Here is a 57,671-nt window from a genome sequence, read left to right as displayed (position 1 = left end):
ACGAGGACTTCATCAAATCCTCCGCTGCCGTTCTGGTTTCCGGCACGCATTTCTCCAAGCCGAACACCGAAGCTGCGCAACGCAAGGCGATCCGCATCGCCAAGGCGAACGGACGCAAGGTGCTCTTCGATATCGACTACCGGCCGAACCTCTGGGGCCTTGCCGGTCACGCCGAAGGTTTTGAGCGCTATGTGAAATCGGATCGCGTTTCCTCGAAGATGAGGGAGACGCTACCGGATTGCGACCTGATCGTCGGTACGGAAGAGGAGATCATGATCGGCTCGGGCGTCGACGACGTGCTCGGCGCGCTGAAGGAGATCCGCCGCCTATCGCCTGCGGTCATCGTGCTGAAGCGCGGCGCCATGGGCTGCATCGTCTATGATGGACCGATCTCGGACGATCTTGAAGCCGGCATCGTTGGCGAGGGGTTCCCGATCGAAGTGTTCAACGTGCTCGGCGCCGGCGATGCCTTCATGTCCGGCTTTCTGCGCGGCTACCTGCGCGGCGAACCGCTGAAGACCTGCGCCACCTGGGCGAATGCCTGCGGCGCCTTCGCCGTTTCCCGGCTGCTCTGCTCGCCGGAATATCCGACCTGGACGGAGCTCGAATTCTTCCTGAAGACGGGAAGCAAGCACCGGGCCCTGCGCAAGGACGAATCGATCAACCACATTCATTGGGCAACGACCCGTCGCGGCGAGGTGCCGCTGTTGATGGCGCTTGCCATCGACCATCGCTCGCAGCTGGTCAGCGTTGCAGACGAACTGGGCGTTGGCCATGACAGGATCGTTGCCTTCAAGCGGCTCGCCGTCGAGGCGGCGGCACGAGTGTCGGGCGGTCGGTCCGGCTATGGCATGCTGATCGACGAGCGCTTCGGCCGCGATGCCTTCTTCGATGCCGCGACCAAGAACTTCTCCTGGATCGGCCGACCGGTCGAATTACCGGGCTCCAAACCGCTGAAATTCGAGTTCAGCCAGGATATCGGTTCGCAGCTCGTCGAATGGCCGCTCAACCACTGCATCAAATGCCTCTGCTTCTACCATCCGGACGACCCGAAGGAATTGAAGGCGGAGCAGCAGGAGAAGCTGCGGACGCTGTTCGAGGCAGCACGCAAGGTCGGCCGCGAACTGCTGGTCGAGATCATCGCCGGCAAGAACGGCCCATTGACCGACGACACGATCCCGACTGCCATGGAAGAGCTCTATGCGCTCGGCATCAAGCCCGATTGGTGGAAGCTGGAGCCGCAGGAATCGACAGCCGCGTGGAAAAAAATCGATGCCGTGATCGCCAAAAATGATCCATGGTGCCGGGGTATCGTGCTGCTCGGCCTGGAGGCGCCGGCGGAGGAATTGATCCGCAGCTTCGAGGCGACGCTGGCAGCACCCTCGGTCAAGGGTTTCGCCGTTGGGCGAACGATCTTTTCCGATGCGGCGCGCGCCTGGCTATCAGGCGGCATGAACGACGAGGAAGCGATTGCCGACATGGCCGGCCGCTTCCGGCAACTGACCCAGGCGTGGTTGAAAACCCGCGGCCTGCAATAGTTTAAAAGCATTTGGGAGGCGCCCCATGGGCAAGACGATCCGATTGACGATGGCACAGGCCGTCACACATTTCCTCACGAAACAGATGACCGTGATCGATGGTCAGAAGCTGCCGATCTTCGGCGGCGTCTGGGCGATCTTCGGCCACGGCAATGTCGCCGGCATGGGCGAGGCGCTCTATCAGGTGCGCGAGGAGCTGACGACCTATCGCGCTCACAATGAGCAAGGCATGGCGCACGCTGCCATCGCCTATGCCAAAGCGAGTTTCCGGCAACGCTTCATGGCCTGCACAACATCGATCGGCCCCGGGGCCCTCAACATGGTGACCGCAGCCGGCGTCGCGCATGTCAACCGCATCCCCGTGCTCTTCCTCCCCGGCGACGTCTTCGCCAACCGCGCGCCCGATCCGGTGTTGCAGCAGATCGAGGATTTCGGCGACGGCACCGTGTCCGCCAATGACGCCTTCCGTTCGGTCTCGCGCTATTTCGATCGCATCACCCGGCCCGAACAGATCATCACGGCGCTGAAGCGCGCCATGCAGGTCTTGACCGACCCGCTCGATTGCGGTCCGGTGACGCTCTCGCTTTGCCAGGATGTGCAGGCGGAGGCGTTCGACTATCCAGAGAGCTTCTTCGAGGAGCGCATCTGGACGACGCGACGCCCGCAGCCCGACACCAACGAGCTCGCCGATGCGATTGCGCTTATCCGCAAAGCTGAGAAGCCGGTTATCATCGCCGGCGGCGGCGTGCTCTATTCGCGGGCGACCAAGGAACTTACGGAGTTTGCAGAAACACACGGCGTGCCCGTCGTCGTCAGCCAGGCCGGCAAATCGGCAATCGACGAACGCCATCCGCTGGCGCTCGGCTCTGTCGGCGTGACCGGAACTTCGGCCGCGAACGCGATTGCCGAAGACACGGATTTGATTATTGCCGTCGGCACGCGATGCCAGGATTTCACGACCGGATCCTGGGCGCTGTTCAAGAACGAGAAGCTCTCCATCATCGGGCTCAATATCGCGGCATACGACGCATCGAAGCATGACGGCCGGCCGCTCGTTTGCGACGCGCGCGAAGGACTGAAGGCGCTTTCGGCAGGGCTCGCCGGTTGGCGGGCACCGGCAGCGCTCCTGGAGAAGGCGACCCATGAAAAGAAGATCTGGGTCGAAGCAGCCGCCAGAGCGATGGCCGCAACAAATACCGCCCTTCCCTCCGATGCCCAGGTCATCGGTGCGGTAACCCGTGCGATCGGCGGAGAAAACGCCATTTCCGTCTGCGCCGCCGGAGGCCTGCCAGGCGAACTGCACAAACTCTGGCCAGCCACGGTTCCTGGCAGCTACCACATGGAATATGGCTTCTCCTGCATGGGTTACGAGATTGCCGGCGGCCTTGGCACCAAGATGGCTTGCCCCGAAAAGGACGTCATCGTCATGGTCGGTGACGGCTCGTACATGATGCTGAACTCCGAGATCGCCACTTCGGTCATGCTCGGCCTCAAGCTCAACATCGTGTTGCTCGACAATCGCGGTTACGGATGCATCAACCGGCTGCAAATGGAAACCGGCGGCGCGAACTTCAACAATCTGCTGAAGGATTCGTACCATGAGGTGATGCCGGAGATCGACTTCCGGGCGCATGCGGAAAGCATGGGCGCGATATCAGTCAAGGTTGCCTCCATTGCCGAGCTGGAACAGGCGATCGAGGCCTCGAAGAAGAACGACCGCACCTCGGTCTTTGTCATCGATACCGATCCGCTGATCACAACGAACGAAGGCGGGCACTGGTGGGATGTCGCCGTTCCCGAAGTCAGCCCTCGTCCGCAAGTCAACAAGGCCCGCGCGGCCTATGAAGAAGCACGCGGCGCCCAGCGTATCCGCTGATCGATTTCTGTCATTTTTCTGGAGGAGCGTTTCAGCTCCCCCAAACGATGCCTTTAAGGAGACTATTGATGAAGGCCAAACTCGGCATGTCGCCCATCGCGTGGTGGAACGACGATCTTCCGGAGCTCAGCGACGATGTGTCCCTCGAGGAATGCCTGCGGCAATCGCGCGGCGCCGGCTTCACCGGCATGGAACAGGGCCGGCGTTTCCCCAGCAATCCTGAGGAGATGCTGCCTATCCTGCGCGCCGCCGACGTGACGCTCTGCGGCGGCTGGTTCTCGGGCACTCTGGTCAATGAGGAGCTTGCCGCCAACAAGGACCGCATCGCCCCGATGATCGCGCTGTTCAAGGCGGTCAATGCGCCCTGCATCGTCTATGGCGAAGTCGGCCGCTCCATCCAGGGCGACCGCTCCAAGCCGCTTGCCACCAAGCCGCGCCTTTCGGATGACGAGATGAAGGCCTATGCGCGCCGTGTGACCGAGTTTGGCGAATGGTGCGCCGCGCAGGGCATGCCGCTCTCCTACCACCACCACATGGCAGCGGTCGTCGAAACCGAGCCGGAACTCGACGCCTTCATGCGCAATTCCGGTGCAGGCATTCCGCTTCTGCTCGATGCGGGTCACCTCGCCTTTGCCGGCGGCGACGTCCTGCGCGCCATCGACAACCACCACGCCCGCATCAACCACGTTCACGTCAAGGATATCCGCAAGCCTGTCGTCGATGGGCTGGATCGCAGCCGGCAGTCCTTCCTGGATGCCGTCGCGCTCGGCGCGTTCACGGTACCCGGCGACGGCTCGCTCGATTTCGGCGCCATCGTCAAGCGTCTCGCCGGTTACGGCTATGAAGGCTGGTTCGTCGTCGAGGCCGAACAGGACCCGCGCAAGGCGCCGCCGCAGAAAATGGCCGAGATCGGTCATGCCGAGTTGATGCGGGTCATGACGGCCGCAGGTTATACGGTGGAAACCGAAGGTTTTCCCAAGTAAGCAAGGAAGAACGCCCATGCCAAATCTCAAGGTCAAACCTGATGGCTCCCATGGTCGTGTCACCCATGTCACGCCCGAAAGCGCCGGCTGGACCTATGTCGGCTTCGATCTCCACCGGCTAAAGCCGGGCGAAACGGCTTCAGTCGAGACCGGCGATCGCGAGGTCTGCCTCGTCTGGGTCAGCGGCAAGGGAAGCGCCAAGGCGGGCGAGAAGGATTTCGGCCTGCTCGGCGGCCGCATGAGCCCTTTCGAGGGAGCGCCGCACGCACTTTACATTCCAGCCGGCTCGAGCTGGTCGGTCACGGCTGAAACCGAATTGGAACTCGCCGTCTGCTCCGCGCCGGGCGGCGGCTCCCATGAGGCGCGTGCCATCCCGCCGGGAACACATCCGGCGCTGACGCGCGGCAAGGGCACCAATGTCCGCCATGTCAACAACATCATGCCTGAAGACGATGGTGCTGCGCATTCTCTGTTGGTTGTCGAAGTGATCACGCCGGGCGGCCATACCTCGTCCTATCCGCCGCACAAACACGATCAGGACGATCTCCCGAACGAAAGCTTCCTTGAGGAGACCTACTACCATCGCCTCAACCCGCCACAGGGCTTCGCCTTCCAGCGCGTCTATACCGACGACCGTTCGCTGGATGAGGTCATGGCGCTGGAGGACGGTGACGTGACGCTGGTGCCGAAGGGGTATCACCCCTGCGCCGCATGCCACGGCTATGACCTTTACTATCTCAACGTCATGGCTGGTCCGAAGCGCATCTGGAAATTCTACAATGCGCCGGAACATGAATGGCTGCTCAAGGCCTGAACGGCTTCAAAAGGAAAGGCCGCGCCTCGACAGCGCGGTCTTTCTCATTTCATGCCGGCAGCAGGCCGTAGCGCCAGCCCCGGTTTCTGGCGTTGCGCGAGAGCACGAGCCAGATGAGCAGGATCATTCCCGCCTCGGCAAAGACCGGCGTCATCCAGATCCCGCCTTCGCCGAAGAAGAGCGGCAAAAGAAATGTCAGCGGCAGCGTGAACAGATAGGGCCGCGACAAACCGAAGATCGCGCCGCGTTTCGCATCGCCGACCGACTGGAAATAGGACGACAGGATGATCGCCTGCCCGAAGAGGAAGTAGGCGCCGATCGTCCATGGCAGAATACGGCCGACTTCCCCGACGATCAGGGGATCCGCCACGAAGACCGCCCCCAGATGTCCCGCCAGCAGTTCGACGATCAATTCCACCACAGCGCAATAGACCAGAGCCGAGGCCATGGCGATCAGCACGCTGCGGCCGACACGGGCCGGAAGTGCGGCGCCATGATTGTGGCCCGATATGGTCTGCAGCGCGATGCTGAGGCCGAGAAGCGGCAGATAGGCGAAGGTCATCACCCTCGTCACGATCCCATAGGCGCCAACGGTCGAGACGTAATCGCCCTCATGCCAGATCGACAGGTTGAAGAGAATTGCCGCCGAGCTCAGCGAGATGCCGATAAAGCCTAGGCTCATCGGCGCGCCGAACGCGAAGATGCCGCGCCATTCGCGCAAATGCAGCTTCCTGTCGACCGCGAGCCCGCCGGGGCGACGCAGGCGATAGGCAAGGATGATCGTCAGGCAGATGAACTGCGCCAGGATCGAACCAGCGGCCGAGCCGACGACACCCCAATGCGCGACACCTATCAAGAGCCAGTTGGCGAAGATATTGAGCAGCGTTGAGGCAAGCGTCACCAGGGTCATGAAGCCGAGCCTTCCCTCGCAGCGCAATGCATCGATGTGTAGCGAGAGGAAGAAGCTGATCGGCGCGAAAGCGACCATGATGCCCATGAAAGCCTCGGCATTTGCGGCAACTACCTCGTTTCCCGCCGCCGCCATGGCGATAAGCTGCCGCCCGGCGAGCCAATAGATGATGTTGATGAGAATGACGACAGCCAGCGCCAGCGCATGAGCGCCGGTGAACACAGATCTTGCCCCGGCACGATCCCCGGCCCCGAGGCGGCGGGCAAGGATGCTCGCCATGCCATTCGAGACCAGCGACTGCAGCGCGATCAGCAACATCAGCGCCGGAAAGATGAGGCTAACAGCTGACAGTGCCTCAGCGCCGACATAGACGCCGAGGAAATAGGCGTCGACCACGGCAAAGAGGCCGCTAACCGTGGTGATGACGATAATCGGCGCGGCGGTTCGGGCAAAAACGCCGGGCAGCCAGCCGGTGAGGAACATGTTGGTTTCGGAATGACGTGTCATGATGAGGTCCAGGCGGAGTCGCTTGCTACAGGCGACACTCGAGATTCGTTGATGATGGGATCAATTAGATGTCGAGCACCAGATGCGGCACGCCGTTCGACGTCTTGCGCGGCGAGATACCATCGGCATCGACCTGGGCGTTGATACGCTGCCGAAAGGCCGAGAAGCTCTCGAAGGCGACCACGTCAACCGGTTCGTCGAAGTGAATGGTGATCTTGTAAAGCCCACCGGACTTCGCTGATAGTGCCAGAACCTTGCCGGTGAAGGTTTGGTTCAGATAGCGGCCGCGAACGGCAGCGCCGACCGCGAAGGGCGTATCAGGCCTGTCATTCGGTTTGGCCGCGAGCGCTGAGAGCGTGTTCCAGTCACGCAGGCCATGTTGCTTGGCGATGAGCTCCAACGCGGCGCTATGGCTCATGTCATCGCCGCGCTCAGCCATGGCCTGGCGCAAACGCCGGGCCTGCGACTTCAATTCATCTATGGACGGATACGTCGTCATAGGATCAGCCTTTACCAAGGCACGCATTTACGACCGTGAAACGGGGCTCGCATTACCGTCAGTCAGCATGCCCTATGTGGCTGTGACCAAAACTGCGAGGACTTCACCTTGGATTTTCATCCGCGAGCAGCAGGCGCCTCGAACCGACAACTCGTATGATCGAAGCCAATGTTCCTGTCAAGATGCATCCAAATCGGCACAAAAGGCGAACCCGTTAAAATTCTACCAATGCAATTGACGCTTCCGCAAAACCTCCGTGCAAGGTTCATGGTGTAACCGAGATGAATTCGGTCTGCTCTTCAACAGGGAATGACAATGCTTCGCGCAACGCATCTGGCGAAAGTCAAATCCGAAGTCTACGAACGGAGCTGGGAACGGTTCTTTGTCCAGAGGCCAGCGCGTCTCGTGGCGGTACGCCCCTGTCTCACCGGTATTTCCATGCGCAGCGCCGAGATCGTCGATATCTCGCGCGGCGGCGCCAGTTTCGTCGTCGCCACGACCGTCGGGCTGCCGAGCCATTACTATCTGAACATTCTCGGCCTCGCCTACCGCATCGCCTGCGCCGAAACGAGCCGCAATGGCAACCGGATCCATGTCCGCTTCATCAACCTGATCGAGCCGGAGACATTGCGACGCGTCGTCCGCGCCGACTTCATGATCGGCAATGCCGAAGCGCTGGCTGCACGCGGCAGGAAGCGATAAGCACAGATCCCATATTTTGCAGCGACGCCATTGGCGGCGACTTGCGGATTTGTTGCAGACAAACGATGCGCTAAAGCTCAGGCTTTACTTGGAGAGGTACTTTTGGAGAAATGCGTGAACGCTGTCGAAGGACTTTTCCGCTGCGGACGCATTATACTCTTCTAAATGACCGAACACCCTCTTTGCTACAGTGACCTCTGGGACATCAAAATCGTGATAGGCACCGGGATAGACATCGAGTTCGATTGGTGGGCCATTGCCACTCAGATGGCCCACCCTCTGCCGGCATCGTTCGGCCAGGCTCCAATCGTCTAGTTCGCCATTCAAAATCAAAGTCGGGACTGTCGCATCCCCTTCGCTTGCTGCACAGAGCGGATAGTAGCCAACGGCTGCCTTGAATTTGTGGTCCATAAACTCCTGGCTGCCGTTGATCTTTGTGGCGTCTAACGCAGCCATGCCGCCCGCTGAAAAGCCCATCAATGCGATGCGCTGAGCATCGACAAAGCTGTAGGTCGATAAATATTCCAAAGCGCCATAGGCGTCGTATTCGCGATCAGGAAGATAGCTTTGACAGGTGCTTTTGATATTGCGGGTGGAGAAGCTATCGACCAGAAGCACGACGTAGCCCCATGAAACCAGTCGCTCCGGCCAAATCGTCTTGAGGCTTGGACGAATGCCCCCGCATCCGTGCATGACGACTATGGCCGGGAATGGACCATTTCCTTGGGGCCGGCTCAAATATCCCAGTAATGGTGTGCCTTGAGGTTGAGGAAGAATTTCTCCTTGTTCTTTCGCCTTGCGTTCTCGAAACGGGCTTGGCTTAACGGGCGCGCCTTCGAACCGTACCAATTCGTCGGCATCGGCCCGGTTTCCAGCTAACGTGACGCCAAAAAAAGCGACCAAGCAAAGAAAAAGTTTCGGGGCTCTCACTGAACTTCTCCACTGTTGGATCGGCAGCCTGTTAGCAGCAAAATTCCTTGCTTATCTTCGAACAAGATCGCTTAGCAACCAAGTCCATACTGGCGGTGAAAGGACGGTCCAATGACGGCTGTTGGCGCGATCCGGACGCAGCGTTTCTCCACTGGCGGCGCAAAGTTGTCGCTGGCCTCAACCCTTGAGGTAGCCGAATGGAATTTGCAACACAGTACGCATAATTCCTACAGCTTTCCGCTCTTGCAACGGTCCGCCAACCGCCTATTCTGCTGTGCCTTGCAACAGAATTCGGGAAAACAAGCCAGCATGTCCGCCTTTTCGCGCTTCACGCCGCTGATCAGCGCCCTTCCCTCCACCGTTCCTTTCGTCGGTCCCGAAGCGCTGGAGCGTCAGCGCGGGCTATCCGTCAAAGCCCGGATCGGCGCCAATGAGAACGGCTTCGGCCCCGCGCCCTCCGTCATCGCAGCCATGCGCGAGCAGGCCGGCGACATCTGGATGTACAATGATCCGGAAAACTTCGCGCTGAAACAGGCGCTCGCCGCGCATCTCGGCGTTCAGTCGGCCAATATCGCCGTCGGCGAAGGCATTGACAGCCTGCTCGGCCTGATCGCGCGCATGATTATCGAGCCGGGAACCCCTGTCGTCACCTCGCTCGGCGGCTATCCCACCTTCAACTTTCACGTCTCGGGCTTCGGTGGCCGCCTGGTGACCGTGCCTTATGTCGATGACCGCGAAGATCTGGATGGGCTGCTCGAAGCGGTCAGACGCGAGAATGCGCCGCTCGTCTATTTCGCCAATCCCGATAATCCGATGGGAAGCTGGTGGGAGGCGGACAAGGTCGTCGCCTTTGCCCGGGCCTTGCCGGAAAATTGCCTGCTGATCCTCGACGAAGCCTATAGCGAGACGGGGCCGGCGAATTCCCTGCCGGCGATTTCTGACCTGATCGACCTGCCGAACGTGTTGCGCACCCGGACTTTTTCCAAGGCCTATGGTCTTGCCGGCGCCCGCGTCGGCTATGCGATCGGCACGCCCGAGACGGTGCTGGCCTTCGACAAGATCCGCAATCATTTCGGCATGAACCGGCTGGCGACGGTGGCGGCTCTCGCCGCGCTGAAAGATCAGGCCTATCTCGCCGAGGTCGTCGGCAAGATCCAGGCTGCTCGCGAGCAGATCGGTATGATCGCCCGGGACAACGGGCTCCTGCCGCTCACCTCCGCCACCAATTTCGTCGCCATCGACTGCGGCCGCGACGGCGTCTATGCGCGCGCGATCGTCGATGGGCTGATCCAGCATGGGGTCTTCATCCGGATGCCAGGCGTCGCGCCGCTCAACCGCTGCATCCGCATCAGCGTCGGACCATCCCAAGATCTGGATCTGCTCGCCGAAGCGCTGCCTAAGGTGCTGAAGGCGATCGGCTGAAGCTAAAACGACGAAACCGCGCCAGCCTTGTCCCGGCCGGTCGCGGTTTTCGTCATTTCGGCGGTTCGCCTCTCCGTCGTCCGCCGATATCCCCTCCTTCGAGGTCGTGCGTCATATTCAGTTGGCGCGCTTCCGAGCATGATGCCGAAAAGTGTGAGCGGTTTTCGGACGACATCATGCTCTATTTCCATGATGCTAGAGCGGATTCAGATTTTAGGTCGAATAGACCTAAAATCATCCGGCTCTAGTGCGTGGTCATCCACTCGCGGGCGGCGCGGAGCGCTGCAGCGAGCTGCATCTTGGTCAAGGTCGCGGCGACGTCGGCACGAAGCTCGGCGGCCCGGGCGCTGCCACGGATGGCCGCGATATTCAACCATTTGTGGGCGGCAACAAGATCTGCGGTGCAGCCCCTGCCGGTCGCGTAGTTCACGCCCAGCTCGCAAAGGGCATCGGCGCTGTTGCCACCCATCATGGCCATTTCAGACATCGGTGTTTCGAAGCGTGCCATCGGTTTTATCCCTGTTTTACTTCTGTTCGTACTTGCCCTGTTTTTCCGTTAGGACCTTGCCGTCGTTCGCGGCTTTCCGGTCCTTCCGGCCGGCGGGTTTGCCCCGCTCGTTTGATGACCTCACTATCGCAGACGGCCTTCAAAAAACGGCTAAAATGCATGCTTAATTCGATGCAAACAAAGTACAAATGCTTGGTAAATTTGGGATTTTGTTAAACATCGCTTGCCTTGCAAATTAAGGACTTTTGCGCGAATTTTACGTTTTGTTAGGATCTGGATTTAAACCCTTCGTTCACCACGAAATGAGCTGTGGTCATCGGAAACAGTATTTTTCGACAGGAGGCCGGAGGCCGCATAACGGGAATTTGCGCTTGGAAACCATATTTACCTTTACGTTCGCGTTAGATAATCTTGTCGCATTTCCGGTCGTTGGGCCGGACGGTGCCTGGGGAGGAGCAACACTATGATCCGTGTAACCATTCTTGCCGCGGCGCTGCTCGTCAGCGCGGGCGCAGCTTTCGCCGACGAACCGATCGTAGGCAACTGGAAGACCATGGAAGGCGACACCGCCGCCATCACACCTTGCGCGGGCAGCTATTGCGTGAGGCTGAAGACCGGCAAATATGCCGGCAAGCAGATCGGCAAGATGCAGGGCACGGGCAACAGCTATACGGGCGAACTCACCGACCCCGCCGAGGACAAGACCTATAGCGGCTCCGGCACGGTGAGCGGCAATACCGTCAGGATGAAGGGCTGCGTCATGAAGGTCTTCTGCAAGTCGCAGACCTGGACGAGGCTCTGAGGAGCACACCACCCGAAAAAAAGCGTGATCCTATGCGCCTGCCCGCGACCTTCCGGGCAGGCTTTTGTCATTGGGCGCGGCGTGCAAATGCCCAATAAAGTCCGGTTAAGATTCATGAACGCTGGATGAACCGGTATCTCAGCACCTGTTCAGCCTGACCATGGCAAAACAGTGTCCAGTATAGGGCACGGATAGGGCCAGGAACATGGACTCGTTTATCATGGCACGGCGTTTTGTCATCGTTATGCTGTTTGCCGCCGTCTTCGCATTTAGCTTCTCGGTTGCGGTCGAACACGCCGGCCGCAGCGGCGCGCAATCGCATTTCGGGGCAAGCTTCACCTGCCTGCAAACCGGCGCGCCTTATTGCACGACCGTGCAATAAGCAAACACCTCTCCATCCCGGATGACTGGGGTGGAGGCATGATTGCAAAAATAGCTGCGAAAATCCGGGGCCGCCTCTTTCAACGTCGTTTGCTTGTTAACAACGACACTCTATAATGGCTCATGAGCAACAGAATCTCTCCTTTTTCACCCCTCGACATCTCCTCCCCCAGCCCGTTCCAGCCCCGGACCTTCGATGATTCGGCCAAGGCCGTCGACGCGCTGACGGAGCTTTATGATCGCAATACCGCCTTCCTGATCGACAGTTTCGCCCAGTTGGCCAAGGGCGCGCCGATCACGGCGCGCTACCGCGCCTTCTACCCGCAGGTGAGCATCGAAACGACGAGCTTCGGCCATGTCGACTCACGTCTTTCCTATGGTCACGTCACCGCGCCGGGCGTCTACACGGCCACCATCACGCGTCCGCAACTGTTTCGCCATTATCTGAAAGAGCAGCTGACGCTGCTAATGCGCAGCCACAATGTACCGGTGGTCGTGTCCGAATCGTCGACGCCCATTCCGCTGCATTTTGCTTTTGGCGAAGGCGCGCATGTCGAGGCCTCCGCTGCAGCTTTCGAAGATATTCCGCTGCGCGACCTCTTCGATACGCCGGATCTGAACACCACGGACGACGAGATCGCCAACGGCGAATATATTCCGCCTCCAGGAGAGCCCTCGCCGCTCGCGCCCTTTACCGCGCAGCGTATCGACTATTCGCTGGCCCGCCTCTCGCATTATACCGCGACGAGCGCCGCGCATTTCCAGAACTTCGTGCTGTTCACGAACTATCAGTTCTATATCGACGAATTCTGCAAATGGGCGCGGGATCTGATGGCCAGCGGCGGAGACGGCTATACCGAGTTCGTCGAACCCGGCAACATCATCACCAAGGCCGGCTCCAGCCACCCCGAGGGCGATGTGACGTCGCCGCGCCTGCCGCAAATGCCTGCCTACCATCTGAAGAAGAAGGGACATGCCGGCATTACCATGATCAATATCGGCGTCGGCCCGTCCAACGCGAAGACGATCACGGACCATGTCGCCGTGCTGCGCCCGCATGCATGGCTGATGCTCGGCCATTGCGCCGGCCTGCGCAACAGCCAGCGGCTCGGCGACTATGTGCTCGCACACGCCTACATGCGCGAAGACCACGTTCTCGACGACGACTTGCCGGTCTGGGTGCCGATCCCGGCGCTCGCCGAAGTGCAGGTGGCGCTGGAAGCCGCCGTTGCCGAAATCACCGGTTTCGAAGGCTTCGAGCTGAAGCGCATCATGCGCACCGGCACGGTCGGCACCATCGACAACCGCAATTGGGAACTGCGCGATCAGGCAGGCCCGGTCAAGCGTTTGTCGCAGGCCCGCGCCGTGGCGTTGGACATGGAGTCCGCGACCATCGCCGCCAATGGCTTCCGCTTCCGCGTTCCCTACGGCACGCTCCTCTGCGTTTCGGACAAGCCGCTGCATGGCGAGCTGAAGCTGCCGGGCATGGCGACGGCGTTCTATCGCACGCAGGTGAACCAGCATCTGCAGATTGGCATCCGCGCCATCCAGAAACTGGCCGAAATGCCGCCGGAAAAGCTGCATTCGCGCAAGCTGCGCAGCTTCTTCGAAACGGCATTCCAATAGCAATAGGGGGTCCTGCCCCCTATCACCGCTCAGCGAGCGTCGAATATGCCTGATCAGCAGCCGCGGCTTGCGGCCGCCCATTGTCTGGCTCGGCGGCCCAGCTCAGGCAGAGAATCAATACGACAAGACACGCAAACCCGATCATCGTGCGGCGAACGACCCCGCCGAGATCCGCCATTTCCAGTATTTCCCCCTCCGACACTGTCTTCATGTGCCAGTGATACACGAGCGCTGCTTCCAGATTATACATCTCCGTGTCTCCTTTGGTGATGACGGAAACTGGTCGACTGGCTCCGGCCCTTTTCGACAACGATAAAAATTTTTGTCATGCTGCCGATCGGGATGTCGATTTGCATGCGGCCCGCTCGTCTATGGCTGTCAGCAAATTGAGAGAGGAGACGTTGCGATGAAATATCTCTGCCAAGTCTGGTTCGACGGCACGGTGCTCGACACCATGACCAAGGAGGAAAAACACAGGCTCGATTCGGATTCGCTCGGCTACGACCGGGATCTGATGGCAAGCGGGCACATGATCCATGCCGAGGCGCTGCAGTCACCAAGCTCTGCGGTGACGGTGCGGGTCCGCAACAGCGAGACCGCGGTGACCGACGGTCCCTTCATCGAGACCAAGGAATATCTCGGCGGCTTCATCCTGATCGACGCGAAAGACCTGAACGATGCGATCCGCGTTGCGGCCGGCATCCCGCTTGCAAAGCTCGGCAGCATCGAGGTGCGGCCGATCCATTCTTTTGGCCCGGATATTTGAGGAGACGACGATGAAATTTCTTTGTCAGGTCTGGTTCGAGACGGCCGAGATCAGCAAGCTTTCCGAGGAAGAAGGGCGACGGCTGACGCAGGAGTCCATCGACAACGACAACCGGCTGCGCGACAGCGGCCATATCATCGTCGCCAACGCATTGCGGGAGCCGGAAACCGCCAGAACGGTTCGGGTGCGCAAGGGCGAGACCGCGGTCACCGACGGCCCCTTCGCAGAGTTGAAGGAGCATCTCGGCGGCTTCGTGTTGATCGAAGCCAGGGACATGGAGGAAGCCACGCGCATTGCCGCCACCTTCCCCGTCGCCCGCTACGGCATGATCGAGGTCCGTGCAGCCTTCGACATCCGGTTTCCTGATGAATAGGCGCTAAGGGAGAGAGTGATGCGATTTCTATGCCTGATCTACACATCGATCGACATTGACGGAAGGCTGACGCCGAGCGAAATGAACGGTCTGACCGCCGAGCATTTCGCCTATGACGAAGGCTTGCAGCAAGACGGCACACTGATCGTTTCGGACGCTCTGGAACTCCGAGATAAATCGATCGTCATCCGACCGCAGGGCGACACGTTTTCGGTGACGGATGGGCCATTCGTAGAGACGAAGGAACATCTGGCTGGTTTCTATCTCATCGATACGCCCGATCTGGATAGCGCAACCGACATCGCCAAACGCATTCCCTCGGCACGCTATGGTGCCATCGAGATTCGTCCGGTGCGTATCCTGACGCTTCGGGGAGACTTAGCGGAGAAACGCTGACGCCGTGTCGCTGAACCGAACCATCGACAGCATCTACCGCAGCCACTCGCGACACGTGCTGGCGACGTTGATCCGTGTGCTCGGCGATTTCGATCGGGCCGAGGAGGCGCTCCACGATGCGTTTGCGGCGGCAGCACAACAATGGACGGAGGAGACGATCCCGGCCAATCCCTATGCCTGGCTCGTCTCCGCCGGCCGCTTTCGCGCCATCGACCACATAAGGCGGCGGGTGCGTTTCGACGCCGCTCAGTCCGATATCGCCGACAGCCTCTATCCGGAGGGCGAAACAATGGAGATATCAGAAAACCAGGAGATCGAGGACGACATGCTGCGGCTGGTCTTCACCTGCTGCCATCCGCTTATTCCCGCAGACGCCCGCATGGCGATGTCGCTGCGGGAGGTATGCGGCCTGACGACGGAGGAGATCGCCCACGCGTTCCTGATCCCGGCACCGACCGTGGCCCAGCGCATCGTCCGCGCCAAGAATCGCATCCGCGCCGCCCAAATCCCGTACGAGGTGCCAACGATGGCGGAGCTACCGGAACGCTTGGCACAGGTGCTGCACGTCATCTACCTCGTCTTTAACGAAGGCTATTCGGCGTCCTCTGGCGCAGCGATCGTCCGCGCCGATCTCGCAGCCGAGGCCATCCGGCTCGGCCGGCTGCTGCTGCAGCTTCTGCCGGATCCGGAGGTCTCAGGGCTGCTGGCGATCATGCTGCTGCAGGATTCGCGACGGCTCGCCCGCGCGGACGCGGCCGGCGATCTGGTGCTGCTTGCCGATCAGGATCGTTCGCTCTGGGATCGCGGCAGGATTCGCGAGGGCCTGGCTCTCTCGGCAGAGGCCATGACAGCGGACGGCGTCGGCACCTACGCCCTGCAAGCGGCCATCGCCGCCGAACATGCGCGCGCCGCGACAGCAGACGACACGGATTGGCGGCGGATCGTCACCCTCTATGACCTTTTACTGCTGGCGAACCCCTCGCCAGTCATCGAACTCAATCGGGCGGTAGCCGTCTCGATGTGTGATGGGCCGACAGCGGCACTCGCCATCGTCGATGGCCTGCTCGGCGAGGAACGCCTGGCGCGATATCACCTTGCCCATGCCGCAAGAGCCGATTTTCTGCGCCAACTCGAACGCGTCGACGAAGCCCGGCAATCCTACGAGATGGCGCTTTCGCTTTGCCAGCAGGCGCCCGAGCAGGCGTTTCTGCGCAAGCGGCTGGCCGAGCTGGAAGGCAAAACCCGGCATTAGCCGGATCAGGCACGCTTTCTTGAGACCAGCAGGCCGATCGCGGTGCCCGTCAGCGCCGAAACGACGATCAGGAGGTGGGCGTTGATGCTCGCCTGCGCCAGGTTCTCAAGCGCGGCCTTCTCGCCCGAGGCGCCGAATGCCATGGCGCCGGCGGTGATGCCGGCCGGATAGGTGCCCACACCTCCCGGCGCATGCACCGGCAAGACCGACGACAATTCGCCGCCGAGCGCGCCGCCGAAGCTTGCCGACAGCGGCGCGACATTCATCAGGCCGAGCGCCCAGGCAAGCACCGCGACCTTGACCAGCCAATTGACCAGCGTCGTCAGCCAGGCGCGCGCAAAGGCCTGGGCGTCGACCGGCAGGCCGCGCTCCAGCTCGTGCACCAGCCCTTGCGCCTTCTTCGGCAGGACGCGGGCGGCAAGACGGATCAGCGGCCGGCGCGAAACGAAACCTGCGACCGGCAAGAGCAGGAAAGCCAGCCATACGATCCAGGCCAGAACGCGGTAAGGCGAAGCAAGCGCAAGACCGACGCCGGCCGCCGCCAGCAGCGCATGCAGATCGAGCAGCCGCATGACGAACAGCGCCGATGTGCCCCGCGCGATCGGTATGCCGAATTCGGAACGCATCAGCACCGGGAAACTGGTCTCGCCGGTGCGGAACGGCATCATGATATTAAGCAGATTATGGACCTGCGTCACACGAAAGAGCGCTGCGAAATGGCCTGACGTTTCCTTCGGGAAGTAATCGTAGATGCGCCAGGTGCGCAGGACGTAGGTGCCGGTCAGGAGCATCAGGGCGAGAAGGATAGGCAGGGCGCCCACCTTGCCCCATTGCGCCAGGATCGAACTCCAGCCCCAGAACCATTCGATGAAGGCCGCATAGGCAACGACGACTGCGAGCGTCAACAGCATCATTCGGTTGCGAATAAACCAATTCTGTCGGCTGGCAACCATCGGAGTCTTCATGTAGTTAGGCACCCAATGCGAGCTGAGGCTTCAGACCGGACAGTCGCTCGTTCCGTCCGGCAGGTTCTGCCGGTCTTGTAGGAGAAAGAAGTGTTGCAGACAACGGCAGAGTCGACCCTCCCCCAGGCCGATGCGGCAAGCCCTCTTGAGCTTTCGCTTGTTGTGCCCGTCTTCAATGAGGAAGAAAGCGTCGAACCGCTGATCGAGCGCATCTGTTCCGCCATGGCGGGCTTCGACAAGTCCTGGGAACTGATCCTTATCGACGATGGCAGCACGGACGCCACTCTCGCCAATGCGCGCCGGTCGCTGCCGCGTGACGGGCTGACGCTGCGTATCGTCGAACTTCAGCGCAATTTCGGCCAGACGGCGGCCATGCAGGCGGGCATCGATGCCGCCAGCGGCCGCCTCATCGCCACCATGGACGGCGACCTGCAGAACGACCCGAAGGACATCCCCTCGATGGTCGAGGAGCTGGAACGGCGACAACTCGACCTGCTCGTCGGCTGGCGCAAGAACCGTCAGGACGGGCTTTTCCTGCGCAAGATCCCCTCCTGGTGCGCCAATTACCTCATCGGCCGCATCACCGGCGTAAAGCTGCACGATTACGGCTGCAGCCTGAAGATTTACCGCGCCACGATCATCAAGCAGGTAAAGCTGATGGGCGAGATGCATCGCTTCATCCCCGCCTGGGTCGCCGGCGTCGTGCCGAGCTCGCGTATCGGCGAAGTCGCCGTCACCCACCATGCCCGCCAGCACGGCACCTCGAAATACGGGATCTCACGCACCTTCCGCGTCATTCTCGACCTTCTGTCGGTGATGTTCTTCATGCGCTACAAGGCGCGACCGGGCCATTTCTTCGGTTCTCTCGGCCTCGGTCTCGGAGCGCTCGCCGCGGTGATCCTGTTCTGGCTCTTCATCGACAAGTTCATCTTCGGCGACGATATCGGCAGCAGGCCATTGCTTTTGGTCGGGGTCGTGCTGCTTCTATCGTCGGTGCAGATGATCACGACGGGCATCCTCGCGGAGATGATCGCGCGCATATATTATCGCGACGATCTTTCGCCGAACTATATCGTGCGCAAGATCTTCGATCGGGATCACCGAGATGCATAGGTTTCTGGTCCGCCGACCGGATGCCATCATCCCGCTTCTCGCTGGCTACTTCATAATCGAGTTCCTGGTGCGCCTCGCCATGCCGCATGGCATGCGCTTCGACGAGTCGCAGCAGGCCCTGTTCTCGCAATGGCTGACGCTTGGCTACGATTCCCAGCCGCCGCTATACAATTGGGTGCAGGCACTCGTCGTTTCCGTCTTCGGCCTGTCGCTGGCGGCAATCTCCGCCGTCAAGAACATCTTCCTCTTCCTCGTCTATCTCAGCTATTACAGGCTGGCCAGGGAAGTGCTGACCGACAAGGTCTTCGCGGCGATCGCAACGTTGTCGCTACTCACCATCCCGCAATTCTTCTGGGAGGCCCAGCGCGACCTGACGCACACGGTCGCGCAGCTTGTCACCATCAACCTGTTCCTCTACGGCGCGATCCGCACGCTGAAGGCGCCAAGCCTTGGCTCGTATGCATTCACCGGCTTAGCGCTCGGCCTCGGCATGCTGTCGAAGTACAATTTCGCGCTGCTCGCCGCCGGAGCCATCGTCGCCGTGCTGATGCATCCGCAGGGCCGCGCCCGCGTCTTCGACAAGCGCTTCCTGCTGACCATCCTCATCTCCCTGGCGGTCTTCCTGCCGCACGGGATCTGGCTGATCCACAATTTCGACCTCGCCTCCGGCCGCACGCTCGGCATCATGGCGGAGGAGGCGCCGGAGGGCGCTTTCGCCAAGTTCGTGAAAGGGCCGTTGAAATTCTTAAAGCTGATCGTCGTCATCGGCGCTCCGACGCTCGTCGTCTATGCACTGGTCTTCGGCAAGAGCCTGCTGAAGAATTTCGGCCGGTCGAACGAGTGGACCCGCTTCTTCGAAATCCTTTTTGCCGTCATCGCCATAATCGTGCTGATCCTGATCGTCACCATCGGCATGACGGATCTGCGCGACCGCTGGCTGCTGCCCTTCCTCTTCCTGCTGCCGATCTATCTGTGCCTGAAGATGGAAGTCGCCGGAATCACGGCCGCGGATTTCGGCAAGCGCTTCTTCTATGTCCCACTTGTCATGATGGTCGTTATCCCGGCTTTGCTTTTGATCCGCACCATCTTCCCGATGCTGTTTGGCGCCTACGACCACTACAACACCCCCTACCCCGCCTTCGTGCAGCAGATCCTTGCGAGCGAAGGCAAGCAGCCGGGCTTGGTGCTGACGAACGGATGGCTGCCCGCCGGCAACCTGCACCTGCAGCTTCCCGACGTGCCGGCCATGTCGCTCTTCTTTCCAAATTTGAAAGCCGATTATCAGTGGAGCGCAAACAAGCCGATCCTGATCGTGTGGCGCCCAGGCAAGGACAATGGTGTCATGCCGGCGGAATTGTCGGACTGGCTGCGCGACACACTTGGTCCGCAATATGCGACGCCGGACACCAAGCTCACGGATGTGCAGTATATTCATGGCAAACCGGGTGACATGGCGTCTTTCGCCTATGCGTGGGTCTATCCGAAATAGGGGCTCGAAGCGCGCATGGACTCGAAGGACGACGTCACACACCTATTGACCGACACTACGGATCTTCCGCCCTGGGAGATAAAGAGCTCAACCCATCTGGTTCACGACCGGTGGCTGAAGGTCCGGGCCGATAGCTGCGTGACGGCGGAAGGCGTGGAAATCGCGCCCTATTATGTGCTGGAATATCCCGATTGGGTCGAGATTATCGCGCTCGATGCCGAGGATCATATCTATCTTGTTCAACAGTATCGTCATGGGCTGGGTGACGTGGCCCTCGAACTGCCCGGCGGAGCCATAGACACGAGCGATGCAAGCCCGGTCGAGGCGGCGGCGCGCGAGCTGCGCGAGGAAACCGGCCTCTCCTCCGCCGACTGGGACTATGTGGGCAAGCTTGCGCCCAATCCCGCGACACACACCAATCTGGCGCACATCGTCATTGCCCGAAATGTCGAGTTCAGCGCCAAGCCCGCGGACGACCCGACCGAGCGCATTCGCCTGATCCGCATGCCGATCCGGCAGGCGATCGAGCTGGCGCTGGATGGCAAGATGATCCAGGTCATCCATGTCGCGGCGCTGACGCTTGCCCTTCACAAGGCCGGCAAGTGGGATGCGCCGGCGCCGACGGACAAGCGCTGATTACGACTTCACCTCCGCCCAAGCGGCATCGAGCGCCAGCCGCGTGATACGCACCATGGCATCCACCTCATCATGGCTGATGACGAGCGGCGGCGACGCCAGCATGCGGTCGGCGGTAGCGCGCAGCACGAGGCCGTTGGCGAGCGCGTGGTTGCGGACAGCCGAGCCTATCGCATCGGGCTTCTCGAACCGGCGACGGGTGGATTTATCGGCGGCAAGCTGCAATGCGCCCATGAGGCCGATGCTGACGGCTTCGCCGACCATGTCGTGATCCGCAAGGCTGCCCCAGGCCTCGGCAAAATAAGGACCGATATCGTCGCGGACGCGCTCGACCAGCCGTTCATCCTCGATAATCCTCAAATTCTCCAGTGCGGCGGCCGCACACACCGGATGGCCGGAATAGGTGAAGCCATGATTGAATTCGCCGACCTCGTTGATCAGCACATCGGCGATGCGATCGCTGACGAGCACGCCGCCGATCGGCAGATAGCCTGACGATAGCCCCTTGGCGATCGGGGCGAGATCGGGCTCGACGCCGAAATGCTGATAGCCGAACCATGAGCCAAGGCGGCCGAAGCCGCAGATCACCTCGTCGCAGACCAAGAGGATGTTTCGGGCCTTGCAGATGCGCGCGATTTCCGGCCAATAGGTCGAAGGTGGAACGATGACGCCGCCCGCGCCCTGTACCGGCTCGGCGATGAAGGCCCCGACGTTGTCCTCGCCCAACTCATCGATCTTCTCCTCCAGCTCGCGGGCGACCTTGAGGCCGAACTCTTCCGGCGAGAGATCACCGCCATCGGCGTACCAATAGGGCTGCCCGATGTGGACGACGCCGGGGATCGGCAGATCGCCCTGCTCATGCATGTATTTCATCCCGCCCATGCTGGCGCCGGCAACTGTCGAGCCATGATAGCCGTTCCTGCGGGCAATGACGGTCTTCTTGCTGGGCTTGCCGACCGCGCTCCAGTAGACCCGCGCCATGCGGAACCAGGTATCGTTGGCCTCCGAGCCGGAATTGGTGAAGAAGACATGATTGAAATGCGGCCCGGCATGGGCGCAGACCTTTTCCGACAGCAAGGTCGCCGGCGTCGTCGTCGTGCCGAAGAAGGTATTGTAATAGGGCAGCTCGTTCATCTGCCGGATGGCGGCATCGGCGATCTCCGTGCGGCCATAGCCGATATTCACGCACCAGAGGCCGGCGAATCCATCCAGATATTTCCGCCCTTCACTGTCGAAGATATAGACGCCCTCGCCGCGCTGGATGATCCGCGCGCCGTCGGCGTTCAACTTCTTCATATCAGCGAAGGGATGAAGATGATGGGCGGCATCGAGGGCGGCGAGATTGGAGCGGCTAGACGTATCGGACATTGCTGAATCGAACCTCGTTGAGATTGGCGCTTGTCAGGCAAATCCGTCAACGTCGTGATTCCATGCATGGCCCCTCATCCCAGCCCTCTCCCCGTCAAATGGGGAGAGGGGGGTTATCGTGCCAGATCGGCCGCTTTGGGTGCGGCGAGCACTGGTGGGTCCCCTCTCCCCGCATCCGCGGGGAGAGGGCTGGGGTGAGGGGCCTGGCACGGAGACTCAGCGTCGCCAGACTTGACTGATAGCTATCATGGTTTACGACCATGCCGTGAGCATTGGGGATTTACAAGAGCATGGCGGCCGACAACGCAACCGAGGGTAATGCGCGCATCGAGGTGCTGATATCGGACATGAACGGCCGGCTGCGGGGCAAGCAGATCCCGATCGCGGCCGAAAACAAGGTCTGGTCCGGCGCCGTGCGACTGCCGACTTCGACGCAATCATTGGATATCTGGGGCGACGATAACGACGATATTACCGGCCTCTCGCTAACCATCGGCGATCCCGACGGCACCTGTGTCGCCGATCAGCGCACGCTCGCGGATATGCCCTGGGCGCCGGCGGGATCGAAGCAGGTGCTGGCCACCATGCACGAGCTTGACGGCGGCCCGAGCTTTCAGGATCCCCGCGCCATTCTTGCGGCCGTCGTTGGCCGCTACAAGGCGCTCGGCCTAACGCCGGTCATCGCAACCGAGCTTGAATTCTATCTGCTTGCCGGTGACTGGCGCGAAAGAGGCATTCCCTCGCCGCCGCCGGCACTGATCTATCGGGACGAGCCGAACGGCTATCAGCTTTATGATATGGATGCCGTCGACCTGCTCGGCGACTATCTTGAAACGCTGCGCAGCTATGCCAGGGCGCAGGGGCTGCCGGCGGATGCGACGACAGCCGAATTCGGGCCTGGCCAGTTCGAGATCAACCTCTTGCACCGGCCGGATGCCCTTGCCGCCGCCGACGACTGCATCATGCTGAAGCGCGTGGCCGAGCAGGCGGCGCGCAAGCACGGCCTGAAATCGACCTGCATGGCGAAACCCTATACCGATCACGCCGGCTCTGGGCTGCATGTGCATGTCAGCATCATCGACCGTGAGGGCCGCAATGTCCTCGATGCGGCAGGCGGCGAGCCGAAGAAGCTGAAGTCGATCTGCGCCGGGCTGCTGCAAACGCTAGAGGATGCGCAGCTGATCTTTGCGCCCTACGCCAATTCCTACCGCCGCTTTCAGCCGGGCTCCTTCGCCCCCGTCGATCTGACCTGGGGCTATGGCCATCGCGGCACCGCGGTGCGCATCCCCGAAAAGGATGGGCCGGGCGCGCGCGTCGAGCACCGCGTAGCCGGCGCCGACGCCAATCCCTATCTGATGCTGGCGGCAATCCTCGGCGGCATACTGCTCGGTTTAGAGAACGAACTGGACCCCGGCGAGGAGACGACACCGGCCTATGTGCCGGCCGACGCCCCACGGCTGACACATGACTTCCTGACCGCCGTCGAGCGCTTCCGCACCTCTGCCTTCATCGCCAATATCTTCGGCGAGCGATATCAAAGGCTCTACGGCGATACGAAGCACAAGGAAGCGATCCGCTCTCTGCGCACCGTTTCCGATTTCGACTATCGCACCTATCTGCCGCGTCTCTGACCGCTTCAGACGGCCACGCTGTTGACGGCGCCCTCGCGCTCGACACTGGCGGCGGTGCCTTCCCGGACCATCACCTTGAGTTCGCCGGGATGAACCTTGAGCGTCACGTCGCGCTCAAGCGGCAGCAACTCGCCATCCATGACGCAGTTTGCGAGCTGGCGCAGCTTCGGGAAATGCAGATGCACTTCCGGCGCATGCATGACCATGACATCGGTGTTCTCGCGAAACCGGCCGCGCAGCATATCGATGGCCAGACGTGCCACACCGAGCGGCCGCAACGGTCTTGCCGTATAGAAGCCGAGCTCGCCGCCGCGCAGATCGTCGGCATAGAGCAGCGCGTTGGCACCAAAGGGATTGTTGGAGACGGAAATCGCGGACACGTGCCGATGCTCGTGAATGCCGCCGGCTTCGAATTCGACATCGAATTCCGGTGGATTGGCAATGACCCCGAAGGCGGCACGGGTGCTGGCCGACATCTTTCCGATGCGCGAGCGATAGGTATAGCCGTTGCGATAGCGCACCATGCGCGCATGCAGGCCCGCAGAGAACTGATGCACGAAGGCCCGGCCGTTGGCGCTGCCGATGTCGACCTTGTCGACCTCGCCTGTCGCGAGCACGGTCAGCGTCTGCCAGATATCGAGCGGCAATCTCAGCGAACGGGCAAACAGGTTCATGGTGCCGGCGGGAATCACGCCGAGGGCAACCCCGCTCTTCCAGGCGATGGCGGCGGCAGCCGAAATCGTGCCGTCGCCGCCACCGGCGATGATACCGTCTATGTCATCCCGGCGCGCCGCACGCTCCATCGCCGACACGACATCTCGTCCCGCCACGACCACGGCTTCGAAATCATGACCGGCATCGCGGAAAACCTGCTCCGCCCTCGCCTCATAGGCAGCCATATCCGTCGTCCGGAAGGTACCGCCATCGCGGTTGAAAAAGCCGATCAATTTCATTGGGGCTCTTGGTCTTTCCGCAAATAAATTATGTCTCGGAAGGGGCTGATGCCCCCGTGCGCTTTCTCACAGATGGTTCCGGATGAAGCGATTTCAAGCATTGCAATCGCTCCGTGCCAATCGGAACCGGGGCTTACTTATGCAGCATGCGGCATGCTGCACTGCAAAAAATGCACGCGACAGAAATATCGACGTCATCGATACTACCGCTTGAGGCATGTCCATGCCCCTTCAGTCCTTTATTTCCCCATGATGCATCGAACGCCGGGTTCCGGGCTCGCTGCATGATTCGCGGCGCCTTGCCTGGGTTTGTCGCCAAGGAGCTTTCGTGAGCGATATTGCCGCCGACGTCCTCGATACCCAAACCGTCCTGGAAGCGCCTTCGCGCACGGCCATCGCGCTCGTGACACTGGCGCTCGCGGTCGGCAGCTTCGGCATCGGCACCGGCGAATTCGTCATCATGGGACTTCTGCCTGATGTTGCCGACACCTTTGGCGTCACCACGCCGGAAGCAGGCCATGTCATCAGCGCCTATGCGCTCGGCGTCGTCGTCGGTGCGCCTGTTATCGCCGTGCTTGCCGCCAAGATGGCGCGGCGCACGCTGCTCCTGCTGATGATGGCGATCTTCGCCGCCGGCAATATTTCCAGCGCCTTCGCGCCGACCTTCGCAAGCTTCACGGCGCTGCGCTTCATCACCGGGCTGCCGCATGGCGCCTATTTCGGTGTCGCAGCCCTCGTCGCCGCCTCCATGGTGCCGGCTCACCGCCGTGTCCGCGCCGTCGGCCAGGTCATGCTCGGCCTAACGATCGCAACGCTGATCGGCACGCCGATCGCCACTTTGCTGGGTCAGCTTCTGAATTGGCGGGCAGCCTTCATGATGGTCGGTGGCATCGGCCTCGCAACCATGCTGCTGATCGCCCTGTTTCTCCCCAAGGACAGGGTCGAGGAAGGCGCCAGCATCACCCGCGAGCTCGGCGCGCTCAAGCGCATCCAGGTCTGGCTGACGCTCGGCATCGCCGCCGTCGGCTTCGGCGGCATGTTCTCGATCTTCAGCTATGTCGCCACCACCACAACACAGGTTGCGGGCCTCGGGGCAAGCATGGTGCCGGTCGTGCTTGCGCTGTTCGGCATCGGCATGAATGTCGGCAATGTCGTCGGCTCACGTCTCGGCGATATCTCGCTCAAGGGCACGATCGGCGGCATGATGATTTTCAACATCATCATCATGACGCTGTTTTCGTTGACGGCCGCCAACCCCGTCATGCTCTGCATCTGCGTGTTTCTGATCGGCTGCGGCTTCGCCGCCTGTCCGGCCGTGCAGACCCGCCTGATGGATGTGGCGGCGGATGCGCAGACGCTGGCTGCCGCCTCAAACCATTCCGCCTTCAATATCGCCAACGCGCTCGGCGCCTGGCTCGGCGGCATGGTGATCACCTGGGGCTTCACGGCCGCTGCGACCGGTTATGTCGGCGCGGTTCTCTCGGTCGCCGGCCTTGCGGTGTTTGCCGTTTCAGTTGGCCTGGAGCGCCGCACCGGCCACGCATGAGGCCGCAGGCGCTACCAGCTCCTGCCGGCCGTTGTGACATAAGACATATTCCTCACCCCATACAGCCATCGCCTTGATGATCGGCCGCAAGCTCGCGCCGAGCGGCGTAAGCGCATAATCGACGCGCGGCGGAACTACCGCAAAGACGGTGCGCGAGACCAGCCCGGATTCTTCCAATTCGCGCAGTTGCTTCGTCAACATGCGCTGCGTCACCGACGGCAACTTGCGACGGATCTCGTTAAAGCGCAGCGTTCCTTCCATCAGGTGAAACAGGATCACGCCCTTCCATTTGCCATCGAGCAGGCTCAGCGTCGCCTCGACCGGACATCCTGGAAAATTTCCGACGAGCTTGGAGCGGGGAAGCGACATCGAGGGTATCCTTTTTGTACCTACGTACAGAATTTGTGCATTCTTGCGCCTTTTGACGATAATGCGCATCTAGCCTGTGTGCAACAAACTCAGGAGCTTTTCCCATGCGTGCAGTCGCCTACCAGCATCCGCAGCCCATTTCCGCAGAGACATCGCTCATCGATATCGACCTGCCGACACCCGAGGCCAAGGGCCGCGATCTACTGGTCGAAGTGAAGGCCGTTTCCGTCAATCCGGTCGATGTCAAAGTCCGCGCCAACGTCGCGCCGGCGGAGGGCGAATACAAGATCATCGGCTGGGACGCAGCTGGCATCGTCAAAGCCGTCGGTCCCGAGGTCACCATGTTTAAGCCAGGTGACGAGGTCTTCTATGCCGGCACCATCAACCGCGGCGGCTCGAATGTCGAATTCCATCTGGTCGACGAGCGCATCGTCGGAGCCAAGCCGAAGAGCCTCGATTTTCCGGCCGCTGCCGCGCTGCCATTGACGTCGATCACGGCCTATGAAGGGCTGTTCGATCGCCTGAAGGTGCAGGATCCCGTCCTCGGTGTTGCCAATGCCATCCTTATCATCGGCGGCGCCGGCGGCGTCGGGTCCGTTGCCATCCAGATCGCGCGCGCCTTGACCGACCTAACGGTCATCGCCACCGCTTCCCGGCCGGAAACTCAAGCATGGGTCAAGGAACTGGGCGCCCATCACGTCATTGACCATTCGAAGGCACTTGCGCCGCAGATCGAGGCGCTTGGCATCGGCGCACCCGCCTTCGTCTTCTCAATGACCAACACATCAGACCACATCGCATCCATCGTTGACGCCATCGCCCCGCAGGGCCGGTTCGCGCTGATCGACGACCCGAAGACGCTCGACGTCATGCCTTTCAAGCGCAAGGCAGTTTCGATCCACTGGGAGATGATGTTCACCCGCCCGCTCTTCAATACGGCCGACATGATCGAGCAGCATAGGCTGCTGACGAAGGTCGCCGAACTGGTCGATGCCGGCAAGATCCGCTCGACGCTGACGGAGACCGCAGGCACGATCAACGCGGCGAATTTGAAGAAGGCGCATGCCCTGGTCGAAACCGGCAAAATGAAGGGCAAGGTCGTTCTGGCGGGCTTCTGAGAGACTGAAATTTTCAGCGAATCTGGCCGGGCGCGAGGTGTCCGGCCAACCTATTTTAACGCATTCGCAACGGAATTTGTTGCAACGCACAAACTTTCAGCCGCCTAAAGAAATTTTTCTTGCGACATAATGCCTTTAACCGCTTCCACCTCTTGACTTTTTATGCCTTCAGCGCGACTTCTCTCGCACGTGGGGAATAACGTTTTTTCCATGCCGATTAACCGGAGCCATCTTTAGATGCCTAGCGACAGTAGTAGTCGATTGCCTTTGCCGTCAGTAGCATTCGTGCACTAACCGACTCCTGTCGGCTCGCCACGATCCGCTACGACGGCGGATCGACCGGAAAGGCGAGCTATAATGAATATCAACAGCTTCCCCATTCGGGCTGGCAATGCCGCCCGTGCGTTCATCAATAACAACCGCGCCGTCACCATCGCGGAACGCGTCGAGTCGCTGAACGCGATCGACGCCAAAGAAGCCGCACGCATCCTCGCCAAGATGCCGGAGGAACGCGCCGTTCGTATCCTCGACCGGCCGGAACTACGCAACGCCTCCGCCATTCTCGAAGTCATGAGCAATGCCGACGCCGCACGGCTGCTGCATGGCATGTCCAACGACCGCGTGGCCGACGTCCTGCTGGAGCTTGACGGCGATACCCGCACCCGGCTGTTCGCCACGCTTGACGAGCCGGTTCGTGTCGCGATCCAGGGTTTGATGGGCTATCCGCCGCGCACGGCTGGCGGCATCATGACGACGGAATTCGTCAGCGCGTCCGCCAGCTGGACCGTTGCCCAGACGCTAAACCATGTCCGCCAGGTCGAGCGTTCCCGCGAGACCGTCTATGCCATCTATGTGCTGGACGACGAAACGCAGGCGCTGCTGCATGTCGTGACGCTGCGCCGCCTCATCACAGGTGAGCCCGACGCCTGCATCCTGACGGTCGCGCAGAAGGGTACGCCAGTCACGGCACCCGCACTGATGAAGCAGGAGGATGTCGCCCGCCTGATCCGTCGCCACGACCTGCTCGCGCTGCCGGTTGTCGACGAGAACTGTCGCATGCTCGGCATCGTCACGGTCGACGACGTCATCGACACGATGATCGCCGATACGACTGAAGCCGCGCAGAGGTTCGGTGGTATGGAAGCCCTCGGCCAGCCCTATATGAAGATCGGCTTTGCGGGCATGATCCGCAAGCGCGCCGGTTGGCTCGCCGCCCTCTTCCTCGGCGAAATGCTGACGGCAAGCGCGATGCAGCATTTCGAGGGCGAGCTGGAGAAGGCCGTCGTGCTGACGCTGTTCATCCCGCTGATCATGAGCTCGGGCGGCAATTCCGGCTCGCAGGCAACCTCGCTGATCATCCGGGCGCTGGCGCTCGGCGAACTCAAACTGTCGGATTGGTGGCGCGTGGCGCTGCGTGAACTGCCGACCGGCATCGTGCTCGGCTCGATCCTCGGCCTTGTCGGCTTCGCCCGCATCGTGCTCTGGCAGACCATCGGTCTCTTCGACTACGGTCCGCATTGGCAGCTCGTCGCCCTTACTGTCTTCGCAGCCTTGATCGGCATCGTGACCTTCGGTTCGCTCGCCGGCTCTATGCTGCCTTTCGTTCTGCAGAAGCTGCGGCTCGACCCCGCCAGCGCCTCGGCTCCCTTCGTTGCGACGCTGGTCGATGTCACCGGGCTGGTGATCTACTTCTCGGTCGCGCTGCTGATCCTCAGCGGAACGATGCTCTGAGCGCAATCGGAATATTCAGATCGAAGGGGCCGCCGACGGCCCCTTTTTCATTTGCTTCCCTCAGTCAGGCACGGACAGCTTCAGCGCACCGCCGGTCTTCAGCGTTCGAATCGCGAAATTCGAGCGAATATCCATCACCCCGGGCAGAACCAGCAGCGCTTCCGTCAATAGGCGTTCATAGGCGGCGAGATCGGTGACGACCACCTCCGCCAAGAAATCCGCGGTTCCCGAAATCAGATGGCAGGAAACGATCTCCGGAATGGCGAGCAGCGCTGCCTGCTGCGCCTCTGAATTTTCTTTCGAGTGATGACCGACCTTGAGTTCGACGAAAACCGTCAGGCCGAGCCCCGCCTGTTTGCGATCGATGTCGGCACGATAGCCGCGTAGCAGGCCCGATTTTTCCAGATTGCGGATGCGCCTCAAACAGGGTGACGGCGACAGGTTCACACGCTCGGCGATCTCGACATTGGTGGCGCGCGCATCCTCCTGCAGGCAATTGAGGATGGCAATATCGAATTTATCCAGTTTTGGCATTTCTGAGAAATCCAGTTACCAATATTGGCAGATTATTGCCAATATCATGTTTTCAGAGCCATAACTAGCAAGGACATGCCTCGGCCTTCGGCGCTATCTTTTTCTCATCGAAAGATAAACCGGATCGTTGGAAAGGATATGTCGATGACCGCCTTGACCCTCCCTACCCGCAAGACCACACCCACAGCGATCGGCTATGCAGGCGCTATCGTCACCGTATTGATCTGGGCGAACTGGATCCTCGCCACGCGCCACACGGCCGAGACCCAGATGAGCACGATCGACCTCGGCCTGATCCGCTATGGCGTGCCGGCTCTCGTCCTATCCCCGGTCTGGCTGCGCACCGGCCTATTGCCGAAGGGCGTGCCGCTGAAGCTGTTGGCGCTGATGGTCTGCGGCTCCGGCGCGCTCTTCTTCCAGTTGACCACCTTCGCCATTCAATTCACCCCGGCCTCGGCAGCTGGCATCCTGCTCGGCGGCTCCATGCCGCTGGCAGCTGCGGTAATCGGCGTGACGCTGTTTCGTGAACGGCTTGATGTGACCCGTTGGCTCGGGCTGGGCGGCATTGTCGCCGGCGTCTTCATCCTTCTGGCACGCAGCCTTTACGGCGTGCAAATCTCCTGGGCTGGGTTCACGATGCTGCCGCTCGCAGCCCTGCTCTGGGCATCCTATACCCATGCCTTCCGCCGCTCCGGCCTCAGCGCCCTGCAATCGAGCGCCATCATCGCTGTCTGGTCCTTCCTCCTCCATGTCGGGCTGGCCTTCGTCTTCGGCAGCTCGCTTGCCTCAGTGCCGCTGCCGGAAATCGGCCTGCAGGTCGTCAGCCAGGGCCTGCTCTCCGGCCTTGCCGCTACACTCGCCTATGGTCTTGCCGTCCAGGCTCTCGGCGGCACGCAGGCAGCAGCCTTCACCGCAATCACGCCTGTTCTCGCCACCATCGGCGGCGGCTTCCTGCTCGGTGAGGAAATCGGAGTAGCGGGCATTGCAGCCGCAGTAGTTACGGGGCTTGGTGTTGCGCTCTCGACCGGCGTGTTTGCACGGAAGAACGCTCACCATTAATTCCTGCAATTAAGCCGCGAATGTCACCAGCCTTGCATGCATCTCCGGCGGCGGCTTCGCGCCATAAGCTGCCGTTCCACGTCCCGCGCTATTTGTCGGAATGTGATTTCCGAAGCGAGGCGTGTAAGTTGGCAACCTTCAAGACACATGGAGGATGTGCCGATGCCCCGCTTTCTTGCCGTTTACACCATGAAGCCTGAGGACCTAGCGTCCTTTCGAAACCTGCCCAAAGCCAAGCAGGATGCAGTAGATGCCGTCGGCATCAAAGAGTGGGCAGCGTGGGAAGAAAGGAATGCTTCGTCCATCCTTGATCGTGGCGGAATGGTGGGCAAGACGACACGCATAACCAAGGACGGAGTCGCCAATGCTGTGAATTCATTCTGCGGCTACCTGGTGGTCGAAGCGGAGAGCGCTGACGCCGCTGCACGCCTGTTCGAGGACCATCCGCATATCACCATTTTTCCCGGCGACGGAGTGGATGTAATGCCTTTTTTGACGTGACCGCTTTCGTGCAGGCATCACCACAGGCGATGATCTCACCTCAGCTACACGGGAGTCCGCAATGGGCCGAAACCCACCACCAGCGGCATTTGCTACCGATTCCGTTAATTCCTGTCTTCGACATCATGGCGCTTCGGATTGGCGATCTGCCCCATCCCTGGGATAGGGATCAGAACCGAAGCGCCATCGCCACGCGCCTGGCGGGGTCGGCACCGTGCGCAACCTCATTCTCCAGGATCCGCGTCAATCCAGCCGGCCTCTCTTCATCGTCTAAGATGCGAAATCCCAGGGAGGCATAGAATGGCGCGTTGAAGGCCGCATGCCGATCCGTCGTCAACGTGACGCCGGCAGCACCCTGCGTTTTCGCCGCGGCGATGACAGCTTCCATCAGATGCCTTCCGACGCCCTTCTTCTGCCAACGCCTGACGACATCGATTTCGGCAATATGAACGGAACCGTCCTTCAAGATACCGGCCAGGAAGCCGAACGGCTGGTCGCCATCATCGACGGCGACAAGCAGCAGCTGCTCGGTCTGCGATTGCCTGAGCACTTCGATCGACAGCGATGTCGGCTCGCAGTCCACGGCACCCGCTTCATGCAACGCCCAGAAAGCGTCGATCTCGATGGCCGCAAGCAAATGCAGTTCGTCCGGCCTGCCCGGACGGATCGCCCAGGCGCCTTGCCCGATCTCTGTCATTGCATCTCACATATTCGGATAGACAGGCCCTTCGCCGCCCTGCGGAGGCACCCAGTTGATGTTCTGGTTGGGATCCTTGATGTCGCAGGTCTTGCAGTGGACGCAGTTCTGAGCGTTGATGACGTAGGTCTCCTTGCCATCCTTCTCCACCCACTCATAGACGCCTGCCGGACAGTAGCGCGTCGAAGGACCGGCAAAGACATCGTGCTCCGACGATATCTGCAGCGCCATGTCCTTGACGTGCAAATGCACCGGCTGGTCTTCCTCGTGATTGGTGTTCGACAGGAACACCGAGGACAGGCGGTCGAAGGTCAAGACGCCATCCGGCTTCGGATAGTCGATCTTCTGGTGCTTGGCCGCAGGCTCGAGAGATTGGGCATCCGTCTTGCCGTGCTTCAGCGTGCCGAAGAAAGAGAAGCCGAAAAGCTGGTTCGTCCACATGTCGAGGCCGCCAAGGCCGATGCCGATGAGCGTTCCGAACTTCGACCAGAGCGGCTTGACGTTGCGCACCCGCTTCAGGTCCTTGCCGATATCCGTCTGGCGCCATTCGTTCTCGATCGCGATCACTTCGTCATTGGCGCGGCCGGCCGCGATCGCCTCGGCGATCTTGTCGGCCGCCAGCATGCCCGAGAGCACCGCATTGTGGCTGCCCTTGATGCGGGGCACGTTGACGAGACCCGCCGAACAGCCGATCAGCGCGCCGCCGGGGAAGGTCAGCTTCGGCACCGACTGATATCCACCCTCGGTGATGGCGCGCGCGCCATAGGAGATGCGCTTGCCGCCCTCGAAGGTGCCGCGGATCGCCGGATGCGTCTTGAAGCGCTGGAATTCCTCGAAGGGATAGAGATAGGGATTCTTGTAGTTCAGGTGCACGACGAAGCCGACGGCGACCAGATTGTCTTCCAGATGATAAAGGAAGGAGCCGCCACCGGTCTTGAAGCCGAGCGGCCAGCCGAAGGAGTGCTGCACCAGACCCTTTTTGTGGTGCTCCGGCTTGACCTGCCAGAGCTCCTTGATGCCGATGCCGAACTTCTGCGGCTCGCTGTCTCTCGACAGATCGAACTTGGCAATGAGCTGCTTGGCGAGCGAGCCGCGCACGCCCTCGCCGATCAGCACATATTTGCCGAGCAGTTCCATGCCGCGCGTATAGTTCGGGCCGGGCTCGCCGTTCTTCTCGATCCCCATGTCGCCGGTGGCCACACCGATGACGACACCCTCGTCATTATAGAGCACCTCGGTCGCGGCAAAACCGGGATAGATCTCGACACCGAGGCCTTCCGCCTTCTCGGCCAGCCAGCGACAGACATTGCCGAGCGAGACGATATAGTTGCCGTGATTGTTCATCAGCGGCGGCATCATGAAATTCGGCAGGCGGATGGAGCCGGCCGGCCCCAGGAACAGGAAGTGATCGGATGTCACCTCGGTCTTGAAGGGATGGCCCTCCTCCTCGCGCCAGCCGGGCAGCAGGCGGTCGATGCCGATCGGATCGACGACGGCACCCGACAGGATGTGCGCGCCGACCTCGGCGCCCTTCTCGAGCACGACGACGGTCAGGTCCGGATTGACCTGCTTCAGCCGGATCGCCGCAGACAGGCCCGCAGGACCCGCCCCGACAATCACGACGTCGAATTCCATGCTCTCGCGTTCAGGCAGCTCGCTCGCGTCAGTCATCCACTCTCTCCGATTGGCCGGGCGCACGATGGCATCGGAGCGCGGCCTTGTCCCCTTTGGGCGTCTTCCCCATTTCGGTTATCTCTTGTCAAAATGGGAAGGGATTGTCGAGCCGGGAAGCGACAGGCAATCCCCCAATTCGCCCAACGCGACAATCAAGTTAAATTACCTTTACGTTAACGTCAACTTTTCGGTCCTATTTGTCTGCCTGCCGCCATGGTCTGACTTTCAAAATCGGCTGAAGGCGCTTTATAAGTCTCGCTTGGGAAATCCGGATAGCAGAAGGGTGATCAAGATGGATCTTCGTATCGACGGGAAACGCGCGCTGGTGCTCGCCTCCTCCAAGGGTCTGGGGCATGGCATCGCCGTTGCGCTGGCGCGAGAGGGCGTAAACGTCCTGCTTTGCGGCCGCAACGGCGAGAGGCTTGACAGCAATTGCAAGGCTATCAACGCCGAAGGGAAAGGCCGGGCCGACTGGATCTGGGCCGATCTCAACGATGAGAATTTCATTGAGATCATCGGCAAGGCGGTTACCGAGAAACTCGGCGGCATCGATATTCTCGTCAACAATACCGGTGGCCCGACGCCGGGAACGACTGAGGATATGACTGCCGAGCGGCTGGAGACCTATTTCATCTCCATGGTGGCGCGGATCATCACCCTCACCAACGCATTGTTGCCTGATATGAAGGCGCAAGGATGGGGACGCATACTCACCGTCGCCTCCTCCGGCGTCATCGAGCCGATCCCCAATCTGGCGCTCTCCAACACGTTGCGCCCGGCGCTCGCCGGCTGGAGCAAGACCTTGGCGAGCGAAGTGGCGGCGCAAGGGATCACGGTGAACATGCTTCTGCCGGGCAGCATTGCCACCGACCGCCTGGCCGAGCTCGACGCCGCGACGGCCAAGCGCGGTGGCAAGAGCCTGGAGGAGGTCAGCACCGAGCGTCAGCACCGCATTCCCGCCGGCCGCTATGGCCGCGTCGAGGAGTTCGCAGCGACAGCCGCTTTTCTCTGCAGCGAACCCGCAAGCTACGTGACCGGGACACTGGTTCGCTGCGACGGAGGTGCTGCGCGATCCCTCTAAAGTCGTCACCGGCAAATCAAGAACGGGTCCTTGTAAATGGGGCCCGTCAACACAATTACGTGAGCAAAAACGGGCCTGCCATGACGCCTGCGGCCTGTCTTTGCGCGATAAGTGCTGTAAAAGCGCATGCAGCCCTCCATTTATTACATGGCGGCAATCAAAAAATAATCATCTGACTATTTGCTGCGCCGCACAATGCAGAGCAAGTTGAAAGCTTTCCAAGCTTTAATTTTTCGTCCTGTCGAACTGTGATAAATTGCGCTGGATGAGCGTTCATAAATTCACGTTATAGGGACAGAATTACCGAACGTTAGCGGTAACGGCGATGTGATGAATTGCGGCGAAGCCCGTCTTTGTTGTGCGACGCAATAAATACACCTCGATGTCATCGCGTTTTTGCAACTCGCTTCGACCGGTTCTTTAAATATGAAAAAATTTTGGCTTCCCCTCGGCCTTCTTGTTGTCGCTGCCCTTGCAGCATGGGGCTATCGCGACCGCATTCCTTTTCTTTCCACATTCGTTGAGCAGGCCTCCGCAGAAACCAAGGATGGCGGCAAGACGGCACCGGCAGGCGGCAAAAAGCAAGCCACCCTCTCTTCGACCGTCAAGACGGCTGCCGTCACCAAGAGGCTCCTGCCAAATGACATCACTGCCACTGGCTCGGCCGTTGCACAAAATGCAACGACCATTGCCGCGCAGGAATCCGGCATCGTTACTTCGATCGAAGCTACGGATGGAGCGATGGTCAAGGCTGGCGACCTGATCGCAAAGCTCGATGCGCGGACCGCGCAGGCCGCCGTCGACAAGGATCAAGCGACCATAGCCAAGGATCAGGCGACACTCGTGGCGGCAGAATCAGCCCTTACCCGAGCCAAGAGCCTGCTCGCCAATGCTGGGACGCAGCAGACGGTCGACCAGGCCGTGGCAGCACGCGATACGGCCGCTGCCGACGTTAACGCCGACAAGGCCCAGCTCGCATCCGACCAGGTTCTGCTGGAGAACACGCAAATCCGTGCACCCTATGACGGCCGCCTTGGCAATGTCGTCCCCAGCCCCGGTGCCTATCTCACTCCCGGCTCCGCAGTCGTGACTATTACCCAATACGATCCGATCTACGTGCAATTCCATATGCAGCAAAATCAACTGCGGGAATTGGAGGAAGCCATGAAGGCCGGTGTTGTGGCGGTCAGCACCGTTCCGCAGTCGAGCAAGGGTAAGGTCCGCCAGGGTGCAGTCAGCTTCTTCGACAACACAGTGGACCCCACGTCCGGTACCATCATCGTCAAGGCGAAGTTCGAAAATGCCAATGGTGCGATCTGGCCCGGCCGGGCGGTCAACGTCGTCGTTCATCTTAACGACAATGAGCCGGTGATCGTCGCTCCGACGGTTGCGATCAGCCCCGGCCCGGACGGCTTCTTTGCCTATGTCGTAAAGGACAACAAGGTTCATATGACGCCGGTCACCGTGGAGCGCGCGAATGGCGGCTTCACAGCCATTGCCAAAGGTCTTTCCGAGGGAGACCATGTCGTCGTGGAAGGGCAGGTGCAGTTGATCGACGGCCAGAATGTTGTCGAGCAATTCAACGACGGAAAGTCTGAGAACGTGGCGGCTGCGGACGGTCAGTCGAGCCAGAAAAGCGAAACGATTTCAGTTGGAGCGCAGCAATGATACCCAGGTTCTGTATCGAGCGGCCTGTTGCGACGACGCTTCTGGCTTTGGGTGTCGTTCTGGCCGGCTTGGCGGGCTATCAGCTCGTGCCGGTCGCAGCTGTGCCCCAGGTCGATTTTCCGACCATCAACGTTTCGGCACAGTTGACCGGCGCCTCGCCGCAGACGATGGCGACCTCGGTTTCCACGCCGCTGATCAAGCAGTTCGAAACTATACCCGGCATCAATGAAATCTCTTCAACGAGCTCGCTCGGCAATACGAGTATCGTGCTCCAGTTCGATCTTAGTCGCAGCATCGATGCTGCTGCCGGCGATGTTCAGGCCGCGATCTCGAATGCAAATCGCCAGTTGCCGAACAATCTGACGACGCCGCCGGGCTACAAAAAAACGAACCCGGCCGACGCTCCGATCATGCTGCTTGCCGTGCAGAGCGATACGATGCCGCGCAGCAAGCTCGACGAAATCGCCGAAGACATCATCTCACCTTCGCTATCGACGATCTCAGGCGTCGCTGAAGTAACCGTCTATGGCGCGCAAACCTACGCCGTGCGAGTCGAAGTCGATCCGGACAAGCTGCAGGCTCTCGGCATGGGCATCGACACCGTCAACACCGCAATCGTCAATGCCAACAGCCAGGTCCCGGTCGGCACTCTGCAAAACAACAAGCAGAGCATGACGCTCAATGCCAATACGCAGAATACTAGTGCCGCACAATTCAAGTCGTTGGTCATCGCCAATCCCAACGGCGCGCCGATCCACCTGAGCGATGTCGCCGACGTGCAGGACAGCGTGCAAAATACCAACGCAGGCTCGTGGTACGATGGCAAACGGGCGATCATTCTTGCGATCCAGCGTCAGCCGGACGCCAACACCGTCGAAGTCGTCGACGCGATCAACAAAAAGCTGCCGCAACTGCATGCGGAAATTCCCGCCTCGGTGACGACGAGCGTCATGAACGACTCGGCACAGCCGATCCGCGATGCCATATCGGACGTGAAGTTCACGCTGTTGCTGACGATCGGCCTGGTCGTTCTCGTCATCTATCTCTTTACCGGACATGTGACAGCAACGATCATTCCCGGCCTTGCCGTGCCGCTGTCGCTGATTTCGACCTTTGGCATGATGTATGTACTGGGCTACAGCGTCGACAATATCTCACTGCTAGGATTGACACTCGCGGTCGGCCTTGTGGTGGATGATGCAATCGTCATGCTGGAAAACATATTGCGACATGTCGAGGAAGGCATGCCGGTGCTACAAGCGGCGATCAAGGGATCGGCCGAGGTCAGCTACACCATCATCTCCATGTCCATCTCGCTGATCGCGGTGTTTATCCCGATCCTGCTGATGGGCGGCGTTGTCGGTCGTATCTTCAACGAGTTCGGCATGGTCGTCGCCATTGCCATCGTCTCTTCCGCTATCGTTTCCCTTACCGTGACGCCGATGCTCAGTTCACGGCTGTCGGCCGGCCACGGACAGCCACCCTATCCGGTGCGCCTCTTCAACCGCGGGTTTGACGCAGTACAGCGCGGATACGACACGGGTGTCGCGTGGTGCCTGCGCAATCGGGGCATCGTGCTGCTCAGCTTCCTCGGCTCGGTGGGGCTCTCAGTCTATTTGTTCATGGTGCTGCCGGCGAGTTTCTTTCCGACGGAGGACATCGGCCGACTGCAGATTTCCACACAGGCGCGTCAGGATATATCCTTTCCGGCCATGCGAGACCTGCAGAACCAGGCGGCCGCGCTTGTCAAACAGAACCCGGCCGTTGGCCACGTCATGTCGATCGTTGGCGGCAGTACCCGCCAGCCGCTGAACAACGGCACAATGTTTGTCCAGATGAAGCCGAAGGATCAGCGGCCGCCGCTGGACCAGACGCTGCGTGAACTCCGCGCCAGCATCGCGTCGATCCCCGGCTTGCGGGCTTACATCACGCCGCAACAAAGCCTGCGCTTCGGCGGCCGCCAGACTGCGAGCCAATATCAGCTGGTTATACAGGCGCTGAGTGCCGACCAGACCAATCTTTGGGCCAACAAGATGCTGGAGCAGATGCGCCGCGATCCGCGCTTCACGGACGTTGCATCGGACGAGCAGAACAACGCCCTGCAAGCCAACATCGTCATCGACACCGAAAAAGCGGCACTCTACGGCATCAACAACAACCAGCTACGCACGACGCTGGAGGAAGCGTTCGGCGGTTTTGACGCCGCGCAGATTCAAACCACCGGCGACAGCTATGACGTCATGGTCGAATTCGACACCAGCACGCCTTGGGATGACCAGAGGCTGCAGGATATCCACGTCTCTTCAGCAAGCGGTGCGCTGGTTCCCTTGTCGGACTTCGCTCATGTCCAGCGCACGACGGGGCCTGTCACCATCAACCAGACGGGACAGCTCGTTTCGACCACCGTTTCCTTCAATCTGCCGGCCGGCGAAGCGCTTGGTGACGCCACAGCCCGGATCGATCAGATCAAGAAGGACATCAACATGCCGGCGGACATCTTTACGTCCTACGGCGGTACCGCCCAGATCTTCCAGCAATCGCAAGGCAGCACGCCATATCTGATCCTGGCTGCCGTGCTGACGATCTACGTGGTGCTTGGGGTTCTCTATGAGAGCTTCATCCATCCGCTCACTATTCTGTCGGGTCTGCCGGCCGCCGCTCTCGGCGCCCTGCTTGCCCTGAAAGTCTTCGGCTTCGACCTGTCGATCATCGCGCTCATCGGCTTGCTAATGCTGATCGGTATCGTCAAGAAGAACGCGATCATGATGATCGACGTGGCGCTGGAAACGCTTCGATCCGGTAGCGGCGTATCACCGGCGGACGCGATCCACGAAGCCTGCGTTCGCCGTTTCCGGCCGATCATGATGACGACCTTCTGCGCCCTGCTTGGTGCGCTGCCGATCGCTGTTGGCGGCGGCGCCAGCTCCGAGCTTCGGCAACCGCTCGGCGTGGCCGTTGTCGGCGGTCTGGTGGTCTCGCAGCTTCTGACGCTGTTCATCACGCCGGTCATCTTCCTTGAGATGAACCGCCTGAACGACTTCCTGGCTCGCCTCGGCAAACGCAAGGACAGGGACCAGCATCCGAAAGACAGGCCAACGGCCATCGCCGCCGAATGAGATCAACGGGCGCCGAGAGGCGCCCGTTTCGCTTGGCGTGACTGGAATTGCCGATGGCTCTGCGCGAGCCGGGAATGTCACCGGACGCGTATTTGGGCAGGCCGAACAAAACCCATCGCCAAGTCTTGCACTTGCTATCCAGCTATGTCATGACGCGCCCTCTTTGCGACAGTGGCGCGTCTCGCGCCTCACAGGGGCTTTGCCCAATCCAGAAAATTTCGACGGAAAGGAGTGCGGGCATGGCTCGGGCGCTTGGTTTCGACTTCGGCACGACGAATACTGTCCTGGCGCTGGCCGATGGGCCGGCGACGCGATCGGTCGCCTTCAACAGCGCTGCCGGCACGGCCGACAGCATGCGCACCGCTCTCTCCTTCATGAAGGACCCGGGGCTCGGAGCCGCTGCACTGAAGGTCGAGGCCGGGCATGCGGCCATCCAGCAGTTCATCGACAATCCGGGCGACTGCCGCTTTCTGCAATCGATCAAGACCTTTGCCGCGAGCGCGCTCTTCCAGGGCACGCTGATTTTCGCCAAGCGCCATCGTTTCGAAGATCTGATGGAGATCTTTGTGCGGCGCTTGCGCGCCTACGCCGGAGACGGCTGGCCAACCGATATTTCACGGATTGTCGCAGGCCGGCCGGTGCATTTTGCCGGCGCCAATCCCGACCCCGCACTCGCCACGGAACGCTACAACGCGGCCCTCTCCCGCTTCGGTTTCCCGGAAATCCACTATGTCTATGAGCCGGTAGCGGCGGCCTTCTACTTCGCCCAGCATCTGAAGAAGGATGCGACCGTGCTGGTAGCCGACTTCGGCGGCGGCACGACGGACTATTCGCTCATCCGCTTCGAGACCCATGCCGGCAAGCTCACCGCCACCCCGATAGGCCACTCCGGCGTCGGCATCGCCGGCGATCATTTCGACTTCCGGATGATCGACAACATCGTCTCGCCGGCAATCGGCAAGGGCAGCTTCTTCAGGAGCTTCGACAAGCTGCTGGAAATGCCCACCTCCTATTACGCCAACTTCGGCCGCTGGAACCAGCTTTCCATCTTCAAGACCTCGCGCGAATATGCCGACCTGAAAACGCTCGTTCGCAGCAGCCTGGAGCCGGAAAAGCTGGAGACCTTCATCGATCTCGTCGAGCATGACGAGGGCTATCCGCTCTATCAGGCCGTGTCGGCAACGAAGATGGCCCTTTCGGCTGATGAAGAGGCGGAGTTCAACTTCCCGCCCCTCGGCAAGGCAGGCCGCAAGCTTGTCCGCAGGGCGGACTTCGAAAAGTGGATCGCGGACGACCTTGCCCGTATCGAAGGGGCGCTGGACGATGTGCTCACGACCACCAGGACATCGCCCGACGCGATCGACAAGGTGTTCCTGACGGGCGGCACGTCCTTCGTGCCGGCTGTGCGGCGCATCTTCACGGAACGCTTCGGTCAGGAGCGCATCGAGACGGGCGGCGAGCTGCTCTCGATCGCCCATGGCCTCGCGCTGATCGGCGAGCGCGAGGATATCGCCCAGTGGACGGCGTGAAAGAGCACGCTGCCCTGCTCTTTCGTTCCTGTGCCGCATTGGCTACAGTTCGTCCATGATCTCCGCCAGCGACCTAACACCGGCCGAACTTGCCGCTCTCCTGCATTTTCATGCAGATGCCGGGATCGACTGGCTGCTGGAAGAGCAGCCGGTCGACCGTTTTGCCGAATTCGAGGCTATGCGGGCCGCACGACAGGGAGCAAGAGCGGCGCCGCCGCGTGCCGAAGCACCACCGCCGCCTGCGGCGAAAGTGCAGCCGGATCGTCGTCAGAGTGCGAAGCCAGTTGCTGTCCCGCCCCCTACCTCGCCGCGCAATGCGCCCGCGATCCCCGACGAACAGGTTATGGAGCAGGCCCGATTCGCGGCTGAAAGCGCGCGGTCGCTTGCCGAGCTGAAGACCGCAATCGAGGCCTTCAACGGCTGCAATCTGAAAAACAGCGCCCGCTCGACGATCTTTGCAAGCGGCACGGCCGAAAGCCGGATCATGGTGATCGGCCCGATGCCGAGTGCCGACGACGATCGGGAAGGCGTGCCCTTTGCCGGCCGCGCCGGACTGTTGCTGGACAAGATGCTGGCCGCCATCGGCCTGCGGCGCGACGATATCCTGCTCACCAACGTCATCCCGTGGCGGCCGCCGGGCAACCGCACGCCCTCAGCACCGGAAATCGAGATATGCCGTCCGTTCATAGAGCGGCAGATAGCGCTCACAGAGCCGAAGGCCTTGCTGCTGCTTGGCAATTTCACCGCGCGGCATTTCTTCGACAGCGGCGAGACCATCCACGGACTGCGCGGACAATGGCGGGAAATCAGCATTCTCGGCCGAACGATCCCGGCAATCGCCAGCCTTCATCCGCAGGAATTGCTCACCGCGCCGATCAACAAGCGGCTCGCATGGAATGATCTGCTCGCTTTCAAGAATCGTATCGACGCCGAAATATTAGGCTGATTTTCGCCACAGTTAATAAAAAATGACACTAGCTATGCGTTTTTAGCATGGCAGTCTTTCGTCGCTGTGCATTGCGAAATCGATGTTGCACTGCAATATATAGCTGTGTCTTGGGAGGAACCTCAAAAGGAACCAAGGCCATGAGTTCACGTTTTCGTCCTATTCACTGCGGGTTTGATACCCTTCGTCGCGCTCTCGAGCCCGTGCGCGCTACAAACGGACATCGCAACCTCGGCGTCGCTGCCAATGAGCAGATGGTTGCCCGGGGCACCGGAACCTCGGCTCGCGTCAGCCGTCCGACCGCCATCTTCGCCGATTTCCGCGCCTGCTGAACAAGCACGGCCGCGGGTTGCGGCATAGCCTAGCCTTTGATTTTCAGGAATTGCATCATGTCTTCGGGTTTGCGTTCGCTCATCACCCTTTTTGATTCGGTCGGCCATATCGGCTCCGCCGTGCGCGCTGCCGAGGAATTCGAGCGCGCTCGCAACCTTGGCAGAGACGAATGCAAAGACTCAAGCCCCGCACGGGCGGCAGTGGCAAGCATTCCTCTATGAGGTTTCATGGGCGGGATCGATGATCCGACCCATCCTGTTTCGACTATCCAAAAGAAGATCTCGTGAAGAACTGCCGGGCATCGACGCCCGGCTGCGTCTCGTCGCCATCATTGTTTCGGATCAGGGCGCCCCGCGGCAGACTGCGCCCACGCGAAAGCCTCGTCTACCGCCGCAAGCTTCACAGCCTGCCATCCGCAATATTGATCCAGAAAATCGCGCGATATCCACATGCGCGTCTTCTTGGGTTCATCATACCAGCCTATGTCGCCGCGATCGGCGGATTTGCGCAAAAGGCGTTGCAGATGGGTCCGGGATATCATGAAGTGAGCTGCCAGTGCGCGCGCATCGACGCGCCCGATATCGATGTGGCTGTCCATCTCCGCGCTCAGATCTATTTTCGCCATGATATGGTCGACGACAAGACCACCGGCCTCCGTCCATAAAAACAAGCCAACGCCTTCCGGCGGCTCGCGCCAGACTTCCGTCTCCAGGCAGTGACGCGCCATGCGCGGTTGTGCTATATCCATCAGCGCCGGAGAGGTGGCAAGTGCGGCCGCACGCCCGCCATCGTCGAGCAGATCGAGCGCCGCCAGATTGGACAGATACCAACCGAACATCGCCGTGTGACTGATCTCGGTCGGCACATAGCGTCGCGGACGTCGAACATGGCCGGGGGCCGGCACAAGGAAGCGATAGGTGAGCAGCTCCTCGATGAAGCTCAGCACCGTGTTGCGGCTGGCGACGCGATGATGCGTGATAAGATCGCGAAGGCTGACGACGGTCAGACCGGAGCCAGGTACCGCCGGATCGTATTGGAAATGAAGCGCATAGGCCGTCTGGGTCAAAAGCCAGCGCTGATGCGAGGCAAGCATGCGCGCAATCCGCGGGCCGTTATCGTAGCGGTTCCGCAACGATTCCGCGAGGAAGCCCAACGATGATACGAATTTGGGATGGCGAGCAAGTTGCTCAATGGAAAAGCTCAATCGGGCCTCCTTGGGGTGCCCTTCTCAACTGTCGATAAAAGGAGGATGTTTTATTTTTGTGAACGAGTTCACCGGAATCGATCATAATTCCGAAATCCTATAGCATGCTATAGTTGTGCAGATGCACTCATACTGCAAGAGATTAAACAAATAATTTACTTTAAGTAACTCTTTCTCCGTCTGCACACGCTGTTTTCGATGACAGCAAGGCAATGATGACCCGCCTGAACGATGTGACGGCAATCGCTGCAACGGCAGGCAAAAACAGCCGGAGAATGATCACGCAGCGGCCGGATACACATCCAGGAGTGGCATTCAACCTGAAACGGAAGCCGCCCGTCGATCGAATACTTGCTGTGCCATAACAAAACATCACGATGCAATGATATGACTTTAACTTTGGTTCAGATTTCGATGTAATGATGCGGCACTTTCAGTCCGAGGTAAGGCTTCGGACTGGCCCCGACATTGCATAAGCCTGATCAGGATGGACCATGCGAACAGACACCGGCCAGATTGTCTATCTGGCAGAATATCGTCCCACCGACTTCGTTCTGGAACGCGTGGATCTCACTTTCGATCTGCATCCGACCGAGACCAAGGTCGAAGCGCGGCTGATCTTTCACCGCCGGGACGGCACCGATCCGAAAGCCTCGCTCGTGCTCGACGGAGATGAGCTGGTTCTTTCCGGGCTGCTGCTCGATCAGGCCGAAATTTCGGCCGAACAATACGCGGCAACGCCCGAAAGCCTAACCATTCGCGATCTGCCGGAAAGCGCGCCCTTCGAGTTGACCATCACGACCGTGATCAACCCGGAAGCCAATACACAGCTGATGGGTCTTTATCGCACCGGCGGCATCTATTGCACCCAGTGCGAGGCCGAGGGCTTCCGCCGCATCACCTATTTCCCCGACCGGCCGGATGTTCTCGCCCCCTATACGGTCAACATCATTGCCGATAAGGCAGCGAACCCGCTGCTGCTGTCGAACGGTAATTTCCTCGGCGGCGCTGGTTATGGCGAGGGCAAGCATTTTGCTGCTTGGTTCGATCCGCATCCGAAGCCGAGCTATCTGTTCGCGCTCGTGGCGGGCGATCTTGGCGTCGTTGAGGATACGTTCACGACCATGTCCGGCCGCGAGGTGGCGCTGAAGATCTATGTCGAGCATGGCAAGGAGCCGCGTGCGGCTTACGCGATGGATGCGCTGAAGCGCTCCATGACATGGGATGAGGAGCGGTTCGGTCGCGAATATGATCTCGACATCTTCATGATCGTCGCCGTTTCGGACTTCAACATGGGGGCGATGGAAAACAAGGGCCTCAACGTCTTCAACGACAAATACGTGCTGGCCGATCCGGAAACCGCTACCGACGCCGACTACGCCAATATCGAAGCGATCATCGCGCATGAATATTTTCACAACTGGACAGGCAACCGCATCACCTGCCGCGACTGGTTCCAGCTCTGCCTCAAGGAAGGCCTGACCGTCTATCGCGATCACGAATTTTCCGCCGATCAGCGCTCGCGGCCGGTCAAGCGCATCGCCGAGGTCCGTCATCTGAAATCGGAGCAGTTTCCGGAGGACAGCGGCCCCCTCGCCCATCCGGTGCGTCCGACGACATACCGCGAAATCAACAACTTCTACACGACGACGGTCTACGAGAAGGGCAGCGAAGTCACGCGCATGATCGCGACCCTGCTCGGCCGCGAGCTGTTCAAGAAGGGCATGGACCTCTACTTCGATCGGCACGACGGACAGGCTGTGACGATCGAGGATTTCGTTAGATGTTTCGAGGATGTCAGCGCCCGCGATCTCACACAGTTTTCGCTCTGGTATCACCAGGCCGGCACACCTCTCGTGACCGCCTCGGGCGACTATGATGCCGGTGGCAAAACCTTCACGCTGTCGCTCGAACAAATGCAGCCAGCCACACCGGGCCAGACAGCCAAAAAGCCCCTACATATTCCGCTGCGTCTGGCGCTAATTGCCGAAAACGGCGCTGCGATCGCCCCGACGTCCGTGGCCGGGGCGGAACTGACCGACGATGTCCTGCACCTCACGGAAAAGGCGCAGACGGTGGTCTTTCACGGCGTCCCCTCGCGGCCCGTCCTGTCGCTGAACCGCAGCTTCTCGACGCCGATCAACCTGCAGTTCAACCAAAGCCCCCGGGATCTGGCGCTGATCGCCCGTTACGAAACCGATCACTTCGCCCGCTGGCAGGCGCTGATCGACCTTGGGTTGCCTAACCTCCTGCAGGCGGCTCGCGATGCACGCCAAGGCATTGCCGTCACCTGCGATTCCGCCTTCGTCGACGCGTTGCTGGCGGCAGCGGGCGATGACAGCCTGGAGCCGGCCTTCCGGGCACAGGCGCTTGCCCTGCCGAGCGAAGCCGACATTGCCCGAGAACTTGGCGGCAACAATGATCCCGACGCTATCCGTACCGCTCGTCAGGCGATCCTCAAGCGGATCGCCGAAACCGGCAAGGATGTCTTTGCCGCGCTCTATGACAACATGCAGACGCCTAGCCCCTTCAGCCCGGATGCGGCAAGCGCTGGCCACCGAGCGCTGCGCAATGCTGCCCTGACCTATCTGGCGCAACTGGACGACACGCCGGCCCGTGCAAAGGCCGCCTATGATGCGGCAAACAACATGACCGATCTCAGCGCCGCACTGACTATTCTCGCGCATCGCTTTCCCGATACGGCGGAAACCGTGGCGGCCCTTGAGCACTTCCGCGAGCGATTCTCCGAAAATGCTCTCGTCATCGACAAATGGTTCGCCATCCAGGCCGGGATTCCAGGCACAGGCGCGCTGGAGCGCATCCAGCGGCTCATGGAAACGCCGCTGTTCAAGCGCACCAATCCGAATCGGATGCGCGCCGTGCTCGGCACCTTCGTTTTCGCCAACCCGACCGGCTTCGGCCGGGCCGACGGTGCCGGCTACGGCTTCCTAGCCGACGAGATCCTCGACATCGATCAACGCAACCCGCAGCTTGCCGCCCGTATTTTGACTTCCATGCGCTCCTGGCGCCTGCTGGAACCGGTGCGCGCCGACCATGCCCGCTCGGCTCTGGTGCGGATCGAACGGGCCGGCGGCCTTTCGAGCGACGTGCGGGATATCGTGGAGCGCATCCTGAAGGAATGATCCCGGTCTTGCCGGCCATCGATAGAAACGGCTGATTTGCGGCATCTTTTTCAGCTTCAACGAGTCCCGAATGCGCGCAACTTACCGGTGCGTGTGCAAAAGATGCTGAAATCGCAGATGGTTAAGAAAGTTTTACCTCACCCTCTGGACAAGGCGAATCACGAGTGATTCATTAAGGCAGATTCGGGCGAGCGGCGCAGCGAATCACACGAGGGACAAGGCTAGAGCGATGGTGGACGTGCGGCGGGCAACCGCGGCCGATGGACGGCTGCGTGTTAATTTCGACGGTCTGAAATCCTGGCATAGCGGCGTTACTGATCGGACGGGTGTCCGGGTGGAGACGATGTCGCGTCGCTTCCCGCAGACCGAACATATCCTCAAGCGCATCATCCCGGTCCTCATCGTTTCCTTCCTGATGGTGGTTGCCGCTTCGCATTTCTTCGGCATGGTCACCGAACATGGCCGGATGGCGGCCTCAGCCCGCCAGGCAACGTCGCTATCCATCGCCGCTGCGTCGGCAGCCCTTTCAAATGATGCCAGCCTGTTTCAGTCCGGCAACCGGAGCGCCGCCGAGCGGAAGCTTGCGACCTACCTGCCGCAGGATCGGCTGGATAACGGCGCATTCGTCCTGCTCGTGCAATCGAGCGGACGGGTCTTCGGCTCATCGGCCGCCGGCTCCGCCTATATCGGCATGTTGATTTCGGATTTCTTTCCCGAGGTATCCGCCATCCGGAGCTTCGGCGACCATGCCGGCGTCATCGAGACGATGATCGACGGCGAGCCTTATTATGCGGCGATTTCACTGATCGGCGATAAGGGCGATTTCATTCTGTCGGCCGCGTCGATGGAGCAGATCGACAAGCTCTGGCGCGATGAGCTGACGCTCAACGTCACGCTCTTTGCCGGCATTTCCTCCATTCTGCTCGTCATTCTCTATGCCTATTACACCCAGGTGAAGCGGGCCCGCGACGCCGACGAGATCTTCCTCGAATCCAATCTGCGCGTCGAGACGGCCCTGTCGCGCGGCCGTTGCGGCCTCTGGGATTTCGATTTCACCAGCCGCAAGTTCTTCTGGTCGCGGTCGATGTACGACATGCTTGGAATGCCGGCCGCCGACAAGCCGCTCGCCTTCACCGATGCGGCACGCCTGATGCACCCGGATGACAACAGCCTGCATATGCTGGCCCGCTCCGTCACCCGCGGCAGCGCCGGCCAGGTGGACCAGATTCTCCGCATTCGCCATGCCAAGGGGCATTATGTCTGGATGCGAGCCCGCGCCCAGGTCATCCGCACCAATTCCGGCCGCGTGCACATGATCGGCATCGCCATGGACGTCACCGAACAGCATCGGCTGGCGCAGCGCTACGCCGAAGCCGACCAGCGGCTGGCCGATGCGATCGAATGCACCTCCGAAGCCTTCGTCCTGTGGGACAAGAATGATCGCCTTGTCATGTGCAATGCCCATTTTCAGCAGGCTTACGGCCTGCCGGACAAGGTGCTCGTGCCGGGGGCCGAACGCGCCGTGGTCAACGCCGCCGCGGCTCGGCCAGTTATCGAGCGCCGCATCGTCGATCCCGGCCGCTCCAATCATTCGCAAACGACGGAAGTCCAGCTTGCCGATGAGCGCTGGCTGCAGATCAACGAACGCCGGACCCGTGACGGCGGCCTCGTTTCCGTCGGCACCGACATCACGCAGTTGAAGCGCAACCAGGAACGGCTGCGCGAATCCGAGCGCCGGCTGATGGCGACGATCAACGATCTTTCCGCTTCACGTCAGATCCTGGAACGGCAGAAGGCAGAGCTTTCGACCGCCAATGCCAATTACCTTTGCGAAAAGGAACGCGCCGAGGCCGCCAACAGGGCCAAATCGGAATTCCTCGCCAACATGTCGCACGAGCTGCGCACGCCGCTCAACGCCATCCTCGGTTTCTCGGAAATCCTGCAGGATCAGATGTTCGGCCCGCTCGGCTCGGCGCGATACAATGAATATGCCAGGGATATCCACGACAGCGGCAAGCATCTGCTGAACGTCATCAACGACATCCTCGACATGTCCAAAATCGAGGCCGGCCATATCAAGCTCAGCTGCGAGCAGGTCGACCTCGCTCCGCTGATCGAGGAATGCCTGCGTCTCACCCGCATTCCCGCCACCCACAAGAACATTCTCGTCGAGCAGTGCATCTCTGCCGATATCAAGCTCAGCGCCGATCGCCGCGCCATGAAGCAGATCGTACTCAATCTGCTCTCCAACGCCGTGAAATTCACCAATGACGGCGGCCGCATCGCGGTTCGTACCCGCAAGGTCGAGGATGCCGTGGTGCTGATCATCGCCGATACGGGCATCGGCATTCCAAAGTCGGCCCTGAGCAAGATCGGCCAGCCCTTCGAGCAGGTGCAAAGCCAATATGCGAAAAGCAAGGGAGGCTCCGGCCTTGGGCTCGCCATTTCGCGATCGCTGACCGCGCTGCATAACGGCCGCATGCGCATCCGCTCCCGCGAGGGTGTCGGCACGGTCATCGCCATCCGCATTCCCGATCGGCGCTGATCAGCTTCCCACCGTTGTCTGGAATATTTTCCGTACCGCCTTCGAGAGCCGCTTCAGCTCCGCTTCCAGCGTGCGAATATCGGGACAGTCGCCGGCACGGCAGACCAGCTCGATCAGCCCGGAAGGCGCATTTCCTGGATCGAACAAACCGTCGATGCAAAGCCGGATCAGCTGCGACAGCGCGGTATAGAGATGCAGGGCCTCCAGGCAGACATCGAGATCGTTGCGGTCCATCAGACTGCCGCCGAGCAATTTCAATGCTTCGGCCGTACTGAGGCCGTTCGCGTCTATGCCGACGCCGCGAGCCGGCGCGATGAGGCGCAAATATTGCGCGATGAATTCGATGTCGATCAGCCCGCCGGGGATCAGCTTCAGATCCCAGATGCTTTTCGGCGGCTTCTCCTGTTCGATCAGGCCGCGCATCTCCAGGACATCCTTGGCGATCTTGGCGATATCTCTCCTTGCGGAAAGAACCTCGCCGATGATGCGTTCGGCATTCAGCGCCAGCTCCTCGTCGCCGCAGATCAGGCGGGCCCGCGAAAGGGCCATGTGCTCCCAGGTCCAGGCTTCCTCGCGCTGGTATTTCTCGAAGGAGTTGATGCGCGTGGCGACCGGGCCCTTGTTGCCCGAGGGGCGCAGGCGCATGTCAACCTCGTAGAGCACGCCTTCGGCCGTCGGGGCCGAAAGGGCCGCGATCAGGCGCTGGGTGATGCGGGTGAAATAGCGGGTCGCATCCAGCGGCTTCAGACCTGAGGATTCGCCTGCGGTGTCGTCATAGTCGTAGAGCAGGATGATATCGATGTCGGAACCCGCCGTGAGCTCAAAACTGCCGAGCTTGCCCATGCCGACGACGGCGACGCGGCCGCCCGGATATTCGCCGTGGGCCGCGCGGATTTCCTTCATCACCGCATCCAGCGCCGCCTCGATGATCAGATCGGCGAGATGGGTGAAGGCGCGGGCGGCCATGAAACCGCCGATCGCGCCCGTCAGCAGGCGAATGCCGATCAGGAAGCGCTGTTCGGACGCAAAGATGCGCAACCGGTCCAATACCTCTTCATAATGCCTTGCCGGCGCAAGAAAGCTCCTGATGCGCTCCGCCAGATAGTCACGCGTCGGCAGTTCGGCCATGAGGCCCGGATCTAGCATGCCGTCGAAGACATGCGGCTTGGCGGCGATGATCTCGGCAAGGCGCGGTGCAGACGACATGATGTTGACGATGAGCGAGAGCAATGCCGGATTGGTGCTGAGCAGCGAGAAGAGCTGAATTCCCGCCGGCAATCCGGAGATGAAGCTGTCGAAGCGCAGCAGCGCCTTGTCAGCCCGCTTGCTTTCGCCGAAGACCCTGAGCAGCTCGGGCGTCAGCTCGGTCAGCCGCTCGCGCGCCTCGACCGATTGCGTGGCGCGATATCGCCCATAGTGCCAGGTGCGGATAACGTTGGAAATATCTGAAGGCCTCTCGAAGCCGAGCCGGCGCAGCGTCTCCAGCGTATCGGGGTCATCGCCCTGGCCGGTAAACACCAGATTGCCTGTTTCGCTCGACAGCCTTGTTTCCTGCTCGAACAGGCGCGCATAGCGCCGCTCGACGGTTTTCAAGGTCGTCACCAGAGCTTCGGAAAAGGCCGATACGTCGGCAAACCCCATCATGAAGGCGATGCGTTTCAGCTCGACATCCGTCTCCGGAAGCAGATGCGTCTGCTCGTCACGCACCATCTGCACGCGGTGCTCGACATCGCGCAGGAACCAATAGGCGGTCGCCAGCTCGTCGCGCGTTTCCGCGTCGATCCATTTCGCCTCGGTCAGCTCCGCCAGCGTTTCCTCCGTCGCCCGGCAACGCAGCGCCGGCATGCGGCCACCGGCGATCAGCTGCTGCGTCTGTACGAAGAACTCGATCTCGCGAATGCCGCCGCGGCCAAGCTTGACATTGTGGCCCTTGACCGCGATGGCCCCGTGCCCCTTGTGCACATGGATCTGCCGCTTGATGGAATGGATGTCCGATATGGCGGCGTAATCCAGATATTTGCGAAAGACGAAGGGCACGAGATCGCGGATGAAGGCTTGCCCCGCGGCGATGTCGCCGCCGACGGGCCGGGCCTTGATGAAAGCGGCGCGCTCCCAGTTCTGCCCCCTGCCCTCATAGTAGATCATCGCCGCATCGACAGGGATCGCAAGCGGCGTCGAACCGGGGTCGGGACGCAGGCGCAGGTCGGTGCGGAATACGTAGCCGTCGGCCGTGCGCTCCTGCAAAATGCGCACCAGCCGGCGCATCAGCCGCGGAAAGATATCGATGGCGTCTTCCGGATTGGGAACGATATCAGCCGTTTCGTCAAAGAAAACGACGATGTCGATATCGGACGAGTAATTCAGCTCCTCGGCGCCGAGCTTGCCCATGCCGAGCACGATCAGGCCGGATTTCCGGCTTGGAGCAGCGGGATCGGCAACCGAGATCTTGCCGGCTTCGTGCGAAGACAACAGCAGATGGTCGATTGCCGCGGAGATGGAAGCGTCCGCAAGCGCGCTCAGCCAGCGGGTGGTCACCCTTCCGTCATAGATGCGCGCAAGGTCGGCAAGCGCGATCAGGAAGGCGGCTCGGCGTTTGGCCACACGCAGACGGCTCATGACCTCGGATTCCGAAGGCGACGCCCCACCGTCTTCCGACGGCAACCAGGCGCGACGAGCCTGTTCGACCAGGCCCTTGATCTGCGGCGACAGCGGCTTCTCGATGGCGGCGACGAGCAGCGACGGTTCGAGATTGGCCATTTCGCGCAGATGGGGCGACAGTGCCAGCGCGGCGACGACAAAATCTCGCAGGGAACTCTCGCCGCCTAGCAGAGCGGCGATTGCTGGCTCCACCCCGGCGATCTGCTTGAGGTCGGCGAGTGTGGACTTCATTTCCGTCTGGTTCAGCGGCCGCAACCGTCCAGACGGGACATCCCGCAGCAAATCGCCTTGCGTCGTCGTCATGCAGCTCTCCCCAAGAGCAATCGGATAAGGCAGGATTAGTCTATTGTTTCTGCGTGGGGAAGATCATGGTTACCGTTAGTCCCTTGGCATCGGAATGCTCGGGATCGGTATCCGAAAGCTCAAGCCTGCCTCCATGCAGCTCCATAACGGCTTCCACCAGCGCCAGGCCAAGGCCGGTTCCCGGCTTGGAACGGCTTTCGTCCAGGCGGAAGAAGCGCTTGACCACATCAGTGCGCTGATGGGCGGGAATGCCGGGACCGTGGTCCGCAACAGCAAGCATGACAGCATCATGCGTGCGCGACAGCTTGAACGTCACCGCCGGCTCGCCACGGCAACCGGCCGCATATTTGAGGGCGTTGTCGATAAGGTTGAACAGCGCTTGACCGATCAGTTCGCGATTGCCCTGCACCTCCACATCCGGTTCGATATCGGCCGTCAGCGCCAGGCCAACCTCTTCGGCGGCCGGCTCATAAAGTTCGGCCGTATCGGCAACAATGGATGAGAGATCGACGGCGGTCATTTCGGCGGCCACTGACCCCGCCTCGACGCGGGAAATCATCAGCAGCGCGTTGAAGGTGCGGATCAGCTGGTCCGATTCGCCGATGATGCCCTCGAGCGCGACGCGACGGCCCTCGCTATCGCCATTGTCGACCGCCTCCGCGGCCTTGTTCCGCAACCGCGTCAGCGGCGTCTTCAGGTCGTGCGCGATGTTGTCGGAGACCTGCCGCAAGCCTTCGTTCAATTTCTCGATGCGTCCCAACATGGCGTTCAGCGATGCCGACATGCGGTCGAACTCGTCGCCGGAGCCCCCAACGGGCAGGCGCTGCGAAAGGTCGCCAGCCATGATCTTGCGGCTGGCATCCGTCATCCGGTCGATGCGTTTCAAGGCGTTGCGGCCGATACCGAACCAGATGACCAGCGCGCCGAGGCCCATGATCGCCAGCGCTAGCATCAGCGCCTGCCTCACCAGCAAGCGGAAGCGCTCCGGTTCGCCGAGGTCGCGGCCGATCAGGATGCGCAGGCCGTTGTCGAGAATGAAGATATTGGCGATCGCCAGGTGCCGGCGCTCCGGATCGTTGGATGCGTCAGTATAGCGCTCGTAGACGAAAGGCAGCTCCGTCCAGCCGGACTGGCCGAGCACGCCAGGCTGCACCGAGGCGACGTTGCCGGCGAGGATATCGCCGGAGGGGCCGGCAATGACATAAAGATTGGCGCCCGGCTGGCGGGCCCTACGCTCCATCGTGCGCAAGAGCAGGTTCAGGCCGCCAATATCGTAGGCACGCTTGACCTGATTGACTTCCTGCTGAACGGCATCGCGGATCTGTCCGGTAAGCAACCGCTCGGACATGGCCGTCACGTAGAAAACGAGCGTGGCGGCACAGAGCGCAAAAAGAAGGATGTAGAGGGCGGATAGGCGGACTGCGGTGGACTTGAAGAGGACGCGAAAGCGACTCATCCTTCATCCTTGATCATGTAGCCGGCACCGCGGATCGTCTTGAGCAGCGGCTGGCTGAAATCCTTCTCGATCTTCGAGCGCAGCCGCGAGACATGTACGTCGATGACATTGGTCTGCGGATCGAAATGGTAATCCCAGACATTCTCGAGAAGCATGGTACGCGTCACAACCTGGCCGGCATTCTTCATCAGATATTCGAGCAGACGGAATTCGCGCGGTTGCAACGGGATCTCCTTGCCGCCGCGGCGCACTTCATGCGACAGCCGATCGAGCTCCAGATCGCCGACGCGATAAAGCACATCCTGCTCCGGCGTACCCTTGCGGCGGCCGAGCACTTCCACACGCGCCAGCAACTCGCTGAAAGCATAGGGCTTCGGCAGATAATCGTCGCCACCCGCGCGCAAACCGGTGACACGATCGTCCACCTGGCCGAGCGCGGAGAGAATGAGCACCGGCGTGTGTACGCCCTTGCGGCGCAGTTCACTGATGACGGACAGCCCATCGCGGCGGGGCAGCATGCGGTCGATGATGGCAACATCGTAGGTGTTCTCGGTGCCCATGAAGAGGCCGCTCTCGCCGTCGCTTGCGTGATCGGCAACTATGCCGGCCTCGCGAAATGCCTTGGTGAGGTAGGCCGCCGCTTCGAGATCGTCTTCGATGATCAGAATCTTCATGTGGGCGACATTACCCGCCGAGGGCGTATCGGCACAACCGGAATCGGAAGAGGTCACGGCATGTTGGCCAGCGGTTGTCATCTTTCACCTGCCTTGAAGCCAGTCATTATTGGGGCTTTGAAAAGGGAAGCCGCACAAGCCGTGGCCGGCGCGGCTTCCCAATGCATTCAGTCGGCTGAAGGGATCAGCCGGCGTTGATCGGCAGGGCGACGAAGCGGCTACCATCGTCGGACTGGATCTGGAACAGCGCGCGCGTGCGGCCGTCCTTCTTCGCCTGTTCGATGACCTTGGCAATATCGCCGGCGTTCGAGATCTGCTGGTTGTTGACGGAAGTGATCTTCTCGCCTTCCTTTATGCCCTTGTCGGCAGCATCGGAGTCGGGATCAACGGCGGTGATCGCCACACCCTTGCCATCGTCGGACGGACCGACTGTCATGCCGAGATCAGCCAAAGCCTTTTCGGAGGACGGCTGCTGCGGCTGGTTCGGCTGCGAGTCGTCGTTGGAAGCCTGGTTCTGATCGGCCGGCAAGCTGCCAAGCTCGACCGTGACGGACTGCGGCTTGCCATCACGCCACAGAGAAACCTCGACCTTGGCACCCGGCTGCATGGCGCCGATGCGACGGGCGAGGTCACGCGGATCCTTGACCGGTTCGCCATTGACTGCCGTGACCACGTCGCCGTTCTTGATGCCGGCCTTCTGTCCCGGCGAGCCGTCCTGCGGGGAAACGACAAGCGCGCCGCTTGCATCGGAAAGGCCGAGGGATTCGGCGATATCCTTGCTGACGGGCTGGATCTGCACGCCGAGCCAGCCGCGCGAAACGGTGCCGGTCTTGATCAGATCGGTCACGACATCCTTGGCTGTTGTCGCCGGGATCGCGAAGGCGATGCCGACGCTGCCGCCCGACTGCGAGAAGATGGCGGTATTAATACCGACCACCTGGCCGTTGAGGTTGAAGGTCGGGCCGCCGGAATTGCCCTTGTTCACCGGTGCGTCGATCTGGATATAATCGTCGTAGGGGCCGGAATGAATATCGCGGCCACGGGCGGAAACGATGCCTGCGGTGACCGTACCGCCAAGACCGAACGGGTTGCCGACGGCAACGACCCAGTCACCAACGCGCACCTTGGTGTCGTCGGCCCAGCCGACATAGGTGAACTTCTTACCCTTGGGGTCGACCTTCAGAACTGCGAGGTCGGTGCGCGAATCCTTGCCGACGAGCTTGGCGTCAAGCTCGGTGCCGTCGTTGAGAACGACGACGAAGGCAGCGCCGTCGGAAACGACGTGGTTGTTGGTGACGATATAGCCGTCCTCCGACACGAAGAAGCCGGAGCCTTGAGCGACCGGACGCAGACGACCCTTGCCGTCCTCGGAATTCTTCTGCTGGTTCTGGCCCTTCTGCTGGCCGCGGCCCTGTTGCTGTTGCTCGAACTGCTTGAAGAACTTCTTCAGCGGATGATCGTCGGGAAGGTCGTCGAAGCCACGGCCGAGACCGAAGGAATCGTCTTCATCGGCAACCGGATTGATGCGGGATTCGACACGGACCGAGACGACCGCCGGCGATACGGCATCCACCACGTTGGCGAAGCTCGGCACTTGCGGCGCCTGCACATTGACGGCATCGGCATAGGAATTGCTGACTACAGCCGGAATACCCGTGGCCAGAGCAGCGACAGCGAGGCCGGCGACGACAGAAGCCTTCATAGCGGTGCTGCGGGACAAGGTGTTCTTGATATTCCTGAACATATGCGAGTTACCTTCTCTTCTCTCGTCAGATTTCCATAGGTGGAAAACCGGTTATGATGCGTGATGATAAAGATATAGGGCGTCGGACCTTACAACGAACTGTCCGCCCCATGAAAAATTCGTAATGTATGGAAATGATTGCAGTGCGTGCGGGTAAATGATGACCGCATCACTTGCCGAGGATATTGTCCAGTTGCGCCTCTTCCTCCGGAGTCAGAGGCTTGCCGGTCGGCTTACCGGCACGGCGACGGGCATAGACGACAAGGGCAAATCCGCCCACGAAAAAGAGCGCAATCGGTGCGCCCCAAAGCACAAGCGTCTTTTCCGTGAAGCGTGGCTTCAGGAGGACGAACTCGCCGTAGCGGGAAACGATATAGTCGAGCACCTGCCCGTCTGTATCGCCGTCGACGAGGCGTTTGCGCACGAGCAATCGCAGATCACGGGCGAGATCGGCATTGGAATCGTCGATGGACTGGTTCTGGCAGACCATGCAGCGCAATTCGGATGAGATCGCGCGTGCTCGGGCTTCCAGAGCCGGATCGGGCAGGACCTCATCCGGATTGACGGCGAAGGCCGGCAGCGGCGCCATGATCGCCGCAAGACAGAGGCACAGGCAAGCAAAGGTCGCGAGAGCCCGCGCGATGGCAAAATGGGGTGCCGATCGCCCCCCGCTCATTCCGCCGGCTCCATCACGGGGCGCGCCTGCTTTACCTTGCGGCTCGGCGCACCGACACGCAGGCGACGATCGCTGAGCGAAACGAAGCCGCCGATCGCCATGACGAGCGCGCCCATCCAGATGCAGAGAATGAACGGCTTCCACCAGATGCGCACCACCATGCCGCCATCCTTGCTGGCATCACCGACCGACACGTAGAGCTGGCTCGGCCCAAGCGTCAGAATGCCGGCCTCGGTGGTTGCCGTGCGGCTGGCGGTGAAGACGCGCTTGGATGACGACATTTTGGCGAAGGCGACGCCGCCCTGGCTTACCGTGAAGCGGGCGCGATCCTCCGTATAGTTCGGTCCGACGCCCGGCTGCATGCCCTCGAAACGCAAGCTGTAGCCGCCAAGCTCGGCCGTTTCGCCCGGTTTCATGCTGGTGATGTTCTCCGTCGCGAAGGTCGTCACCGCTACGATGCCGAGCACGGTGATGCCGAGACCGGCATGGGCAAGTGCAGAGCCGAAGGCGGAACGCGGCAACCCACGCAGACGGCGCCAAGCGACATTTGCGGCCACCTTGCGAACGCCGGCGCGATACCAGAGATCGGCCAGCGCGCCAAAGATCAGGAAGAAGCCGGCGGCGAGGCCGAGAACGGCAAGCACCGGGCCACCATGCTTGAGATAGAACAGGACAAGCCCGGCAAGAAAGGCAAGACCTGCCACGACATAGAGTCGCTGCAGCGCACCGAGCAGGTCGCCCCGCTTCCAGGCCAGCAATGGGCCGAATGGCACGGCAATGAGGATCGGCATCATCAACAGCCCGAACGTCATGTTGAAGAAGGGCGGCCCCACGGAAATCTTGTCGCCGGTCAAGGTTTCCAGAGCCAGCGGATAGAGCGTGCCGGTCAGGACGGTGCCGCAGGCGACGGTCAGGATGAGGTTGTT

At 60.9% G+C, this 57,671-nt stretch carries 49 protein-coding genes (2 of these 49 running past the window's edge); 30 read left to right on the top strand and 19 right to left on the bottom strand.

The genetic code is table 11. The features are described from left to right. From iolC to iolB, 4 genes are all read left to right on the top strand, one after another. Nucleotides 1–1,538 carry the 3' portion of a bifunctional 5-dehydro-2-deoxygluconokinase/5-dehydro-2-deoxyphosphogluconate aldolase gene (gene iolC, locus JTP94_RS09615; RefSeq protein ID WP_204850272.1) on the top strand. 397 nt of this gene lie to the left of the window's left edge, so 1,538 of the gene's 1,935 nt are visible here — the last part of the coding sequence; its start codon lies off the left edge, out of view; the stop codon is at nucleotides 1,536–1,538. A gap of 25 nt (nucleotides 1,539–1,563) precedes the next feature. Then, a complete protein-coding gene (iolD, locus tag JTP94_RS09610; RefSeq protein WP_204850271.1) occupies nucleotides 1,564–3,414 on the top strand; it encodes a 3D-(3,5/4)-trihydroxycyclohexane-1,2-dione acylhydrolase (decyclizing) in 1,851 nt (616 codons plus the stop codon). Between the two features lie 68 nt (nucleotides 3,415–3,482). After that, nucleotides 3,483–4,397 carry a myo-inosose-2 dehydratase gene (iolE, locus tag JTP94_RS09605; protein WP_204850270.1) on the top strand — a complete coding sequence of 305 codons (915 nt, stop codon included), beginning with the start codon at nucleotides 3,483–3,485 and terminating at the stop codon, nucleotides 4,395–4,397. Between the two features lie 16 nt (nucleotides 4,398–4,413). Further along, nucleotides 4,414–5,211: a 5-deoxy-glucuronate isomerase gene (gene iolB / locus JTP94_RS09600; protein WP_204850269.1), complete on the top strand. Its 798-nt coding sequence runs from the start codon at nucleotides 4,414–4,416 to the stop codon at nucleotides 5,209–5,211. A gap of 49 nt (nucleotides 5,212–5,260) precedes the next feature. On the opposite strand, the gene JTP94_RS09595 is transcribed toward iolB, so the two are convergent. Both JTP94_RS09595 and JTP94_RS09590 read right to left on the bottom strand, forming a co-directional pair. Continuing rightward, nucleotides 5,261–6,628 (bottom strand): MATE family efflux transporter, encoded by a 1,368-nt coding sequence (locus JTP94_RS09595; protein WP_204850268.1) that lies wholly within the window; start codon nucleotides 6,626–6,628, stop codon nucleotides 5,261–5,263. Between the two features lie 64 nt (nucleotides 6,629–6,692). Beyond that, nucleotides 6,693–7,127 (bottom strand): glyoxalase superfamily protein, encoded by a 435-nt coding sequence (locus tag JTP94_RS09590; RefSeq protein WP_204850267.1) that lies wholly within the window; start codon nucleotides 7,125–7,127, stop codon nucleotides 6,693–6,695. A 309-nt stretch (nucleotides 7,128–7,436) separates the two neighbouring features. Between JTP94_RS09590 and JTP94_RS09585 the strand changes: the two genes are divergently transcribed. Then, on the top strand, nucleotides 7,437–7,829 hold the full coding sequence (locus tag JTP94_RS09585) for a PilZ domain-containing protein (protein WP_204850266.1): 393 nt from the start codon (nucleotides 7,437–7,439) through the stop codon (nucleotides 7,827–7,829). 84 nt (nucleotides 7,830–7,913) lie between these two features. Here the strand turns inward: JTP94_RS09585 and JTP94_RS09580 are convergent, their stop codons facing one another. Continuing rightward, nucleotides 7,914–8,759, bottom strand: a complete 846-nt coding sequence (locus JTP94_RS09580; protein WP_204850265.1) for a dienelactone hydrolase family protein — start codon at nucleotides 8,757–8,759, stop codon at nucleotides 7,914–7,916. A 309-nt stretch (nucleotides 8,760–9,068) separates the two neighbouring features. Between JTP94_RS09580 and JTP94_RS09575 the strand changes: the two genes are divergently transcribed. After that, nucleotides 9,069–10,181, top strand: coding sequence for a pyridoxal phosphate-dependent aminotransferase (locus tag JTP94_RS09575; RefSeq protein ID WP_204850264.1), 1,113 nt, complete (start codon nucleotides 9,069–9,071; stop codon nucleotides 10,179–10,181). A 244-nt stretch (nucleotides 10,182–10,425) separates the two neighbouring features. On the opposite strand, the gene JTP94_RS09570 is transcribed toward JTP94_RS09575, so the two are convergent. After that, nucleotides 10,426–10,689 carry a sel1 repeat family protein gene (locus JTP94_RS09570; protein ID WP_034507870.1) on the bottom strand — a complete coding sequence of 88 codons (264 nt, stop codon included), beginning with the start codon at nucleotides 10,687–10,689 and terminating at the stop codon, nucleotides 10,426–10,428. 463 nt (nucleotides 10,690–11,152) lie between these two features. Here JTP94_RS09570 and JTP94_RS09565 point away from each other — a divergent pair, with 463 nt between their 5' ends. From JTP94_RS09565 to JTP94_RS09555, 3 genes are all read left to right on the top strand, one after another. After that, entirely contained in the window at nucleotides 11,153–11,491 is a 339-nt protein-coding gene (locus tag JTP94_RS09565) for a DUF2147 domain-containing protein (RefSeq protein WP_204850263.1), read from the top strand. Nucleotides 11,492–11,711: 220 nt separating this feature from the next. Continuing rightward, nucleotides 11,712–11,873, top strand: a complete 162-nt coding sequence (locus JTP94_RS09560; protein ID WP_162693676.1) for a hypothetical protein — start codon at nucleotides 11,712–11,714, stop codon at nucleotides 11,871–11,873. A gap of 122 nt (nucleotides 11,874–11,995) precedes the next feature. Beyond that, the gene (locus JTP94_RS09555) at nucleotides 11,996–13,498 is read left to right on the top strand and encodes an AMP nucleosidase (protein ID WP_204850262.1); all 1,503 of its coding nucleotides are present in this window, start codon (nucleotides 11,996–11,998) and stop codon (nucleotides 13,496–13,498) included. Between the two features lie 22 nt (nucleotides 13,499–13,520). On the opposite strand, the gene JTP94_RS09550 is transcribed toward JTP94_RS09555, so the two are convergent. Further along, the gene (locus JTP94_RS09550) at nucleotides 13,521–13,748 is read right to left on the bottom strand and encodes a hypothetical protein (protein ID WP_204850261.1); all 228 of its coding nucleotides are present in this window, start codon (nucleotides 13,746–13,748) and stop codon (nucleotides 13,521–13,523) included. Nucleotides 13,749–13,904: 156 nt separating this feature from the next. On the opposite strand from JTP94_RS09550, the gene JTP94_RS09545 reads away from it, so the two are divergent. From JTP94_RS09545 to JTP94_RS09530, 4 genes are read left to right on the top strand one after another with little or no spacing between them, the layout of a single operon-like run. Then, nucleotides 13,905–14,264: a YciI family protein gene (locus tag JTP94_RS09545; RefSeq protein WP_204850260.1), complete on the top strand. Its 360-nt coding sequence runs from the start codon at nucleotides 13,905–13,907 to the stop codon at nucleotides 14,262–14,264. A 10-nt stretch (nucleotides 14,265–14,274) separates the two neighbouring features. Next, nucleotides 14,275–14,637, top strand: coding sequence for a YciI family protein (locus tag JTP94_RS09540; protein ID WP_204850259.1), 363 nt, complete (start codon nucleotides 14,275–14,277; stop codon nucleotides 14,635–14,637). 18 nt (nucleotides 14,638–14,655) lie between these two features. Further along, nucleotides 14,656–15,033, top strand: coding sequence for a YciI family protein (locus JTP94_RS09535; protein WP_204850258.1), 378 nt, complete (start codon nucleotides 14,656–14,658; stop codon nucleotides 15,031–15,033). Nucleotides 15,034–15,043: 10 nt separating this feature from the next. Beyond that, nucleotides 15,044–16,285, top strand: coding sequence for an RNA polymerase sigma factor (locus JTP94_RS09530; RefSeq protein WP_204850298.1), 1,242 nt, complete (start codon nucleotides 15,044–15,046; stop codon nucleotides 16,283–16,285). 5 nt (nucleotides 16,286–16,290) lie between these two features. On the opposite strand, the gene JTP94_RS09525 is transcribed toward JTP94_RS09530, so the two are convergent. Then, nucleotides 16,291–17,250 (bottom strand): lysylphosphatidylglycerol synthase domain-containing protein, encoded by a 960-nt coding sequence (locus JTP94_RS09525; protein ID WP_204850257.1) that lies wholly within the window; start codon nucleotides 17,248–17,250, stop codon nucleotides 16,291–16,293. A 93-nt stretch (nucleotides 17,251–17,343) separates the two neighbouring features. Here JTP94_RS09525 and JTP94_RS09520 point away from each other — a divergent pair, with 93 nt between their 5' ends. The 3 genes from JTP94_RS09520 to JTP94_RS09510 are packed head-to-tail and all read left to right on the top strand — an operon-like array spanning nucleotide 17,344 to nucleotide 20,488. Then, the gene (locus JTP94_RS09520; protein WP_204850297.1) at nucleotides 17,344–18,363 is read left to right on the top strand and encodes a glycosyltransferase family 2 protein; all 1,020 of its coding nucleotides are present in this window, start codon (nucleotides 17,344–17,346) and stop codon (nucleotides 18,361–18,363) included. Then, nucleotides 18,356–19,852 (top strand): glycosyltransferase family 39 protein, encoded by a 1,497-nt coding sequence (locus tag JTP94_RS09515; protein WP_204850256.1) that lies wholly within the window; start codon nucleotides 18,356–18,358, stop codon nucleotides 19,850–19,852. The genes JTP94_RS09520 and JTP94_RS09515 overlap by 8 nt, the downstream gene beginning before the upstream one ends. A gap of 15 nt (nucleotides 19,853–19,867) precedes the next feature. After that, a complete protein-coding gene (locus tag JTP94_RS09510; protein WP_204850255.1) occupies nucleotides 19,868–20,488 on the top strand; it encodes an NUDIX hydrolase in 621 nt (206 codons plus the stop codon). On the opposite strand, the gene JTP94_RS09505 is transcribed toward JTP94_RS09510, so the two are convergent. After that, nucleotides 20,489–21,856, bottom strand: coding sequence for an aspartate aminotransferase family protein (locus JTP94_RS09505; RefSeq protein ID WP_204850254.1), 1,368 nt, complete (start codon nucleotides 21,854–21,856; stop codon nucleotides 20,489–20,491). Nucleotides 21,857–22,146: 290 nt separating this feature from the next. Here JTP94_RS09505 and JTP94_RS09500 point away from each other — a divergent pair, with 290 nt between their 5' ends. Further along, a complete protein-coding gene (locus JTP94_RS09500) occupies nucleotides 22,147–23,487 on the top strand; it encodes a glutamine synthetase family protein (protein WP_204850253.1) in 1,341 nt (446 codons plus the stop codon). 5 nt (nucleotides 23,488–23,492) lie between these two features. On the opposite strand, the gene JTP94_RS09495 is transcribed toward JTP94_RS09500, so the two are convergent. Beyond that, nucleotides 23,493–24,440, bottom strand: coding sequence for a diacylglycerol kinase family protein (locus JTP94_RS09495; RefSeq protein ID WP_204850252.1), 948 nt, complete (start codon nucleotides 24,438–24,440; stop codon nucleotides 23,493–23,495). A gap of 328 nt (nucleotides 24,441–24,768) precedes the next feature. On the opposite strand from JTP94_RS09495, the gene JTP94_RS09490 reads away from it, so the two are divergent. Beyond that, nucleotides 24,769–25,986 carry an MFS transporter gene (locus tag JTP94_RS09490; protein ID WP_204850251.1) on the top strand — a complete coding sequence of 406 codons (1,218 nt, stop codon included), beginning with the start codon at nucleotides 24,769–24,771 and terminating at the stop codon, nucleotides 25,984–25,986. On the opposite strand, the gene JTP94_RS09485 is transcribed toward JTP94_RS09490, so the two are convergent. Next, complete coding sequence (locus tag JTP94_RS09485) at nucleotides 25,951–26,355, bottom strand: helix-turn-helix domain-containing protein (protein WP_204850296.1); 405 nt, start codon at nucleotides 26,353–26,355, stop codon at nucleotides 25,951–25,953. The two genes, JTP94_RS09490 and JTP94_RS09485, sit on opposite strands and share 36 nt — an antisense overlap. 104 nt (nucleotides 26,356–26,459) lie before the next feature. Here JTP94_RS09485 and JTP94_RS09480 point away from each other — a divergent pair, with 104 nt between their 5' ends. Both JTP94_RS09480 and mgtE read left to right on the top strand, forming a co-directional pair. Further along, the gene (locus tag JTP94_RS09480) at nucleotides 26,460–27,473 is read left to right on the top strand and encodes a zinc-binding alcohol dehydrogenase family protein (protein WP_204850250.1); all 1,014 of its coding nucleotides are present in this window, start codon (nucleotides 26,460–26,462) and stop codon (nucleotides 27,471–27,473) included. Nucleotides 27,474–27,830: 357 nt separating this feature from the next. Then, nucleotides 27,831–29,204, top strand: coding sequence for a magnesium transporter (gene mgtE / locus JTP94_RS09475; RefSeq protein ID WP_204850249.1), 1,374 nt, complete (start codon nucleotides 27,831–27,833; stop codon nucleotides 29,202–29,204). Between the two features lie 60 nt (nucleotides 29,205–29,264). Here the strand turns inward: mgtE and JTP94_RS09470 are convergent, their stop codons facing one another. Continuing rightward, nucleotides 29,265–29,738 (bottom strand): Lrp/AsnC family transcriptional regulator, encoded by a 474-nt coding sequence (locus JTP94_RS09470; RefSeq protein WP_204850248.1) that lies wholly within the window; start codon nucleotides 29,736–29,738, stop codon nucleotides 29,265–29,267. 144 nt (nucleotides 29,739–29,882) lie between these two features. On the opposite strand from JTP94_RS09470, the gene JTP94_RS09465 reads away from it, so the two are divergent. After that, on the top strand, nucleotides 29,883–30,797 hold the full coding sequence (locus tag JTP94_RS09465) for a DMT family transporter (RefSeq protein WP_204850247.1): 915 nt from the start codon (nucleotides 29,883–29,885) through the stop codon (nucleotides 30,795–30,797). Nucleotides 30,798–30,959: 162 nt separating this feature from the next. After that, nucleotides 30,960–31,298 carry a hypothetical protein gene (locus tag JTP94_RS09460; protein ID WP_204850246.1) on the top strand — a complete coding sequence of 113 codons (339 nt, stop codon included), beginning with the start codon at nucleotides 30,960–30,962 and terminating at the stop codon, nucleotides 31,296–31,298. A gap of 169 nt (nucleotides 31,299–31,467) precedes the next feature. On the opposite strand, the gene JTP94_RS09455 is transcribed toward JTP94_RS09460, so the two are convergent. Together JTP94_RS09455 and JTP94_RS09450 are read right to left on the bottom strand one after the other, a co-directional pair. Continuing rightward, a complete protein-coding gene (locus tag JTP94_RS09455) occupies nucleotides 31,468–31,995 on the bottom strand; it encodes a GNAT family N-acetyltransferase (RefSeq protein ID WP_204850245.1) in 528 nt (175 codons plus the stop codon). A gap of 6 nt (nucleotides 31,996–32,001) precedes the next feature. Next, nucleotides 32,002–33,666 carry an electron transfer flavoprotein-ubiquinone oxidoreductase gene (locus tag JTP94_RS09450; RefSeq protein ID WP_204850244.1) on the bottom strand — a complete coding sequence of 555 codons (1,665 nt, stop codon included), beginning with the start codon at nucleotides 33,664–33,666 and terminating at the stop codon, nucleotides 32,002–32,004. A gap of 295 nt (nucleotides 33,667–33,961) precedes the next feature. On the opposite strand from JTP94_RS09450, the gene JTP94_RS09445 reads away from it, so the two are divergent. The 6 genes from JTP94_RS09445 to JTP94_RS09420 all read left to right on the top strand — a co-directional run bounded on the left by JTP94_RS09445 (nucleotide 33,962) and on the right by JTP94_RS09420 (nucleotide 42,341). After that, a complete protein-coding gene (locus JTP94_RS09445) occupies nucleotides 33,962–34,750 on the top strand; it encodes an SDR family oxidoreductase (RefSeq protein ID WP_204850243.1) in 789 nt (262 codons plus the stop codon). 426 nt (nucleotides 34,751–35,176) lie between these two features. Next, nucleotides 35,177–36,418, top strand: a complete 1,242-nt coding sequence (locus JTP94_RS09440) for an efflux RND transporter periplasmic adaptor subunit (protein WP_204850242.1) — start codon at nucleotides 35,177–35,179, stop codon at nucleotides 36,416–36,418. Further along, nucleotides 36,415–39,534: an efflux RND transporter permease subunit gene (locus JTP94_RS09435; protein ID WP_204850241.1), complete on the top strand. Its 3,120-nt coding sequence runs from the start codon at nucleotides 36,415–36,417 to the stop codon at nucleotides 39,532–39,534. The genes JTP94_RS09440 and JTP94_RS09435 overlap by 4 nt, the downstream gene beginning before the upstream one ends. 239 nt (nucleotides 39,535–39,773) lie before the next feature. Continuing rightward, a complete protein-coding gene (locus tag JTP94_RS09430) occupies nucleotides 39,774–41,063 on the top strand; it encodes an Hsp70 family protein (RefSeq protein ID WP_204850240.1) in 1,290 nt (429 codons plus the stop codon). Nucleotides 41,064–41,118: 55 nt separating this feature from the next. Further along, a complete protein-coding gene (locus JTP94_RS09425; protein ID WP_204850239.1) occupies nucleotides 41,119–42,009 on the top strand; it encodes a uracil-DNA glycosylase family protein in 891 nt (296 codons plus the stop codon). 140 nt (nucleotides 42,010–42,149) lie between these two features. Beyond that, nucleotides 42,150–42,341: a hypothetical protein gene (locus tag JTP94_RS09420; RefSeq protein ID WP_204850238.1), complete on the top strand. Its 192-nt coding sequence runs from the start codon at nucleotides 42,150–42,152 to the stop codon at nucleotides 42,339–42,341. 329 nt (nucleotides 42,342–42,670) lie between these two features. Here JTP94_RS09420 and JTP94_RS09415 read toward each other — a convergent pair whose 3' ends face one another. Then, on the bottom strand, nucleotides 42,671–43,546 hold the full coding sequence (locus JTP94_RS09415; RefSeq protein ID WP_204850237.1) for a hypothetical protein: 876 nt from the start codon (nucleotides 43,544–43,546) through the stop codon (nucleotides 42,671–42,673). 494 nt (nucleotides 43,547–44,040) lie between these two features. Here JTP94_RS09415 and pepN point away from each other — a divergent pair, with 494 nt between their 5' ends. Next, on the top strand, nucleotides 44,041–46,689 hold the full coding sequence (gene pepN / locus JTP94_RS09410) for an aminopeptidase N (RefSeq protein ID WP_204850236.1): 2,649 nt from the start codon (nucleotides 44,041–44,043) through the stop codon (nucleotides 46,687–46,689). 229 nt (nucleotides 46,690–46,918) lie between these two features. Continuing rightward, entirely contained in the window at nucleotides 46,919–49,234 is a 2,316-nt protein-coding gene (locus tag JTP94_RS09405) for a PAS domain-containing sensor histidine kinase (protein ID WP_204850235.1), read from the top strand. On the opposite strand, the gene JTP94_RS09400 is transcribed toward JTP94_RS09405, so the two are convergent. From JTP94_RS09400 to JTP94_RS09375, 6 genes are all read right to left on the bottom strand, one after another. Next, nucleotides 49,235–52,195: a bifunctional [glutamine synthetase] adenylyltransferase/[glutamine synthetase]-adenylyl-L-tyrosine phosphorylase gene (locus JTP94_RS09400; RefSeq protein ID WP_204850234.1), complete on the bottom strand. Its 2,961-nt coding sequence runs from the start codon at nucleotides 52,193–52,195 to the stop codon at nucleotides 49,235–49,237. A gap of 40 nt (nucleotides 52,196–52,235) precedes the next feature. Continuing rightward, entirely contained in the window at nucleotides 52,236–53,651 is a 1,416-nt protein-coding gene (locus tag JTP94_RS09395; RefSeq protein WP_204850233.1) for a HAMP domain-containing sensor histidine kinase, read from the bottom strand. Further along, nucleotides 53,648–54,406, bottom strand: coding sequence for a response regulator transcription factor (locus tag JTP94_RS09390; protein ID WP_037193758.1), 759 nt, complete (start codon nucleotides 54,404–54,406; stop codon nucleotides 53,648–53,650). The genes JTP94_RS09395 and JTP94_RS09390 overlap by 4 nt, the downstream gene beginning before the upstream one ends. 103 nt (nucleotides 54,407–54,509) lie before the next feature. Then, on the bottom strand, nucleotides 54,510–56,069 hold the full coding sequence (locus tag JTP94_RS09385; protein ID WP_204850232.1) for a Do family serine endopeptidase: 1,560 nt from the start codon (nucleotides 56,067–56,069) through the stop codon (nucleotides 54,510–54,512). A gap of 169 nt (nucleotides 56,070–56,238) precedes the next feature. Beyond that, nucleotides 56,239–56,658: a cytochrome c-type biogenesis protein gene (locus JTP94_RS09380; RefSeq protein ID WP_246754756.1), complete on the bottom strand. Its 420-nt coding sequence runs from the start codon at nucleotides 56,656–56,658 to the stop codon at nucleotides 56,239–56,241. A gap of 83 nt (nucleotides 56,659–56,741) precedes the next feature. Beyond that, nucleotides 56,742–57,671, bottom strand: the 3' portion of a protein-coding gene (locus tag JTP94_RS09375) for a heme lyase CcmF/NrfE family subunit (protein ID WP_204850230.1). The gene runs 1,059 nt beyond the window's last position; 930 of the gene's 1,989 nt are visible here — the last part of the coding sequence; its start codon lies beyond the right edge, outside the window; it ends in the stop codon at nucleotides 56,742–56,744.

The sequence above is a fragment of the Martinezella lusitana genome, assembly GCF_016901135.1.
Classification (GTDB): domain Bacteria; phylum Pseudomonadota; class Alphaproteobacteria; order Rhizobiales; family Rhizobiaceae; genus Rhizobium; species Rhizobium lusitanum_D.
This window is presented reverse-complemented; position numbering and strand designations above follow the sequence as displayed.

Bases quoted from the DNA above. Each gene is read 5' to 3' on its own strand.
- iolD (WP_204850271.1), top strand. From the start codon at position 1,564: ATGGGCAAGACGATCCGATTGACGATGGCACAGGCCGTCACACATTTC.
- iolE (WP_204850270.1), top strand. From the start codon at position 3,483: ATGAAGGCCAAACTCGGCATGTCGCCCATCGCGTGGTGGAACGACGAT.
- iolB (WP_204850269.1), top strand. From the start codon at position 4,414: ATGCCAAATCTCAAGGTCAAACCTGATGGCTCCCATGGTCGTGTCACC.
- JTP94_RS09595 (WP_204850268.1), bottom strand. From the start codon at position 6,628: ATGACACGTCATTCCGAAACCAACATGTTCCTCACCGGCTGGCTGCCC.
- JTP94_RS09590 (WP_204850267.1), bottom strand. From the start codon at position 7,127: ATGACGACGTATCCGTCCATAGATGAATTGAAGTCGCAGGCCCGGCGT.
- JTP94_RS09585 (WP_204850266.1), top strand. From the start codon at position 7,437: ATGACAATGCTTCGCGCAACGCATCTGGCGAAAGTCAAATCCGAAGTC.
- JTP94_RS09575 (WP_204850264.1), top strand. From the start codon at position 9,069: ATGTCCGCCTTTTCGCGCTTCACGCCGCTGATCAGCGCCCTTCCCTCC.
- JTP94_RS09570 (WP_034507870.1), bottom strand. From the start codon at position 10,689: ATGGCACGCTTCGAAACACCGATGTCTGAAATGGCCATGATGGGTGGC.
- JTP94_RS09565 (WP_204850263.1), top strand. From the start codon at position 11,153: ATGATCCGTGTAACCATTCTTGCCGCGGCGCTGCTCGTCAGCGCGGGC.
- JTP94_RS09560 (WP_162693676.1), top strand. From the start codon at position 11,712: ATGGCACGGCGTTTTGTCATCGTTATGCTGTTTGCCGCCGTCTTCGCA.
- JTP94_RS09555 (WP_204850262.1), top strand. From the start codon at position 11,996: ATGAGCAACAGAATCTCTCCTTTTTCACCCCTCGACATCTCCTCCCCC.
- JTP94_RS09550 (WP_204850261.1), bottom strand. From the start codon at position 13,748: ATGTATAATCTGGAAGCAGCGCTCGTGTATCACTGGCACATGAAGACA.
- JTP94_RS09545 (WP_204850260.1), top strand. From the start codon at position 13,905: ATGAAATATCTCTGCCAAGTCTGGTTCGACGGCACGGTGCTCGACACC.
- JTP94_RS09540 (WP_204850259.1), top strand. From the start codon at position 14,275: ATGAAATTTCTTTGTCAGGTCTGGTTCGAGACGGCCGAGATCAGCAAG.
- JTP94_RS09535 (WP_204850258.1), top strand. From the start codon at position 14,656: ATGCGATTTCTATGCCTGATCTACACATCGATCGACATTGACGGAAGG.
- JTP94_RS09525 (WP_204850257.1), bottom strand. From the start codon at position 17,250: ATGAAGACTCCGATGGTTGCCAGCCGACAGAATTGGTTTATTCGCAAC.
- JTP94_RS09515 (WP_204850256.1), top strand. From the start codon at position 18,356: ATGCATAGGTTTCTGGTCCGCCGACCGGATGCCATCATCCCGCTTCTC.
- JTP94_RS09510 (WP_204850255.1), top strand. From the start codon at position 19,868: ATGGACTCGAAGGACGACGTCACACACCTATTGACCGACACTACGGAT.
- JTP94_RS09505 (WP_204850254.1), bottom strand. From the start codon at position 21,856: ATGTCCGATACGTCTAGCCGCTCCAATCTCGCCGCCCTCGATGCCGCC.
- JTP94_RS09500 (WP_204850253.1), top strand. From the start codon at position 22,147: ATGGCGGCCGACAACGCAACCGAGGGTAATGCGCGCATCGAGGTGCTG.
- JTP94_RS09495 (WP_204850252.1), bottom strand. From the start codon at position 24,440: ATGAAATTGATCGGCTTTTTCAACCGCGATGGCGGTACCTTCCGGACG.
- JTP94_RS09485 (WP_204850296.1), bottom strand. From the start codon at position 26,355: ATGTCGCTTCCCCGCTCCAAGCTCGTCGGAAATTTTCCAGGATGTCCG.
- JTP94_RS09480 (WP_204850250.1), top strand. From the start codon at position 26,460: ATGCGTGCAGTCGCCTACCAGCATCCGCAGCCCATTTCCGCAGAGACA.
- mgtE (WP_204850249.1), top strand. From the start codon at position 27,831: ATGAATATCAACAGCTTCCCCATTCGGGCTGGCAATGCCGCCCGTGCG.
- JTP94_RS09470 (WP_204850248.1), bottom strand. From the start codon at position 29,738: ATGCCAAAACTGGATAAATTCGATATTGCCATCCTCAATTGCCTGCAG.
- JTP94_RS09465 (WP_204850247.1), top strand. From the start codon at position 29,883: ATGACCGCCTTGACCCTCCCTACCCGCAAGACCACACCCACAGCGATC.
- JTP94_RS09460 (WP_204850246.1), top strand. From the start codon at position 30,960: ATGCCCCGCTTTCTTGCCGTTTACACCATGAAGCCTGAGGACCTAGCG.
- JTP94_RS09455 (WP_204850245.1), bottom strand. From the start codon at position 31,995: ATGACAGAGATCGGGCAAGGCGCCTGGGCGATCCGTCCGGGCAGGCCG.
- JTP94_RS09450 (WP_204850244.1), bottom strand. From the start codon at position 33,666: ATGACTGACGCGAGCGAGCTGCCTGAACGCGAGAGCATGGAATTCGAC.
- JTP94_RS09445 (WP_204850243.1), top strand. From the start codon at position 33,962: ATGGATCTTCGTATCGACGGGAAACGCGCGCTGGTGCTCGCCTCCTCC.
- JTP94_RS09440 (WP_204850242.1), top strand. From the start codon at position 35,177: ATGAAAAAATTTTGGCTTCCCCTCGGCCTTCTTGTTGTCGCTGCCCTT.
- JTP94_RS09435 (WP_204850241.1), top strand. From the start codon at position 36,415: ATGATACCCAGGTTCTGTATCGAGCGGCCTGTTGCGACGACGCTTCTG.
- JTP94_RS09430 (WP_204850240.1), top strand. From the start codon at position 39,774: ATGGCTCGGGCGCTTGGTTTCGACTTCGGCACGACGAATACTGTCCTG.
- JTP94_RS09425 (WP_204850239.1), top strand. From the start codon at position 41,119: ATGATCTCCGCCAGCGACCTAACACCGGCCGAACTTGCCGCTCTCCTG.
- JTP94_RS09420 (WP_204850238.1), top strand. From the start codon at position 42,150: ATGAGTTCACGTTTTCGTCCTATTCACTGCGGGTTTGATACCCTTCGT.
- pepN (WP_204850236.1), top strand. From the start codon at position 44,041: ATGCGAACAGACACCGGCCAGATTGTCTATCTGGCAGAATATCGTCCC.
- JTP94_RS09405 (WP_204850235.1), top strand. From the start codon at position 46,919: ATGGTGGACGTGCGGCGGGCAACCGCGGCCGATGGACGGCTGCGTGTT.
- JTP94_RS09400 (WP_204850234.1), bottom strand. From the start codon at position 52,195: ATGACGACGACGCAAGGCGATTTGCTGCGGGATGTCCCGTCTGGACGG.
- JTP94_RS09395 (WP_204850233.1), bottom strand. From the start codon at position 53,651: ATGAGTCGCTTTCGCGTCCTCTTCAAGTCCACCGCAGTCCGCCTATCC.
- JTP94_RS09390 (WP_037193758.1), bottom strand. From the start codon at position 54,406: ATGACAACCGCTGGCCAACATGCCGTGACCTCTTCCGATTCCGGTTGT.
- JTP94_RS09385 (WP_204850232.1), bottom strand. From the start codon at position 56,069: ATGTTCAGGAATATCAAGAACACCTTGTCCCGCAGCACCGCTATGAAG.
- JTP94_RS09380 (WP_246754756.1), bottom strand. From the start codon at position 56,658: ATGGCGCCGCTGCCGGCCTTCGCCGTCAATCCGGATGAGGTCCTGCCC.